The organism is Bacillus cereus group sp. Bc061 (assembly GCF_027715825.1).
Taxonomy (GTDB): Bacteria; Bacillota; Bacilli; order Bacillales; family Bacillaceae_G; genus Bacillus_A; species Bacillus_A paranthracis.
In genome coordinates this window covers 288,356-346,026 of the sequence record NZ_JAQFTZ010000003.1, presented here as the reverse complement: position 1 = coordinate 346,026, position 57,671 = coordinate 288,356, and the positions used below count along the sequence as shown (strand labels likewise).

The window sequence follows — 57,671 nt, the reverse complement described above, 5'->3', positions numbered from 1 at the left end:
TACTACTTATAAAAAATACATAGACAGCAGGGTGTAAGAAAAAACGTCCAACTGCCCGCATTATTTCAAAAATCCATGCCTCCACGAACCCATTCACCACCATTTATATCATTCTTTCTTTTTATATTATCATAACTGGACAAACGTTTGTTTAACACAAAAAAATACAGGCAGCAAACTGCCTGTATTTCTTTTTATTTCGCCATTAATTTTAATGCTGACTGTAATTGTAGATCATTTTCTCCAGAACGGATTTTTTCAATAATTTTCGTTTGAATCGCCTCAGCTGTCTTTTTATCGAGCTGTCCTGTCGCTTCCATCTTATTCGCATTTTGGAATGCTTTCAGTGCTGATTCTGTCTCTTTACTAAAGTAGCCATCTTCACGTCCTGGTACATACCCTAAACTCTTAAGCATTTCTTGGGCATGTTTTACTTGTACATCATTTGCATTGTATGAAAGTGTCTTTTCAATTTGAATTGGTGTCGCATGATAATAATCTGGTTGTTTCACTTCTACAGTTGGCTTGATTCCTTTTTTATGAATCCAGTTTCCATCCGGTGTTAACCATTTGAACATCGTTAATTTGATGTTGCTGCCATCTTTAAATGGAACAGCTTGCTGAACAGTACCTTTGCCAAACGTTTTTTCACCAATTAAATCGTATCCTTCTCCCTCTTTTAGCGCACCCGCTAAAATCTCTGAAGCAGAAGCACTTCCATTATCAATTAGTACTGAAATCGGATATGGCTTTCTCTCTTTTAGTTCCGTAGAGAATTTCTTCTTCTCACCATTTCTTTGCTCTACTTGTAGCATCGGCTTTTTATCCGTCATAATTTCTCCTAGTATCTCTTCTACACTATTTAAGTAGCCACCTGGATTACCACGTACGTCAATAACTAAGCCTTTTATGTTTTTCTTCTCTAACTCTTTTAACTGATCCTTAAATTCTTTCGCTGTATTTTCAGCAAAAGAAGTGATTTGCATATAACCGATATCTTTTCCACTCTCTTGTTTCACAGAGCTAAACACTGTGAAGATTGGAATTTTTTCACGCTTAATTTTAAATACAATCGGATCAGCTACTCCTGCACGCTTAATTTCAATCGCAACAGTCGTTCCTTTTTTACCACGAATCTTTAATACTGCTTCTTCACGTGATAAATCTTTCACACTATTTCCATCTACAGATAAAATTTGGTCATTCGGTTTAATTCCAATCTTTTCTGCTGGTGAGCCTTTAATTGGAGATACGATAATAAGCTTACCGTCCGTTTTGTTCACCTCAGCCCCAATCCCTTCTAACTCGGGATCAAGCGATTCACTAAACTGTTTAGCCGTTTCTTTATCCATATACGTGGAATAAGGGTCCTTCAGCGTAGACAACATGCCTTGTATTGCACCTTCGACTAATTTTTCATCTTTCACGTCTTCCACATAACGTGAATCAATTAGTGCATACGCCTCATTAATTTTTGCCAAATTCCCTTGCGCAGTGCTAGCGTTTCCATTCGAAATTGTTTGCGTTACTTCTGCTGGGTTAACCCCAAATAAAGACATACCCGCAAACATTCCGCCAGCACCAATTAAAAATGCAACAACCATTCCAATAATTGCAACTCTACGTTTCAATGCGGAATTCCCCTTTCCAAAACACACAGGTGGTGTAGCAAAAGGCATCACACAGTGTGTGATGCCTTTACCTATTTCTACTATATGATAAGCTTGTACGAATTATGTTTGCAACTTTTTATACTTTTAAGAAGCGACGAATTGACATTACACTTCCCCACATACCGATTAAAGCCCCGATTAACACTAGTAAACCAGCTAATTGGAATACGAATGGACTGTATGGTAGAAGTTCGAAAATTGTTCCGCCAAGTTTTTCGTTAAACACACCTTGCAACGAATTATACGTAACTAGAATTAAGCCAATTGGAATAATTGATCCTAATACTCCTAGGAATAATCCCTCTAATAAGAACGGCCAACGAATAAACCAGTTTGTTGCACCTACAAGTTTCATAATTTCGATTTCTGTACTACGAGCATAAATTGTAATTTTAATTGTATTAGAGATTAAGAACATCGCTGTGAATAAAAGACCAGCAATTAACACAATCCCGATGTTACGACCAGTTTTTACAGTATCAAATAATCGTTCAACTTGCCCTTTTCCGTACTGAACATTACTTACAAACTGCATTTTTTCAATCTTTTTCGCAATTGTTGCTGTATCTGTTGGTTCTTTTGCTTTTACAACGAATACGTTTTTAAGTGGGTTATCTTGTTCAAATAACTCAAATGTCTTTCCGCTATCGCCTAAACTTTTAATTAAACGTTTTAACTCTTCTTCTTTAGAAGAATATTTAATAGAGTCTACTTTTGCAATCTTACTCATATCATCTTCTAATTTCTTTTGGTCAGCTTCTTTTGCTGCTGGATCAATGTGTACACGAATTTCTACATCTTGCTCTACTTTCGTCGCAAAATGGTTCATATTCATAATCGCTGTTAAAAAGACACCTACAAGTAATAATGTAACTGTTACTGCACTAACAGAAGCAAACGTCATCCATCCGTTACGTGATAGATTCTTTACACCTTCTCGCAAATGTCGACTAAGGGTCTTAGCCTTCATATCCGTATCCTCCCTCCATCTCATCTCGAACAATTTTTCCGCCTTCAATCGCGATTACACGATGACGGATTGTATTTACGATATCTGCGTTATGTGTCGCCATAACGATCGTTGTACCACGCTCATTAATGCGCGTGAAAATCTTCATAATATCAAGAGCTGTTTCAATATCTAAGTTACCTGTTGGCTCATCAGCAATTACAACCTTTGGTCTATTAACAATTGCTCTCGCAATCGCAACACGTTGCTGCTCCCCGCCTGAAAGTTCGCTTGGAAGTGCGTCTGCACGATCTTCAAGACCTACAAGACCTAACACTTCTGTTACACGCTCACGAATTGCATCTGGCTCTTCTTCAATTACTTCTAAGGCAAACGCAACATTCTCATATACCGTTAATTTAGGTAGTAATTTAAAGTCTTGGAAAATCACGCCTAATTGACGACGGAAATATGGAACGTCTCTTTCTGCTAATGACTCGATAGTAAGACCATTTACATTAATTGATCCTGTAGATGGCTTCTCTTCACGATACATCATTTTAATAAATGTAGATTTTCCGGCTCCACTCGGTCCAACTACGTATACAAACTCGCCTTGTTTAATGTTAACTGTGAGACCAGCAATGGCTTTCATACCATTCGGGTACTCCTTATAAACATTCGTCATTTTTATCATTATTTATCACCCAATACTTAATGATTTTTTTCGAAATACTTTTCTGTACATTTGAAAATAAAAGCTAAACCTTTATTCTCTTTTAAACCACTCTTGTTGAAGGTAGTCTACTTATACTCTTTTTCTAAGCAATACTACTCTATGTAATATATTTCAGCAAAATTCTACAAACCTCATTGTAACATCAAACGGTTTCCAGTTTGGATACATTTTTGTTACAGTTATGTTACATTCCAAAAAAAGGGAAACGAGTTGATTATATGAATCAACTCGTCCATTTTACCCCTTTTTATTTATGTTCAGCTAACCACTCAGCTACTTTTTTCGCATCTTCACCTTGAATAAGTCCTGGCGACATTGAACCGCGACCTTTTTTAATAATTTCTTCGATATCTGCAGCGTCGTACTTCCCGCCTACTTTTCTTAAATCAGGTCCAGTTGCTCCTGATAAATCTGTTGCGTGACACCCAGCACAACTTCTTTGGAAAATTTGTTCTGCACTGTCTGTACTTGCAGACTGGTTCGAAGACTTACTCTCTTCTTTATTTCCACACGCTCCTAAAGCAAAAACGACTGATGTTCCTAGCGCAATAGCCAATAATTTCTTTTTCACTTCTATCGCTCCCCATTGTTGATATTCTTTTCATTCCTAACACACTCATTTTCATTATAAGCATTATCTTTATATAGAAAAACTAAGGTGTATTTCATATTCTTCAAAAATAAAGTGAGAACCCTAATGATATAAAGCTTTTATAAGTTGTTTCAATTCTGTGAACAACTTATAAACTTCTATAAAGGATTCTTTTTGAACGGGAATTTAGAAAAATTCTGTAGAAAGCCTTACTCTATTGCCAATCTGTTTTACTATTTTCTACTTTTTACAAAACAATATACAACATTGTATGCTACATATAATCCCATCAAAAAGAGAAGTTGTCGTTTCCAACTTCTCTTCCTCTGTACTTCATCCATATAAATAAAATAGCACTCTTTATGTCCTCTATATCCTCAACGTGCGCCAACAATTTTGTTGGCTTTTTTTCACTTAGCTTATTAGATGCGAGAACGTAAGTAAGCATCAATAAACGGATCAATTTCTCCATCCATAACTGCTTGCACATTACCAACCTCTGTATTTGTACGGTGGTCTTTCACAAGAGAATATGGGTGGAATACGTAAGAACGGATTTGGCTACCCCATCCGATTTCTTTTTGTTCTCCGCGAATTTCATCTAACTCCGCTTGTTGCTCTTCTAATTTCTTTTGATATAATTTCGCTTTTAACATCTTCATCGCATGCTCACGGTTTTTAATTTGAGAACGCTCTGACTGACACGTTACAACCGTATTTGTCGGTGTATGCGTAATACGAACTGCTGAATCTGTCGTATTAACGTGCTGTCCACCCGCTCCACTTGCACGATACGTATCAATTTTCAAGTCTTCTGTACGCACTTCAATTTCAACTTCATCATTGAACTCAGGTACAACTTCACAAGATACGAACGATGTATGGCGGCGGCCTGAAGAATCGAATGGTGAAATACGTACAAGACGATGTACACCTTTCTCAGCCTTTAAGTAACCGTAAGCGTTATGACCTTTAATTAATAAAGTAACGCTCTTAATACCAGCTTCATCACCTGGTAAGTAATCAACAGTTTCTACTTTAAACCCACGTTTTTCAGCCCAACGTGTGTACATACGTAGTAACATAGAGCCCCAATCTTGTGACTCTGTTCCACCAGCACCTGGGTGTAATTCTAAAATGGCGTTATTTTTATCATAAGGATCGCTAAGTAGTAACTGCAGCTCATACTCATTCATTTCTTGAATTAAGCCTTTTACTTCTGATTCAAGTTCCTCATGTAAATCTTCATCATACTCTTCTTTTAAAAGCTCATGCGTAATTTCTAGGTTTTCGAACGTCTCATCTAGCTGACGGAACTTTCCAACCATATCTTTCAGTGCATTTGCTTCGTTAATGACAGCTTGTGCGCCTTGTTGGTCATCCCAAAATCCTGCGCCCATCATTTTCTCTTCTAATTCTGCAATTTGTTTCTCCTTAGTAGGGAGGTCAAAGAGACCCCCTAAAAGCCGCTAATCTCTTAGCCATTTTCTCTAATTCCTGTCTAATTTCTACTAATTCCATTTCCTTCACCTCTATGTAATTGCTGTTACTTTCGTATGAAAACAAGGGAAACTCTCTCCACTTATGACGGAGAGAGTTTAATCCTTCTTAATTATACATTTTTGATGTAAAAGTTTGCAAAGCAGCCTGGGCTACCGCCCTATATTACTTCCCAATGCCACAGCAGTTTTTATATTTTTTACCGCTACCACATTTACATAAATCGTTGCGGCCCACTTGGTCACCTTTTACAACTGGTTTTTTCTTCGCCTCTTCGCCATCGCTAGATGGGTGAACAGCTTCACCTTGAACAACTTCTTGACGCTCTAAGTTTTGTTCAATTTCAGCTTTCATAATGTAACGAGAAATTTCCTCTTCAATAGAAGCAATCATTGACTCGAACATTGCGAACCCTTCCATTTGATACTCACGAAGTGGATCAATTTGACCGTAAGCACGTAAATGAATACCTTCACGAAGGTGATCCATCGCATCGATATGCTCTGTCCATTTCGTATCTACAACACGGAATACAACAACTTTTTCGAACTCACGCATTTGCTCTTCTGGCATAAGCTTCTCTTTTTCGTTGTAACGCTCTATTAATTTCGCGATAATTGGCTCGCTCATTTCCTCTGGAGCAAGGCGACGTAATTCTTCTTCTTTCACATCTCCTTCTTGCAGAAGGTTTGTATTTAAGTAGTCAACAAGACCTTTAATGTTCCAATCTTCTTCAATTTCCTCTTGTGTATGAAGTGCAACCGCACGCTCTACTGTAGATTTCATCATACCTTCAATAATACCGCGTAAGTTCTCAGACTCCATTACCTCTTGACGCTGTTTGTAAATAACTTCACGTTGCTGACGAAGTACATCATCATATTGTAGTAACTGCTTACGTGCATCATAGTTATTTCCTTCTACACGTTTTTGCGCAGATTCTACTGCACGAGAAACCATTTTACTTTCGATTGGCTGAGAATCATCCATACCAAGGCGATCCATCATCGCTTTCATATTATCAGAACCGAAGCGACGCATTAGTTCATCTTCCATTGATAAGTAGAACTGCGTAACACCTGGGTCCCCTTGACGACCAGCACGACCACGTAACTGGTTATCAATACGACGACTTTCGTGACGCTCTGTACCGATAACGGCTAAACCAACGTTTTTCACATCGTCTCCAAGCTTAATATCTGTACCACGACCTGCCATGTTCGTCGCAATCGTTACAGCGCCTTTTATACCTGCTTCTGCAATGATATCCGCTTCACGCGCATGGTTTTTCGCATTTAAGATGTTATGACGTACACCTTTACGCGTTAACATTTTTGAAATAAGTTCTGACGTTTCGATTGCAACTGTACCGACAAGAACTGGTTGCCCTTGTTTATGACGATTTACAATATCCTCAACAACAGCATTAAATTTACCTTCCATTGATTTGAAGATTAAATCTGCACGGTCATCACGAATAATCGGTTTGTTCGTTGGAATTACGATAACGTTCATATTATAAATGTTACGGAATTCCTCTTCCTCTGTTTTCGCTGTACCAGTCATACCAGATAACTTTTCGTACATACGGAAGTAGTTCTGGAATGTGATTGTCGCAAGCGTCATACTTTCATTTTGAATTTCTACGCCTTCTTTTGCCTCGATAGCTTGGTGTAACCCTTCGCTATAACGACGACCTTTCATAAGACGACCAGTAAATTGGTCTACAATTATGATTTCGCCTTCTTGTACAACATAATCTGTATCACGATGCATAACAACGTGCGCACGAAGTGCCTGATTAATATGGTGAAGAAGCGCTACATGTTTTAAATCAAATAAGTTTTCAATATGGAAAGCTTTCTCCGCTTTCGTAATACCATCTTCTGTTAACATTACATTTTTCGTCTTCACATCAAATGAATAATCTTTTTCATTTTCTAACGTACGAACGAATGCATTTGCAAACATGTACAGCTCTGTTGATTTTTGAGCTTGTCCAGAAATAATAAGTGGCGTACGCGCTTCATCGACTAAGATAGAATCGACTTCATCGATAATAGCAAAGTGCAGTGGGCGTTGAACGCACTGCTCTTTATATAAAACCATGTTGTCACGTAAGTAATCGAATCCAAGCTCATTATTTGTGCTATACGTAATATCAGCAGCATAAGCCTCTTGTTTCTCTTCGCGTGACATACTGTTTAAATTAATTCCTACTGTTAATCCTAGGAACTCATGAAGTTGTCCCATTTCGCTCGCATCACGTTGTGCTAAGTATTCATTGACTGTAACAACGTGAACACCTTTTCCTGTTAAAGCATTTAAATATACAGGTAATGTAGATGTTAACGTTTTACCTTCACCCGTTTTCATCTCAGAGATATTCCCTTCATGTAAGGCAATACCACCCATTAACTGTACACCATACGGACGCATTCCAAGAACACGAGTCGCAGCTTCACGAACAACCGCAAAAGCTTCAGGTAGTAGATCATCTACTGTTTCACCTTTTGTTAGACGTTCTTTAAATTCAAGCGTCTTCCCTTTTAATTGTTCATCAGTTAATGGCTTAATAGATGGCTCTAATGCATCAATTTGCTCAACTGTCTTCTGCATACGTTTAATTTGGCGTTGATTTACATCAAATACCTTTTTTAAAATACCGATCATAGGAAATACGCTCCTCTTTTTATTAAAATAAAACTTCCGATTGTTTTTTCTTTTTCTCTATTACAATCAGTCGTTATAAAAATCAAATGTATGTTATGCCAATTTTTCTCCTAATTAAAAAAACTAAAATGTATATACCTAATGATAATTGTAACACTTGTCTTATAACTATGACAACAATCGGCAAAATGTCGGGCCTTATATTCAAAAAAAGTTTTTATTTTATTTGTTACGTTCCTTTTCTCTGTCTCGCTATTTCAATTTCACGTTACAAATTTCGTATTAAATCTAAGTCCTATTCTTTCAAGTTTCCTTTTAAAGAACATGACTACCAGAAATTCCTTAATAAAATCTAAATCGACAATTACAAAAAGCCGGAAACTTCGCAGGTGTAGCATCCATGGGTACTTACACCTGCAAAAAAACTCCGACTTTAAAAAATATTGTTATGTTGCAAGATCTACAAACAACATTAAAATATAGCTGTATCAATCATAAATTTTATTAATTTATCGGTATTTCTAATTCATGATATTTCCCTTCCTTATCCTTTATACACGAAATGAATTTCACTTTAGTTGATTCATTTGAAAAGTTTTTATAATTTTTATAAGGGTCATCTCCTATAAAATAATTTGTCCCTATATACCCTCGTACTGTTTTACCAGCAGGTATTACAGGATCAAACTGATATTTTTTAGGTAATTCCATTGAATAAGGGATTAAATTATAAAACTCACCTATTTTAGAATAAAACATTGTATCGGAAATAGACTTATTACTAAGCAAGTTAATATCTCGATTTGTTGTATTTGTAATATCTAAAGGTAAAACATACGTCACTACTTCACGGTCTTCATAGGGATCATAAACTTTTGTAGGATCAAGAGGATTAAGTGCATGAAACGTAACTCCTTGCCCATCTTCAAAAGTTCTATTAGATAAAAACTCATCTTTTACCACTTTATAAGATTCATTATTAAGATTTAATGTTTTAAATCTTAATAAACTAGCAAATATACATAGCAACAGACACAATCCAACGCTTATTAAGACATATTTTCTTGTCACTCTTAATCTACCAACTTTCCATTATTAACATGTACAATACGATCTACCATTTCATTATCTAGAACATGCACATCATGACTGGCTACAACAATAGTCGTTCCCTTGGCTTTTTCTACTTTCAAAATATCTAAAACATCTTTTATCCCATCACTATCTAAAGCATTCGTTGGCTCGTCTAATAACAGTAATTTTGGTTGTTCCATTAAAGCTTGCGCTATTCCTAAACGTTGTTTCATACCTAAAGAGTATCTTTTATACTTTCTCTTATCTGTTTTATCAAGTCCAACCCTTTGAATAATATTATAAATCTCCTCATCGGAGATTTTATTGTTAATCGATGATAAAAATTTCAAGTTCTGAAAACCAGTATACCCTGGAATAAAACTTGGATATTCAATCAATATTCCCATAGAATCAGGAAATTGCTTTTGTTTTCCAATTATTTCATTATCTATATAAACAACTCCAGAATTCAAACGCATTAACCCTGAGATAGCGCGTAAAATCATCGTTTTACCAGAGCCATTATGCCCCTTCAAAACTAAAAATTCGCCTTTTTTTACTGACAAACTAATATTATCTAACACAATATTTCCTTTTAATCTTTTCGTCATACATTCACATTTAATATAATTGTCCATAAATTATTCACCTATCACATCTAGTTTTTTAAAACAAAAACTACCTAATAAAATCATTACAACAACAATTACTACTCCTATTAAAAGTAAATCATTATATTGAATAGATTGATTATTACCTAAAGTCAATTGAATTGAACTGTGATCAACAAAATACCAACGATTCGGCATAACAAAAGAGCCTAAAAAATAAATACTATGAAAGAAAATAGACAAAAATAGGTAAAATAACATTAGTACAAAAACAATAGTTATCGGTATATAAAAAGTTAAAAACTCAAAAATCAAAGCTAATAAAAAGCTGATAATGATTTGAATTAGCATAGTACCTAATATCTTATAAGGAAATTGACTATATAAAGAACTCTCGCCATAAGGAAACAAATAGTACACCATAAACCAAATAAAATACATAACAACCCAAATACAAACTATGTAAAAAAACAAAGATAACATTTTCGTTAACCACAGAAAATGCTTCTTCTTAACACGAGGAAATAAATAAACACCATTCTGTTGAATATCTGAAAAAGCAAAATTCCCTACAAGCAACAAAGGAGTGATTTGAAAGAATATCCAATAAAAAGGGATAGAAAATCGCCCCTCCTTATAAAAATAAGATAAATCCACAAAGTCTACTCCATGAAAAAATCGATAAAAGGTAACATCTACTAATACAGATTCTTTGCCATTACTAAGAGGCTGATTGTATAAAAAAGCAATTGCAATAATAGCGTAAATTAAGAATAAAAAAGCCATTATCTTGATGGAATCTCGAAACCTTACATGTAAATCTCTTTTTAACAAATAATATAAGATCATAATGTAAACTAGATCACCTCTGTCTCATCATTCATAGAAATATAACTTTTTTTAGATAAAATCCATACACTTATAAAAAAGATAAAAAGACAGACAAATAAGCGTATAAATAAACCAGTAGCATCTTCAAAGACATTTATATAAAAAGCATTTGTAAATAAAAATCCATGTAATATAAATCTATCTAATAAAACAGCAGTAATCATACATATTATTACAAGTAAACTAGGTAAAAATAATTGCAATAAAGCACTTATCATACATATAAAAACACTCGCAAATAATTGAATGCAAAATAATAATGGATAATTTACATCAACACTAGTTACAGCCATCATATTTGACATCAAAAACAACTGTAAAATCATACTCCCAGCAAAAAAGTAAACAAAAACGAATAGCTTCAAATAATATATGGAAACTAATTTCAATGCATTATTCACTCTGTAAACAACATAAATACTAAAAAAATTCGACATAGAATATACAGAAAAGACGATAGTTAAAGGAATAAATATAGTCGATAAATTATAAAACGACATAACCTTATACAAAACTTCCAATTCGTTCATTTTCTCTTTTATAATTCCGGTTTCAAAATAATTGAACAAACAACCAATGATACTGACATTAAGTAAAAAGAGAATACTTAACCAAACATATTTCATCCTTATAGTTTCTTTCATAACATTATAAAAGAACATGCTTCCTACTCCCCCGTAAATAAAGAACTACAGAACAAAACCAAATACATAACAGTACACTAAGAAAAATTTGTAATTCAAAAAACCCAAAATCTTTAATTAAATAATCTTTAGGATTGAGAATCCCTTTTCCAATACCAAGCCAAAAAATATGTAAAATAAATGGAACTAAATAAACAAAATAAACTCGTTTTATAAAAAACGAAACTGATAAAGCTAAACTCGAAAAAACCGCACCGTATAAACCATTTAAAAATACATACATTAGAAAATATAAAGTAGGGTACTTATAATAAACTATATGAAATTGAGCTGTTGGCGAAACAGTAGAAGCCATATAATTTAATATTGGATGCGGAGCAACTGTTGGATAAGTCATCACATATAAATAAAAATTAAATAGTAAAGGGACACTTATAATAAAAAAAGATACAATAAAATTAATAAAATAAAGTAGCTTAAAATAATAACATGTTCCCATCTTAGAAATAACAGGATAAATAAATCCATAATTTTTATCAATTCTATAAATCCCTGCTACAGCCATCGCGGAAAGCATAGGAAATATAAGTAAATAAAACTCACTATAAAACGATAATCTATTAAAATATAAAATATTAGATAAATATGGGGATACCTTTATAATCCCAGCATCGTTAAATCCTTTAGTTGTAACAAACATAGCAATATATTGAGCAATAACAATTACTAACATAATAAATAAAGACAACCAAAACATCCTACCTTTTAAAATCCTTCCTAAAAAGTAACTCATCTATAGCTCCTCCATAAACCATTAAATTTAAATCTTTTTTAATATGAACAATTGATCTGCAACACCATAACATTTCTTTTCTTTATTTAACCAAATGTAACGAAAAGAAACATTTGCTCTCTCTCCTTCAAATTTAGGAAACTCAACTTCATACTGATAAACATCATTTGTGCCTTTTCTTTTTACACTCTTAACTTCTTGTTTCCACTGTATTACTTTGCCATCAATTTGTTCAATCCGCCCCAAAAGATACGTTGGTTTTTTCTCATTCGTAACACCCGTTAAAAAAACATAATAATTTTCTGGTATAACTCCTGACTTTAAATTTTTATCTGAAAGCCTATCTTCTATTGCAATATCATTTCTATCTATTTGTCCTTGAAAGAAATCATTACCATTTTTATTCCCCGAAAATACTTGTTCATAAATAGTATTTTTATTAATTTCTTGCAACTGAGTACTTTTCAAATTATCTTTTTCCGTTAAAGTATCTTCAACATGTACAATAGGTTCATCTACTTTCTTTTGACAAGAAACTAAGAAACTAATACTCAATATAAAAAAACAAACTAAAATATATTTTGAAAGAAACCTCATTACAGCTCCTCCTATTTTAAAAATGAAATAGCAGGAAAAGTCGTATAATCCGGATTTGAAACTATACGACTTTTTCTAGCACTATAAAATAAATAATTTCAATTTATAATTTCTAAATCAATATTCAGTGTAAGGTCCACTAGGTCTTACACTATCAGGACTCCAAGCAGTAGGATAAGCATTATTTTCTCTAGAATAACCACCAAATCTCACAGGCACATTTTTCCCATGGTTTTCATATGCATAATTTTGAAAAAGATATGTTCTACCTGGTATCACTGTTCCTTCATGCTTACCTGAAACATTTACCCATTTTCTATCTTCTGCATTTTTATTTTTATCTGCTTCTGTCCAAACATTGAAGGAACCTCCGCCCTTCTCACTGCTCTTCACACGCATATACATAGAGGTAGGCGTCTCTTTAGGACGTGCATTAGTATAATCATATGGACTCCAAAGTCTAAAGGTAAAATTCACATGGTCATCCCTTGTACTAGCCTTAGCCGGTTCGGTTAAAGCGAAAGTACTAGCTAAAATACCTAACGATAAAACAGATCCAAACCTAAAACGACTTTTTTTCTTAATGCTCACTAAAAGCACCTCCGATAATTTGTAGCATTATATTGATTTTATTTTTCCACTGAATGAATAAAATCAATATAATGCAATATTATGGTAACAACACCTCAACACACCTTCAATGGATTTCAGAATATTTAATATTACTTTTACACTTGCGAACATTTTGTTAAATTTTCAAAAACAATAATATACTCCTAGCAAAGAATTACTTGTAAAGATAGCTACATTCCTATGCTTGTTCCAAATAATAACGAGTAACTCACTTCTCTAAGTTTTGAATTTTCTCATGCGATTTTAACGAAATAATGCCTAAAATCACTTCTTAATGAAATCGGCTCCTTACAAAGCTTTTTAACCTTGCTGCGAAAAATAAAAATACAAAAAAAGCGCAGCCATTTCGGCTACGCTTTTGAATTATTATTTAGTTTCAATTAAACCATATTTCCCATCTTTACGGCCATATACAACGTTAGTTTCATTTGTATCAGCATTTGTGAAGACGAAGAAATTATGTCCTAGCATATCCATTTGTAGGATTGCCTCTTCAACGTCCATCGGTTTTAAATCGAATCGTTTTGTACGTACAAGTTCTAGTTCATCCTCTTCTACCTCATCCAGAACAGCTACTGCTTCTGGAAGGATAAAGTTCGTTTTCATAGAACCTTTCTCACGTAACTTACGATTTACTTTTGTTTTATGTTTACGAATTTGTCGCTCAAGTTTATCAACTACTAAATCGATAGCAGCGTACATATCGCTATTAGTTTCTTCTGCACGAAGTAATAAATCAGTAAATGGAATTGTTACCTCGACACGTTGCTTGTCAGAGTATACTTTTAAATTAACTTTAATCTCTGGGAATGTATCAAAATAACGCTCTAACTTACTTAGTTTTTTCTCTACATATTCCTTTAATGCTGGAGTTACTTCAATATTTTCACCACGAATGTTGAATTTCATAGATGAATTCCTCCTTTCAAGCCTATGTACTATAATTTCGACACCGGCTTAAAAACTCCTTCTAACTTTTTAAAAAAAATTAGTGGAATTGCGATTTTTTTATCGTTTTTTGTTGAAATGAAAAGATGCATCGTTTCTATCTTTATTTTATCCTATTAACATCGTGAATAACGAATATAACTGTGGACAATTCGTTACAGAAAAGAAACAACTTTTTGACAACTCATTTTATAACAAAAACCCCTTGCAAAAAAACAAGAGGTTCTACCATATATATAACGTTGCCACAAGCGCAGCTTTCTCTTCCCAAAAACAATATACCTACAGTTTTACAACATTAGCTGCTTGCGGTCCACGTGCTCCCTCTACAATATCAAACTCAACTTGTTGCCCTTCTTCCAATGACTTATATCCATCTTGTTGAATAGCAGAAAAATGAACAAACACATCATCACCGTCTTCACGCTCAATAAACCCAAATCCCTTTTCTGCATTGAACCATTTTACTCTTCCTTGCATGTTCATTCCATTCCCTTCACTCTAAAAATCAGGGCATTTGCCCCATAATTTCACTATAACGAATGACAACTTACGAAGTCAAAGAAGACTTATCGTCTTTTTATTATCTCTTTCGACAGTTACAGATCAACTTCTACAGAGCGTCAAACTAGAAACTTCGCTTGCTCCTTTATCATAGAAAAGACTTCCAATTTGTCTCACTGTAATTCCTGTCGTATATACATCATCAACAAGTAAAATATGTTGACCATGAAACATCTCTTCTCTCTGAAAATAAAAAGGATTACTTCCCGAAAGCCTTTCTTTACGCGACTTCTTACTTTGCTTTTCTGTTTCCTTCCTTCCTAATGATGAATAAAAATTTTTGACAGGCAAACAAGCTGCTAATAACTCTGCTTGATTAAAACCTCGTTCATATTCCCGTTCCCTACTAAGCGGAACAGCAATAACAGTTGAAACGTCCGTAAAATACTTTTGAAATAACTCCCGAAAAGATTGATAAAAAATACGAACTAACTCCGCATCACCTCGAAACTTAAATTGCGCTAGTATACCTTTCATATCATCATTGTACACGTACAACGAACGATTTTTAAAAGGACGATATCCTTCCTCATTCCTCCATCTTACACAGTCCATGCAAATGTCATTTTCTTTATATCGAGTAGGTAAGTCATCTAAAGGACGACCACAATCCATGCAAATTCCTCCTATAATATAGGAAAGTTTTTGCTCACATCTATCACATACATATTTTTTTGGGGACTTTACAAAAAAGGTGTACCAACTAACTGTTTCCACCATATATTCATCACAAAGTAAACAATGCATTAATCGATCAATCCTTGTTCTTTCGCATTTTTGTTCATACTTTGAATATGTTTTTTCGCGCGTACCATTGCCTCTGTCTTACCGTAATGAAAATACATAACCTCACCATATGGCTCTTCAAAACTACGCCCCGCTCGGCCTGCAATTTGTACGAGCGCACTCTCTGAAAAAATTTCTTCTTCAGCTCCTAACACAGCCACTTGTAAGTTCTTCACAGTTACTCCTCTTTCTAAAATTGTCGTTGTAACTAATAACGGAATGTCTCCCTTTCTGAAAGATGCTACTTTTTCTTTTCTCATCGAATCTTCTGCATGCACGCCATCGATTCTATTATCCAACCCTTTCAACAACTGACTTATTTCTTCTATATATCGCACATGAGGAACAAATAAAAAAATAGGATACTTTTTGTTTAAGTTCATTTTTAACCATTGTAGTAACACACGAGGAATTTTTTTATGATGGAGGCTTTTCTTCCAATTTCCGCACCAACTAAATAGAGGAACTGGTAACGGGTGACGATGGTATCTTCCCGAAACAATGATACCTTTTTGTTTCCCTCTTCTGAAATTACGCTTCCACTTTTCATCAGGGGTTGCAGTTAAATAAATACGCGCTGCTTTCTCTTTCATTGCTTGCCTAACTGCATACTGTAACATTTGATCTGCATGATACGGGAAGGCATCAATCTCATCTACAATCATCACATGAAACGCTCTATAGTAACGTAACAGTTGGTGAGTCGTTGCAACGACTAACGCTGCATCTTTTTTATGATCTACACTCCCTCCGTATAAAGCAGCTACAGTTATACTTGGAAACACTTCTTGTAATCTCGGCGCTAATTCCAGTACAACGTCAGTCCTTGGCGTTGCGATACAAACTCTTTCTCCTTTTTGGAGCGCCTCTTCTATACCGTAAAATAACATTTCTGTTTTTCCAGCCCCGCACACAGCCCAAATAAAAAAAGATTCTTTCTGCTTAATCGCTTCTATAACTCCTTGCGCCGCCAACTCCTGACCAATCGATAAAGCCCCATTCCACTGTAATGGATTTAGCTCCCTGTCTCCGTTTCTTTCATGAATCCCGCGAACAAGTACAGTACATTCGCTAACTCTCCCCATCGTGATACACTTCCGGCAATACGCACATGCTTTACCGCACCTTTTACATAAAAATGATGCAAATAGCCGCTGCTCTATATTTCCGCAGCGCTGACATATATATTTAGAAGTATTCTTTGTTATACCTTGTACACATACAACCTCTCCCTTCTTTTTCAAATCACTTAATTCTCTCCGTAAATCTGAAGAGAGTTCTTCTAATAGCAACTGTTTTCCAGCAAGCATTAGCAATCACCTCCAGCACTACTATAAGCCTTTCTTATAATCTCGTAAAAACGCAAAAAAGCCGATAACCTACTTATAAAATAGTAAGCTATCGACTTTATACACGTTTTTTATTCAATTATAATCCTATAATCTACCGTAACCTAAGAAATGTTTTTGGTTGTAAGAGCTATTTACGCTACCGTAAGTAACACCTGTTGATTCATCAGCAGCATGAATCATTTGACCGCCACCAATATAAATACCAACGTGAGATACGCCTGTTCTGTAAGTACCTTGTAAGAAGATAAGATCTCCTGGTTTTGCTTCAGATGCGCTAATCTTTTGTACAGAGTTCCATAAACCTCTAGTATCTTGACGACCTAAACCGTAAACATAAGAGATTAAACCACTGCAGTCAAATCCACCATTTGAAATTGACGCACTACCCCATACGTATTTTAAACCTACTAAGCCTTTAGCTTTTTCAACAACATCTTGTCTTCCGCCACCATTGTCAGCTGGTACTACTGGGGCTGGTGTTGCTTTTTTCTCTTCTTTTTTCTTAGGCTCTTCTTTTTTATCTTGTCCGTCATTGTTTGCTGGAGCTGCTGGCTCTGCTTGTGTTTGTGCTGGCTGAGCTGGAGCCTGTGACGGTTGTGCTGGAGCTTGCGCTTGTGCTTGTTGTGCAGCTTGTTCTGCTTGTTTTTGAGCAGCAACTTCTTGTGCTGCTTTTTCTTGTGCTTCTTTTTCAGCAATTTGCTGTAATTTTAATGCCTGTTGTTCAAGCTCCTTCAATTGTTCTTCCGTACTTGTCATTGAAGTTACAACTGTATCCATTTTACCGCTTAAATCGTTTACTGCCGCTGCTTTTTTCGCTTTTTCAACATCAAGTTCTTTTTTAGCAGTTTCAATTTGAGCTTGTGCTTCTTTTAATTCTTTTTGCTTTGTTTTTACCGTTTCAACATCTTTTTTCACGTTCGCTTGATCTTCTTGTTGTGTTTTCATGATGTCTTCGTCAGACTCAAGAATTTTAGAAACTGAATTTAAACGATCAACTAAATCTGCAAGATTTTTAGAGTTTACAAGAACTTCTGTTACAACGTTTGTGTTTGGTTGCTCTTGAAGTGCAACTAAACGTTTTCTTAATAACTCCTCACGTTTTGCAATTTTCGTTTGTAATTCTGCAATATCTTTATTTTTCTTTTCGATTAATTGCTCAGTGTCCGCAACTTTTTTCGTTGTTTCATCAAGCTTTGCAGCATTCTCTTGAACAGACTTATCTAAACCTTGAATTGTTTTGTTTAAGTCATTCATTTGTTTTTGTAATTCATCACGTTCTTGTTGTTGTTTATGTAAAGTGTCATTTTGTGTATTAATTTGTGATTTCACGTCAGAAATTTTATCTTCAGCAAATACATTTGGTGTTAGTCCTGAAAACATTAACCCTGCCACTAATGCGCAAGATGCCATTTTTAGCTTTTTCATTTTATTTTTTACACCGCTTTCTTTTTTCTTTTTCCGTATATAACCTATAAAATTTATACCATAATTCGGGATTTTTTTTGCTAATGTTACGCTTTTGTAAAACAAATGTAATATTATATGTAACACCATCGCAAAATATGCATATTTTTGTATATATGTGTAGAGTTTTAAAAGGTTTTTATAAGCAAAGAAAAAAACGCAAGGTTTCCCTTACGTTTTATTAAATATACTAATACGGATGAAATCAAAACGTTATTTCATCCATTTCTCAGCCCAATTTTGGACTTCATCCATAACACTTTCTAACGCTTTTCCCTTGTCCGTTAAGCCGTACTCGATTCGAACTGGTACTTCTGGATAAACATTACGAACTACAATGCCTTCGCTTTCCAATTCCTTTAAACGCTCTGATAACATACGATCGCTCATATTCGGTATAATATCTGCGATTTCTCTAAAACGTTTTGACTCTTCCAGCAAAGATTTAATAATTAAGCCAGTCCATTTCTTACTAAGCAAAGTAAAAGCTGACTCAAACTTTGGACATAAACAAGAATTATGCTCCATATGTTTCACCTCTCTTCTATTATAATATAGTTTCTTGTAAAAAGTAAGTTATAAAACTTTCCTCATTATTTTATTTTACGTACATTTTACCATTTCCAAATATTAACTTGTCAACTTCACGTAAAATATCCGTAAAAAAACCCTCTTCCGAAAGAGAGCTTTTTATATCTTTATTACTTCGTATACCATCCAAGACCTAATGCACCTTCACCTAAATGCGTTCCAATTACAGCACCGAAATAACCTGTGCGGATTGTAACATGAGGATATTTTGCTTCTAATTCTGCCTTCCATTCATTCGCTTCCTCTTCACGTTGTGCATGAATGATAACTGCTTCCATAGGTACACCTTTACTTGCTTGCTCATCAAAAATTTCAATGATACGTTTTAACGCTTTTTTACGCGTACGAATCTTTTCAAACGGGATAATGATTTTGTCTCTAAAATATAAAACCGGCTTTACTTGTAACAGACTACCGATGAAAGCTTGCGCACTATTTAATCGGCCTCCACGTTGTAAATGGTGTAAATCATCTACTACAAAATAAGCGTCCATCGTTTTCTTCATTTCATCAAAACGGGCGATAATCTCTTTTGGATCCTTCCCTTCGCTTGCTAGCTTTGCACCTTCACGCACGTAGAATCCTTGTACTTCACAACTAATTTCAGAGTCGTACGTATATACATCAATACCCTCTACCATTTGACCAGCTGTCGTTGAAGTTTGATATGTACCACTAATCCCACTTGAAAGATGAATGCTAATAACTGCATCATAATCCTTAGATAATTCTTCATATAGCTCAACAAACTTTCCGATTGCTGGTTGAGAAGTTTTTGGAAGTTCTTCTTGCTCACGTACTTTTACATAAAAATCATCTGCTGAAATTTCAGCTTCTTCTTGATAAGATTCCGTTCCAAACACAACGTTTAATGGAATCATATATATATTGAGTTCATCACGAATATGCTTCGGTATATATGCTGTACTATCAGTAACAATAGCTGTTTTCATTTTCGTACCTGCCTTATAAAAAAGTTTTTATTTCCTAATTTTACACGAAAACTAAAAATGGTGCATCCATACATGAAAATGCGGGTTTGAAATTATACTCATCATCTCGACAAATTACAACAAAAAGGTAAAACACTCACCAAAAATTTCAGCTTATTTATAAAAAATGTTTGAATATAAAAACGCCCGCTTTTAAAATGTAAAGTACTAGTCATTTTGATGGATAGGAGCGTATACAAGTGTTATTACAATATTTAACAATAAAAGACTACGGTGAACACGAAATTGTTATTCAAAAATCAAGATTCATCTGTTATGTTAGTCGTGCTACAACCGAAGAAGAGGCTCAAGAATTCATACAAAAAATCAAAAAACAAAACTGGAATGCAACACATAATTGTTCTGCTTATTTAATTGGCGAACAAGATCAAATTCAAAAAGCAAATGATGATGGTGAACCTAGCGGTACAGCTGGCGTACCTATGTTAGAGGTACTAAAAAAACGCGGTTTAAAAGATACCGTCGTTGTCGTTACCCGCTATTTTGGTGGCATCAAACTGGGCGCTGGTGGATTAATTCGCGCATATGGAAAATGTACAAGCGAAGGCATTAATCATGTCGGTGTTGTCGAGCGAAAATTAATGCGTGTTATGCAGACCGAAATTGATTACACATTACTTGGTAAAATTGAAAATGAATTACGCAATTCAAAATATGCTATTAAAGATATACATTACCTCGAAAATGTCACATTTGATACGTATGTAGAAGAAGATGGAAAACAACCATTCACGGATTGGATGATTGAATTAACAAATGGGAAATGTACAATTACAGAAGGAGATATGTTGTACTTAGAACAAGATGTTATCTAAGAATAAATACTGTATCGCCTTTAAAGATTAATGTAGTGAATTACTTTCCTACAAATGAACTAAGGAGATTATATATGGAAGAACGTTATTATCATCTCCAAAATAGCAGAATAAAAAAGAAACGAAGAAGAAAGTTTTTCTACTTCCTTATTTTCTTATTTTTATTTGGTAGTGTAGGACTTTATATATTAAATTCCTACTCTTCTCTCATGGGGATGTATAGTGGTTTTACTCGTGAAAAATCGGATTTGAGAACCGAAGATGTAGAAATTACAAAGGAGCCTTTTACACTCCTTATTATGGGTATAGAAGATTATGCAACAGACGGCCAAAATGGTCGTACAGATTCATTAATGTTTGCGACAGTCAATCCGAAAACGCAAAAGATTTCGCTTATGAGTATTCCTCGGGATAGTCGCGTTCCAATTGTCGGAAAGAATAAAGAGGACAAAATTAACGCTGCGCATGCTTACGGCGGAGAAGAAATGGCAATCAAAACTGTCGAAGGTTTTCTAAAAGTGCCTGTCGACCATTATCTTAAAATTGATTTCCAAGGCTTTAAAGGTATTGTTGATGCTGTTGGCGGTGTTACTGTTGATGTCCCCTTCGATTTTTGGGAGCGTTCAGACGTGGATTACTACAAAAAAATCGAATTTAAGCAAGGACAACAAGAATTAAATGGTGAAGAAGCACTCGCTTACGTTCGTATGCGAAAGCAAGATCCGAATGGTGACTATGGCCGGGCTGCTAGACAGAGACAATTACTAGCTGCTGTTGCTCAAAAACTAAATTCCACCTCTACCGTATTTAAAATTAAAGATTTGACAGCAGTCGTTGGAAAATATATAAAAACTGACATTCCTATTTCAGATGGCCTTGCTCTTTACAAGAAACTTTCTGGGTTTGATCCTTCCACAATACAAACACTCAAACTTGAAGGAGAAGACAAAAAAATAGGTGGTATTTATTACTTCCTTCCAGATCCAAACGGTGTTGAGGCAGTACGTAACGAAATTAAAAAAGAACTAGGAGAAAAGGTAACCACGCAAGAAAATTCAACAACAAAAACGGAATCCACTCCTTCTTCAAATTCGAACTCTAACGAGAAAGCGAAGAAAGAAACGAATCAGAATCAGAACAAAACACCAACTGATCCCCCTCCTTCTACGAATGCTCATGCAGAGTGGATTATGAGAAATCAGCAATAAAACAGCCAAATCGCATGCGATTTGGCTGTTTTTTTATTTATTAAAATGTTTTAAGATTGCTTCTACAATACGCTCTGATGCGCGGCCATCACCGTACGGATTAGATGCTTTTGACATCTTATCATGAGCTTCTTTGTCTGATAACAACTCATCAGCAAGACTAAAGATTGTCTCTTCGTCTGTTCCCGCTAATTTCAACGTACCTGCTTCAATACCTTCTGGACGCTCTGTTGTATCACGAAGAACAAGAACCGGTACACCTAATGACGGAGCTTCCTCTTGTACACCACCAGAATCAGTTAGCATTAAGTATGAACGAGCTGCAACATTGTGGAAATCAATTACATCTAGCGGCTCAATTAAATGAATGCGGCCATGATCGCCTAAAATATCATTTGCAGTTTCACGAACAACAGGGTTCATATGAACCGGATACACAACTTGTACGTCTTCATGCTTATCAACAAGACGCTTAATTGCACGGAACATATTACGCATTGGCTCTCCTAGGTTTTCACGACGGTGAGCTGTCATAAGTACAAGACGATCACTTCCAAGTTTCTCTAGTACAGGATGACTATATGTTTCTTTTACAGTCGTTTTTAGTGCGTCAATCGCTGTATTTCCTGTTATGAAAATACGTGATTCATCTTTATTTTCTTTCTGTAAGTTCGTTGCTGATTTTGCTGTAGGTGAGAAATGAAGATCTGCCATTACACCTGTTAATTGACGATTCATCTCTTCTGGGTATGGAGAATATTTATCCCATGTACGAAGTCCTGCCTCGACATGACCTACTGGAATTTGATTATAGAAAGCAGCTAAGCTTGCGATAAACGTTGTCGTCGTATCACCATGTACAAGTACGATATCCGGCTTTGCTTCTTTCATTACTTTATCCAAACCTTCTAAACCACGCGTTGTAATATCGATTAAAGTTTGGCGATCCTTCATAATATTCAAATCGAAATCTGGTGTAATTCCAAAGATACTTAATACTTGGTCTAACATTTGACGATGTTGTGCTGTTACAGTCACAATCGATTCAATTTTCTCTGGATGCTTTTGCAACTCTAATACAAGAGGTGCCATTTTAATTGCTTCTGGACGTGTCCCGAAAATTGTCATTACTTTTAAACGTTCAGTCATTTCATTGCCTCTTTTCTTTCACTAGTTACAAATCCTATTATGACATATAAGAATATACATGAATACATACCTTTTTAACGAATAACGGAAAAATCCCTCTTATGAATACTTTCTCTTCCAACAGAATAATAATCTATTCCTTGTTTCTTAACATCCTCATTAGTATAACAATTTCTTCCATCAAATAAAATAGGTTCTCTCATAAGTTGTACGTACTTTCCTAACGGATACGTTCGGATAGCCTCCCATTCTGTCACGATAAAAGCCGCACTCGCTCCTCTAATCGATTCATCTATACATTCGCTATATTGTATAGCCTCTCCAAAGATATTTTTCATATTTTGAATCGCCTTCGGGTCATATAGCACTATGTCTGCACCTATATTCATTAATTCTTGTATCATAATAAGGGACGGTGCGTCTCTTATATCATCTGTATTCGGTTTAAATGCTGCTCCCAGCACTGCAATTCGCTTCTTGTTCATATTTATTACTTTCTTCGCTTTCTCAATCAATAATAGCTGTTGTTTATTATTTACTTCAATGACGGCTTTTAACAAACGAAAATCATGTGCCACATTCCCTGCAATTTGCACAAGCGCTTTCGTATCTTTCGGAAAACACGATCCCCCGTAACCAATGCCCGCATTTAAAAAAGACGACCCAATTCTCTTATCCATTCCCATTCCTTTTGCAACATCTAATACATTAGCTCCTACCTTCTCACATATATTTGAAATTTCATTGATAAAACTAATTTTTGTCGCTAAAAAGGCATTCGATGCGTATTTAATCATCTCTGCACTTTTTATATCTGTAACATACGTTTGCAAATGTAATTTACTATATAAATTCTCAACTTTTCGCGCCGCTTCCTCATTATCAGCTCCAATTACAATACGATCTCCCTGAAAAAAATCGTAAATCCCTGAACCCTCCCGTAAAAATTCGGGATTCGATACAATATGTAATTCATGCCTATTTTGTAATGTCTCCTCAATCCATCCCCTCATAGCACCATTCGTCCCTACAGGAACAGTACTTTTTGTAACAACAATAATGTCTTTAGTCGCATATGTTCCAATATCAAAACATGCATTTTGAATATATGTTAAATCTGCTGTCCCATCTAATAACGATGGCGTTCCAACTGCAATAAATATAAATTCTGCATCATGAAATGCTTCTTCTTTACTTGTTGTAAAAGTTAAACGATTATTCTCACACGCATCATGTATTAATTCATATAAGCCAACTTCATAAATAGGCAGATCCCCTTGTTTTATCCGTTCAATTTTCTCATCATTTATATCAAAACATGTAACCGAATGTCCCAATACTGCCAATCCTACTCCTGTAATCAATCCAACGTATCCGGTACCTATTATCGTAATTTTCATTTCCTTTTCGCACAGGAATATACAATAGAAAATATACGAATACATAGAATTTCCCCTGTGCTTCCCCCTCTCACATTAAAAATGAGAAAACTTTTTTACTTCTTTATTATATGAATTGCTTTCTTCATTCTTTTTTAAGTTTTTGTAAAATTAAATATTGTCCATAAAACAAATAGAAATTTTACCGAGATTAAAGTTGCACATTCAGGCTTGAAAAATTCCCACATTTTAACACGGAACTTACTCATTTCTACGTGTAACACTTATAATATTGAAATAAAATTATTCGCTATTAAAGAGAAAGAGAAAATGTCATATTTCAAAGCCCAATACGATTAACCTTCTCAAACGATTCAACATTCTGTATACCATTGTCATATATTCTATCTGCTTCCATTTACCATAAAACGAAAAAAAGATTGAATTCTAATCTTTTTGTGATACCATATGTTATGAGCCTGTAAATAAACATCATAATTTTCAGATAAATATATTAAAAAAAATTACGTTAGACTATAAAAGGGTGGGGTATTAATGGACTCACAAGTGATTTATGCCATTTTGGCATCTTTCATCACTGTACTCGTCGTTACTCCTTTAGTTATTAAGTTAGCTTTTAAAATAGGAGCAACAGATAAGCCAAACGCGCGTAAAGTGCACCAAAAGATTATGCCTCGTCTTGGCGGGTTAGCAATATTTATTGGTGTGGCTGTTGGATTTGTTGTCGGTGGCTTATATGAACAAAGAATGTTATCGATAACGCTAGGTGCGATTATCATTGTAATCATCGGTATTTTAGATGATATGTACGAGTTATCTGCGAAGGTAAAATTCGGTGGACAACTATTAGTTGCCATTATGATTGTAAAAAGTGGATTATTAGTGCAAGTATTATATATTCCAATCCTCGGGGATACTGAACTTGGATGGCTTGCTTACCCAATTACAGTATTTTGGATTGTAGGTATTACAAATGCAATCAACTTAATTGACGGCTTAGATGGATTATCCGCTGGTATTTCATCTATCGTACTGGCAACGCTAGCATACATGGCCTTCACTAGCCCATGGGGTACTGGAACGGCTATCATTTTACCGCTAGCACTAATTGCACTTGCAAGTACAATTGGATTTTTATTCTACAACTTCCATCCAGCAAAAATTTTCATGGGAGATACAGGAGCACTATTTTTAGGATACTGTATTTCTGTTATATCGTTACTTGGATTATACAAAAGTGTAACGTTATTCAGCTTTATCGTTCCAGTTATCATTTTAGGCGTACCTGTATTTGATACGGCATTTGCAATTATCCGTCGTATCGTAAATAAAAAACCTATTTCAGCACCAGATAAATCGCATTTACATCACCGTTTACTTGCAATGGGCTTCTCACATCGCAAAACGGTACTAATTATATACGCGTTTGGTATCTTCTTTAGCGTAAATGCTATTATTTTTACTAGTGCAACATTATGGTTATCCATTATTCTTCTTTTCGTTTTAATCTTCTTTACAGAAATTATTGCTGAAGTAATTGGACTTGTACATGAACGTTACAAACCACTTATTTCCTTTTATAAAAAAGTGAAAAAACGCGAAGACTAATTGTAGTATAGCCTTTACTATTATGAAATATTCAAATAGCATCCTCTTTCTTATAAGAGGATGCTATTTTTTATTCATTATTTTACATTTCCAAAATATAGCTTGTTTGAGAGTTCCACTATTGGAGAAAGATATACATAATAAGAAAAGGATTATATTTTCTTTTTTACATCTTGATTGTCAAACTGAGGGTGAATGTTATGATCAAGCGAGTATTTCAATACATTATTTTATTTTTAACGATTACTATGTACGCGTCATCTCATGCAGGAGCGACTACCATTCCCCCTGCTGAACATCATCCAAATACCGAAACTACCTCTTCTACCAAAAAAATCGCGTACTTAACATTTGATGACGGACCAAACAAATATACTACGCAAATTTTAAACATCTTAAAAGAAAAGAACGGAAAAGCAACTTTCTTTGTTATTGGTGGAAAAGTGCCACATTATAAAAAGACAATGCAACGATTAATTAAAGACGGACATTATATCGGGCTTCACAGTATGTCACATGATGTAAAACGCCTTTACACCGGTGATCCATCTGCTTTAATTACAGAGATGGAACAAACACAAAGCATCGTTCAGCAAGTTACAAAATTAAATTCACATCTCGTTCGTGTCCCGTATGGTAGCATGCCTTATTTAAAAAAGAATTACCGTGATGCACTTGTATCAGCCCAGTATAAAATGTGGGATTGGACAATCGATACATACGACTGGAAAAGCTATGATAACCCTTCTGCCATACTAGAAAGGGTACGTAATCAGAGCGATGAACAAGTCGAAGTAATTTTAATGCATGATTCGAGTGTAACCGTACAAATACTGCCACAAGTAATTGATTACTTACAGTCACAAGGATACAAGCTTCTTCCCTATAATCCATCTTCTCATCTCGAAGTAAACTTTTGGAAAGACACAAGATTGTAACAGCTTTAGTGCCTATGTGCTAAAGCTGTTTTATTTTTCTCTTCCCACCCTTCCCATTTTTGTGTAAAATTTTAAATAGTGATGAAGTTTCGAGGTGAATAGAAATGAAACGAATAGATCTCATTTTTAACGCAATACAAAAAAGCAATTATACAGAAGGTGTAACTGCATCAGAACTCGCTACCCTGTTGCAGCTAGATCGAGCCAATGTAAGTAGCGACTTAAACAAACTCGTAAAAGATAAACGTTTATTAAAAACAAATACGCGTCCTGTTCGTTTTTATATAGAAACGAACACTTCGTTGGAAACGCATTCAAAAGAAGCAACTTCATTAGATACATTTGCAGTTGAAAATACGAGCCTTAAAATCGCAATCGAAAAAGCGAAAGCTTCTATTCTCTATCCTCCAAACGGTATGCATACTTTACTGCTCGGAGAAACAGGCGTCGGAAAATCCATGTTTGCTTCTTTAATGCACGAATATGCAATTGAAGTTGAACAGCTTCCTAAAAATGCACCATTTATCGTCTTTAACTGTGCTGATTATGCAAATAACCCACAGCTACTACTCGGGCAATTATTTGGGATTAAAAAAGGAGCGTATACAGGGGCAAGTGATCAAAAAGGGTTAATTGAAAAAGCACATGAAGGGATCCTTTTCTTAGATGAGGTACATCGCCTTCCTCCAGAGGGACAAGAAATGCTTTTCACCTTTATTGACCGCGGAGTATATCGCCGCCTTGGAGAAACAGAAAACGAACGTAAAGCACAAGTATTGATCATTACTGCAACAACAGAAGAACCAAATTCATTTTTATTAAAAACATTTACAAGACGTATACCAATGACTGTCACGCTGCCACCACTTCGTGAGCGTACACATAAAGAACGTTTTGCTTTACTGCAACTATTTTTCACAAATGAAGCAATTCGCTTGCGAAAAGAAATTCACGTTAGCCCGAATGCAATGCGTGCTTTCGTCTTTTACAATTGTCCTAATAACATCGGCCAATTAAAAACGGATGTACAAATTGCCTGTGCGAAAGCCTATTCTGACTTCGTGACAAAGAAACGTGATTCTGTCTATGTTTCAAGCACAGACTTACCTTGGTATATGAAAGAAGGACTATTCATTGAAAGAAAGAGCCGTCATCTATACCAAATACCGAATGAAACATTTATATTTACAGGTGATGAAGGTTGGAGTAATCATAAAATAGAAAATGAAAAACAGTCTTCTATTTACGATTATATTGACTATAAATATGAAGAACTTCAAGCTCGTGGTATTGAAGAGGAAGAATTAGAATTACTAATAGAAAATGATATTCAAAGCTTTTTCGTACAATATTTTAACCAAATGTCAAAAAAGACAAGTCATGAAAATGTTTTTAAAATTGTAGATCGTAATATCGTTTCCGTTTGTGAAAAAATTGCTGAACTTGCTGAAAAACATTTATCCAAAACGTTCGATGAAAAAGTATTTCTCGCTTTAAGTTTACATGTACAGACAACTCTACAACGTTTACAGGCCGGAAAACAAATTCATCACCCGCAATTAAATCAAATTCGTACGAAATATAAAGAAGCTTTTTCCGTAGCTATGCAATGCATTCAACTACTGGAAGACGAATTACAAATAACAATGCCTATCGATGAAGCAGGCTTTTTAACAATGTTCTTCGTTGTTGATCCAATTCCTGCCTCACAAACAGAAGTAAAAGTATTAATATTAGCGCACGGCAACGGCATAGCAACAGAAATGGCAAACGTCGCAAATGAACTGCTCGGCATTGACGAAGTAACCGGTATCGATATGCCGTTACATGAATCGCCGAAAGATTTCTTAGAGCGTGTGAAAGTGTATATGAAAACACTCCAAAATGTAAACGGGCTTCTCTTACTCGTTGATATGGGATCTCTCGCTTATATTGGTGATATATTAGAAACTGAGTTCAAAATTCCAGTGCGTGTTCTTTCCATGACAAGCACTCCACATGCACTAGAAGCGGCTCGAAAAGCTCAGCTTGGCTACTCGTTAGATGCATTATATGAAACGGTGAAGAACTTAACACCGTTTTACTTAAACGTACAAGAAGAAAAGAAAAAACCACTATCACCAATGAAATCTGTTATTTTGACAGCTTGTTTAACTGGGGAAGGCAGTGCTTTAGCTATTCAAAAAATGTTGGAGAACTATTTGCGATTTGACAAAGACTTAATTGAAATCATTCCGATTAGTATCGTCCATGAAAAAGATTTAACGAAAATGATTGAGAACATAAAAAAAGAGCGGAACATTATTTGTATCGTCACGAATTTCGATGTACAAGTGCCATGCTTAACGTATCATTTCCAAGACATTGTAAACTACACAGCGATTCAGCCAATTCAAGAATTAATTACGTATGAAGAAACATATGCAAAAATGGCTGATATCCTGGAACAACAAATGCAGCGTAACGACGGAGCATTACTTATCAAAACAATTCGTTACGCATTAAATACAATTCAAGAATTAATTTCCTTACAGCTAACTCCTGACAGTTTAATGGGTGTTATTCTGCATATGAGCTGTATGGTTGACCGTCTTCAAAAGGGAGAAAGCCTTCTCCCTCATCCAGATAAAGAGAAACGAAGACAAGATGAATACTGGATGTATATGAAAGTAAAAAAAGCATTGCAGCCAATTGAAAATACATTTGAAATACAAATACCTGATGACGAAGTGTTTTATGTTATGGACTTCTTCATTAAAAATCAGCCTGTAAAAAATTAATCGTGGCAGTTTTTTAGTATATCGATCTTAACTCAGATTTTATCGGCGATTTTCAAAATATATCAGCGCAACTCGAGTTTTATCAGCGATTTTCAAAATATATCAGCGCAACTCAGGTTTTATCGGCGATTTTCAAAATATATCAGCGCAACTCGAGTTTTATCAGCGATTTTTCTAATATATCGATTTACCGTCAATAATCGCTAAAATTCGCACCTTATAACAGAAAAGGCTGTTCAATATGAACAGCCTTTTTGCTACTTCTTTACTTTCCTAATTCTCCCCCTTATTTCACCCTTCTTATGGGACTTCGTATAAACATTTACATATACATTCGCCTGAATGATTTCTTGCAATAAGCTATCAAACGCTCGCCCCTGTAAAGGCCCTTCAAAATCCCCCACATTAACTACACCAGTGACGACTCCTTCATTAACACTAATACCTTGCTTTAACGGACCAAATAAACTTAAAACAATTGGACCAATTTGATTTGCTTTCCCTAAATGAATTTGGCATGATGTAACTTTTTCGATGTTTTTCAATATGACCCGATATTGCAACTTCTTTAAATCCTCACTAAATATAAACTCTGCTACGCCATAAGCTTCTGTATTTACAGGAGGTATTTCCCTCTTACCTGTTAACCTCGCAAAGAAATGTGTTGTCATACGGGCATTCTCCTTATATAAATTTCCCAGCACTACTTCTACTACTTTATGGTTTATACATAATCATTTATGACTTTTTCAAGTGTTAATTACGAAGAAAAGATTCACATAATCTTTACATTAGAATCGTTCCTTTTGCTTTACTACCTCTTGTATAATGCACTTAGAAAAACATTCTAGGAGGTCGTTTTGGAAAATAACAAATACACTTTTCACACATTATTAGAGATTTTTCTCGTCTCATTTAAATTAGGACTTACTTCGTTTGGTGGCCCCGTCGCCCATCTCGGCTATTTCCACCACGAATATGTACAAAAAAGAAAATGGATGGATGAACGAATCTATGGAGATTTAGTAGCACTATGTCAATTCCTACCTGGTCCTGCTAGCAGCCAAGTCGGTATGGGCGTTGGATTATTAAGAGGCGGGGTATTCGGAGCTATTATTTCATGGATTGGGTTCACTTTACCGTCTGTGCTTGTTTTAGTTTTCTTCGCCTCATTCCTTAATCAGTTCGACCTTGGAAGTACTGGCTGGATTCATGGACTAAAACTTGTAGCAGTCGCTATTGTCGCTCATGCAATATGGGGAATGGCGCAAAAATTAACGCCAGACCGAAATCGTGCGACGATTGCAATTGCAACTGCCTCAATCGCCCTATTATGGCCAAGTAGCTGGACACAAGTCACTCTCATTATCATATCTGGCTTTATCGGCTGGCTTTTATATCGCAACCAACCAATTAGTCAATCTCAACATATAAAAGTACCTATTTCAAAAAAGATAGCAGTTTCTTGTCTCGTCTTATTCTTCGGACTATTACTACTGCTACCAATATTAAGACCGTTCTCTTATTACATCGCTTTATTTGATAGTTTCTATCGCTCTGGCGCACTTGTATTTGGAGGCGGACACGTCGTCCTCCCCCTTCTTGAAGGTGAGTTCGTACAAAACGGAATGATGACGAAAGAACAATTCCTAGCTGGATACGGATTAACACAAGCAATGCCAGGACCACTATTTACATTCGCCTCTTATATAGGAGCAGTGTTAAACGGGACGCTTGGTGCCATACTTGCAACAATTGCGATCTTTCTTCCTGCTTTCTTACTCGTTATTGGTGTTTTACCCTTTTGGGACAGTGTGAGAAAAATATCTTTCATACAAGGCGCACTACTTGGAGTCAATGCGGCCGTTGTCGGTATTTTATTAGCAGCTTTTTATGACCCGATTTGGACAAGCACGATTATGAACGCTGTAGATTTTGTTTTTGCATCTCTTCTATTTTGCTTGCTCGCTTTTTGGAAAACACCACCTTGGGTTATCGTTATACTTGGAGCCTTTGGCGGATATATTCTATCCATTTTGTAAATAAAAAAAGACGGCATAATGTAGCCGTCTTTTTTCTATTAAAACTTTACAAGCTCTATTCCTTCAGGCAACTCACTCTCTGTTAAAATACGCAATTCTTTCACGCGATCCATTACGTAAGAAGAACGCTTCACAAGCTCTGGGTCAATATAAGCTGGATGAACCATAATTTCTACCGTTTGTTCACCTTGTACTCTTTCTTTTAACTTCACGAAGTAATCTTCCGTCACACCATCTGCGTAAAAGTCACTGTAAAATACGTCAGAAAATGGGCGTACTGCTCGCTCTTCCTCACAACGACGGATCGGAACATTATATGTAGCCGCTAATCTCTCAAGAACATCGTGCAAAATCGGTAATCCGTGCACATGGTGATGACTATCTAAATGAGTTGGCGTTAATCCGTAAGATAAGAATTTCTCAATTTGAGCAGTCCATTCTCGCTCGACTTCCTCTGGATTTACTTTCCCTTCCCATACGATGCTTTGTTTATGAAACAATCCATCGCTACTTACAAGTGACGGTACATCTCCAAGAAGCGGTTTCCCTGCCGTTAATACGAGATGTACGCCTACCCCTAACGTTTTATACTCTTTTGCTAAGCGTACCGCATGCTCTGTTCCTGGCATATTCATCATCATCGTCGTTGAATTTACAAGTCCATTTATATGTCCATCAATAATGCCGTAATTTGTACCTTCTGTAAGACCGAAATCATCTGCATTTACAATTAACTTAATCATTGTAATACCTCCTAATAGGATAAAAAAAAGCGGGCTAAATAGCGCCGCTTTTATTTCTCTACCTTTTTGAAGAACTGCGGAAGATATTCTTTATGCGCTTCCAACATTTCATCTAAAATTTGTTTTGCCACTTTATCTGATGGTACAAGTGGGTTAATTGTCATAGCAAGCAGCGCTTTATGATAATCCCCTGTAACAGCAGCTTCAATTGTTGTGCGCTCGAATGATTTAATTTGTTGTACTAAACCGCGAACTGGTACCGGAAGATCTCCAACTGCAATTGGTTTTGGACCTTCTTTCGTAATAATACAGTTCACTTCAACAGCCGAATCATGTGGCAAGCTTGCAATTGTTCCGTTGTTTCGTGTATTAACAGGCTGGATATCACCTTTATTATTATAAATAGACGTAATTAAGCTACATGCTGCGTCACTATAATAAGCGCCTCCACGTTTTTCTAATTGTGGTGGTTTAATATCTAAATTCGGGTCTTTATATAACTCGAATAAATCATCTTCTAATTGTTTTACTACTTCTGCACGTGTACCTTTTTCAACCGAAGCTTCTTTCTCTTCTTCTAGCATTTCACGTGTTTTGTAGTAGTAACGATGGTATGGACATGGAATTGCACGAAGGCCGCGAATAAAGTCTGGCTCCCAGTTAAGCGCAGCGATATTTTCCATCGTAATTTGCTTTTCTGGATCTGTTACAAGTTCTAACACACGATCCATTACACTTACGCCATCTAAGTATACGTCTAATCCATATACCATGTGATTTAAACCTGCAAAATCAACGTGAACACGACTTGCATCTACTTCAAGCAATTTTGCAAGACCCATGCGGATTCCGATTGGAACGTTACATAGACCAACTACTCTTTGAATATTTGTATAACGAAGAACAGCTTCTGTTACCATACCAGCTGGATTTGCAAAGTTAATTAACCATGCATTCGGACAAAGCTCCTCCATATCCTTACAAATATCTAAAATAACAGGAATCGTTCTCAATGCTTTGAATAAACCACCAGGACCATTCGTTTCCTGACCGATTACATCATATTTTAACGGGATTGCTTCATCTTTTGCGCGAGCTTCTAATAAACCTACGCGAAGCTGCGTCGTTACGAAGTCAGCATCTTTTAATGCTTCGCGACGATCAAGCGTTAAATGTACCTCAATTGGTAAACCAGATTTTTTTACCATACGTTTCGCTAAGTTACCAACGATTTCTAACTTTTCTTTTCCTGCCTCAATATCTACTAACCAAATTTCACGAACAGGAAGCTCATCATAACGTTTAATAAATCCTTCAATTAACTCTGGTGTATAACTAGATCCACCGCCGATTGTAGCAATTTTAATTCCAGTCATGCTTTATTCCCCTTTCGCTTCAAGCTTTTTATAAAGATCGATAAACTCTGTTGCTAATTCTTTTACTGTAATCGCATTCATTAAATGATCTTGTGCGTGAATTAAAAGAACACTAATCTCTGTTTTTTCTCCTCTTGCTTCTGATTGTATGAGCTCTGTCTGGAAATGATGCGCTTCATTAATCGCTTCTTTCGCCTTTACCATCGCTTCATCAGCCTCTGCCATTTTCCCCTGTTTGGCAAATTGAAGTGCCTCCATCGCAAAGCTTCGTGCATTACCACTATTTAAAATCAATTGGAATGGAATTTGTTCTGCTGTAGTCATCATAATTACCGCCCTCTCTATTATCGTTCAACCGACTTACATACCCCTTCAGTTTGAACATTTCTATTAAAATATTAATTTATGAATGATAGTTTGGTGTTTTTGTAGATGGATCTCATCTTTTTGAACATGATATAAAGGTGATTGTCCTCACAGATAGTGTTATCTGTGAGAACAATTACTGTGTTACATAGGTACAGAGTTGTTATTTCCTTGTGCTGCTGCTTTTTCAGTACGAACAACAGAACGATCGCATAATACAACGAATGGATAATAGATTACCATCGCAATTACAAAGTTGAATAACTGTAGAATTGCGCCTGAAAGATGCCCACCTGTTACAAGATAACCACTAATAATTGGTGGTGTTGCCCATGGAATCATCGCAACTGTTTTTGGTACCCAACCAATAGATATAGCTGTATAAGAAGTAATTACTAATACGATTGGTGTTATGATAAACGGCAAGAATAAAACTGGATTTAAAATAATTGGTGTACCAAAGATTACTGGTTCGTTAATGTTGAATGCACCTGGACCAATTGATAAGCGAGATACACCGCGTAATTGTGCACTTTTTGCTACAAGTAATACAACTACTAAGAACGCTAATGTTGCACCAGAACCACCCAGATATACGAAAGTATCAAAGAATGGTTTTGTAACAATGTTTGGAACATCAAATGCAGATGTACCACCTTGGAATAACTTCATGTTTTTCTCTAATGCCGGTAAGTATAATGGCTCAATAATACCACCAACGATATTCGGACCATGTAAACCGAAGAACCAAAGAAGATGAACAAGGAGTACAATGACAATTGCACTTGGTAATGTCCCTGCTAAACTTTGCAGTGGTGATTGAATCGTATTAAAGATAAATTCATGAACACTTGTACCAGCTAATTTCACTGCTAATTGAATACCTGCAACTACTGTTAAAATAACAAATGCTGGAACTATAGCTGCAAAAGATCTTAAAACTGCTGGTGGTACTCCATCAGGCATTTTAAAAGTAATGTTTCTTTGTACGAAGAAACGGAATACTTCAGTAACAAGGAGTGCCACAATAATTGCTACGAATAACCCTTGTGCACCTGTCCAAACTAAGTTCAATCCGCCTTCTTTCGGTGTTGTTGGCGTAAGAATAATTAACGCACCAAATGAAATAATACCTGCTGACAAACCATCAACGCCGTAAGATTTTGCTAAGTTATAACTTGTTGTAAATGCTATGATTAGTGCTAGAATCGCGAAAGAACCAGTCCACATTCCACCGCCAACTTGTTTCCACGTTTCACCAAACAAACCTTTCATGAAATCTTGGAAAGCTTCAGATGGAAAACCATTAATTAGTGATGCCAGTGCACCAACTAAAATAAGTGGCATAACTGCAATAAATCCATCACGGATCGCAGCTAAGTGACGTTGCGATCCGATTTTACCAGCGACAGGAACAATATATTTCTCCATAAATGCAATAAACTTTTGCATTTTGCTTCCCCCCTAATTATTTTTTAAGTGTTAATGCGTGATCTAAAACTGCTTCTCCATTCATCATGCCGTAGTGCATTGGATTGATAACGTCGATTCCAACATTTCTCTCATCAGCAAGCGTTTTCATTGAAGACAGCATGTAACGAACTTGTGGTCCTAGTAATAATACATCTGCTTGATCGATATTTGTTTTTACTGCATCCCCAGATACAGCCCAAATCTTTCCTTCTAGACCGCGAGCTTTTGCAGCCGCTTCCATTTTTGTAACTAGTAAACTTGTAGACATCCCTGCTGAGCAACATAATAAAATATTCATTTGAAAATCCCCCTTGTGTAGTATAAAAAATTTATATTTTATTTATTTTTCTTTACGCTATTTATTAATGCAATTAGCGTGCCAACTTTTTAAAACCACTAAAATCAGCACTTTTTCGACTATTTTCTTTGTGTGTTAACGCTTTCAATTAGTGTGTCGATCAAAAAACACACAGTGTGTTATAAAACAACACGCTTTTAACACATAACTGTATGAAAATAGATTAGTGTTTAGTTGTCTAGTTGTGTTTAAAACAAAAAAAACACTAAAAAATTTTTTTAGCGTGAAAATCTATTAAAAAAACTCCTCTATCTATTGTCCAAGCAAACTCTACTAAATCACATAGAATAGAGTAAAGTAACTCAATTCGAAAGGGGATTCCTATGCCAAAACATAGAAAACAAAGCAAAATAAAGATTTATAGAATAACAAGCTATAAAAAAGACAAACGTTCTGAATTAGACTCTAACAAATTTGAACTAGAACAGCAGGAAATAGAAAATAAGCAGGACAAGCACGGTAAACAAGGCAAACAAGACAAACAAGACAAACAGGATAAACAGGACAAACAGGACAAACAGGATAAACAGGACAAGCAAGCACAAACGGAAAATGTAGTCATAGTACCCACGGATTCACACAACCTAGATATATGGGATGAAATTTCTTTAAAAGAAATACAAGCTGGTGAACATACAAGTTTATTGAATGAAAAAAGCAATTATCAAAATATTCATTTGCTACAAGTAAGCGATATCCGTTTATATTTGGACAAGCAACTACAATTCAGTTCCGTCGATGAGCAAATTTATCATGAAGCACTTGTACATCCAATTATGTCAAAAGTAATTGATCCAAAACGTGTTCTCATATTAGGTGGTGGCGATGGCCTTGCCCTGCGAGAAGTTTTGAAATATGAAACTGTGCTACATGTAGACCTTGTTGATTTAGATGAGGCAATGATTAATATGGCACGTAATGTTCCAGAAATAGTATCTTTAAACAACAATGCATTTTTGGATAGTCGCGTGAATGTGCACGTATGTGATGCGAAAGAATTTCTAAATTCTCCTTCATCCTTATACGATGTAATTATTATTGATTTTCCTGATCCAGCAACAGAAATTTTAAGTACTTTATATACAAGCGAACTTTTTGCTCGGATAGCTACATTCTTAACAGAAGATGGGGCATTCGTCTGCCAATCTAATTCACCTGCTGATGCACCTCTAGTATATTGGAGTATCGGTAATACAATTGAACATGCGGGATTAACTGTGAAAAGTTATCATACAATCGTTCCTTCTTTCGGAACTGACTGGGGATTTCATATTGCCGCTAATTCTGCCTATGTACTCGATCAAATTGAGCAATTATATGTAGTGCCAACGCCTCGAACATTACCTTCCCTTCTTTCTCCTTTATTTCAATTTAGAGAAGAACATTTAGAACAACGTAATCTCGCTCTTTTAAACTCAGAATCGAATCTTATCCTACATCAATGTTACAAACAGGAAATGGAATTTTAACAACATTATAGTAAGGAGCGCTACCTTATGGAATATTCTACTTTCGGTAAGCATATAATAGTAGATTTATGGGGAGTGGATTTTTCCCTATTAGATGATATTTACTTTTTAGAACATCATTTAGTTCACGCTGCTGATCAATCTGGTGCCCACGTTTTAAACGTAAGTACAAAAGAATTTAATCCGCATGGTGTTACTGTTTTAGTTTTACTATCAGAAAGCCACCTCTCTATTCACACTTATCCAGAAAAAAACTTTGCCGCCATTGATTGTTATACGTGCGGTACAACCGTTGAACCGCAAATAGCGATTGATTATATCGTAAGTATATTGAAACCAAATGAGATGCATATAAAAAAACTGATTCGTGGTATAGGAGAAATTGTTACTGTCGATTAAATACCACTCTTACTCATTTGTAAAAAGGAGGATTGTAAATACCATCAGTGGAACAAACACTCCACTGATGGTACAGACACATACATAAAAAACCTTGCATACGCAAGGTTCATTCAGCTACCGACATCTTCTTATATAATTCTACAAATTCACTCGCTAATTCCTTCACCGTAATTGCATTCATTAAATGATCTTGTGCGTGCACCATCAGAAGGGTAACTTCGGTCTTTTCACCACCGGCTTCTTTCTGTATGAGATCCGTTTGTACACGGTGTGCCTCTTTTAATTCCTCTAACGCTTCTTGTAATTTCGCTTCTGCTTCTGTAAACTCCCCACGCTTCGCGCAATCAATTGCTTCCATTGAACAACTTCTCGCATTTCCCCCATGCAAGATTAAGTGAAAGGCCTTCGTTTCTATCGTATCCATTTTAGTTCTTTACTCCCCCTTTTCTTCCGCCACTTTTTGTTTATCCCATATTTTTAAGAACGGTAAATAAATGAAGAATGCAAGCGCAAAGTTAACAAGTTGTAAAACAACACCTGAAATTTTCCCACCTGATCCTAAATATCCACTAAATAGAATTGGTGTCGTCCAAGGAACAGCAGCACCGCTCGGACGAGCAACTAATCCCCATTCCATTGCAAAGTAAGAAACAATTGTTAACACAACTGGAACCAATATAAATGGAATTAATAAAATTGGATTCATGACAATTGGCATCCCAAAAGTTACCATCTCATTAATATTAAATATACCAGGCGCAATTGACAATCTACCTATACTTTTTAATTGCTGACTTCGGGCAAATAATAACATTCCTACAACTAAAGCAAGCGTTGCACCAGATCCGCCCATATAAATCCATAAATCAAAAAACTGTGCAGTAATCGTATTTGGTATATCTTGCCCTGCTTGGTAAGCAATTCGGTTTTGATCCATTAACGACAACCAAACGGGACTCATTACACCACCAACAATAGTAGCTCCATGAATTCCACATGACCAAAGAACATGAACGAGAATAACAGCTATTATTGCGCCCCAAAGACTAGCACCAAGTACACTAAGTGGTTCCTGTAAAATTTGCCCTACAATATTATGGATACTGCCAAAAGAAGTATTTTCTATAATTAAGCGTAAAAGCCAAATAACCGTTACAACAATAAATCCTGGAACAAGCGCGGCAAATGAACGTGTCACAGCTGGCGGAACTGTCTCTGGCATCTTTATAATTATCTTTTTTTGTACAATAAACCGATAAAGTTCAGTAGATATAAGTGCAATAATCATTGCTACAAATAACCCTTGGCTTCCCATTAATACAGCTGGGATAGCACCTTCTACAAGTACACTCTCTTTTGTACTTGGTATAATATATGCAACTTGAAATGGTGTCGCAAGTAAAAACGTCACAAGCGACAATGCCCCGGATGCTAAAGCGTCCACTTTATAATATTCTCCAAGTCTGTAAGCGATTCCAAAAACAGCTATTAAAGCCATTATATTAAAAGTTGCACTAACTGGATACCCCAAAGCCCTCTGCCAATTCTCCCCAAACAAACCTGCCATAAAATCATTATAACCTGGTATTGGTAAAGCACTAATGATGAGGAAAAATGATCCTATAATTAAGAACGGCATCGTCAATACAAGTCCATCACGAATTGCTAGCAAATGCCTCTGCTCTGCAACCTTTCCTGCTACCGGCATTACATATTTCTCTAAAAACCGTATCATCTATCCCACTCTCCTCATGGTTTCATTGACAAAGCTGCTTGCAAGATAGCTTCCCCATTACAAAGTCCGTAATGAACGGATTGAATGACATCAACAGGTACCCCTTTCTCCTTACATAATTCCTTCATTTTCGGTAATAAATAACGTACTTGTGGCCCAAGTAAAAGTACATCAGCTTTATCAATATGGCTATTTACTTCAGAACCTGATACAGCCCAAATCTTTACCTCTATTCCTCTTGCCTCTGCTGCTTTCTCCATTTTAGTAACAATCAAACTGGAAGACATTCCCGCTGCACAGCAAAGCAAAATATTCATCTCGCTTCCCTCCCCCTTCTTCTCAACCTAAATGATGGCGCATCCCTTACCACAACTAGGTTACAAATATATATGTCTAGATTTCCTGCTGTATGCCGAGCTTAAAAACAAAAATTTCTCGGTTTTCACGCTATTCCATCTATCCGTATTCTCCTAGTAAAGAGGACTTTAACTCGCTATAATAATTCAGTATGATTTTTTTAATTGATAGGAGGATATATTTATGAAGGCATATCGCTTTCCACTTATTTTATTATCTTCCATCCTAATTGGTGGTTTCATTGGTTATTTCATGGGTGCCGATGCAGTTGCTTTAAAGCCGCTTGGTGACATTTTCTTAAACTTAATGTTTACGATTGTTGTACCGTTAGTGTTCTTTAGCATCGCGTCATCTATTGCTAATATGGATGGATTAAAACGTTTCGGTAAAATTATGTCTAGTATGGCTGGGACTTTCTTATTTACAAGTATTTTAGCTGCTATTTTTATGATTATTGTCGTGAAAGTATTCCCGCCAGCACAAGGTGTTGTATTAGAACTAACCCAACCTGACAAAGCTGAAAAAGCAGTTAGTGTTGCAGATCAAATCGTCGGTATTCTAACAGTATCTGACTTCTCGAAGTTACTATCTCGTGAAAATATGTTAGCTCTTATTTTCTTCTCTATTTTAATGGGGATTGCAACTTCAGCAGTTGGTGAAAAAGGAAAACCATTCGCTACATTCTTACAAGCTGGTGCAGAAATTTCAATGAAAGTCGTATCTTTCATTATGTACTACGCTCCAATCGGACTTGCTGCTTACTTCGCAGCATTAGTTGGTGAATTCGGACCACAGCTTCTTGGAACTTACTTCCGAGCAGCAATGGTATACTATCCAGCGTCTCTTATTTACTTCTTTGTATTCTTTACGTTCTATGCATACCTTGCAGGTCGCAAGCAAGGTGTACAAGTATTTTGGAAGAACATGGTCTCTCCTACAGTTACATCTCTTGCAACTTGTAGTAGTGCCGCAAGTATTCCAGCGAACTTAGAAGCAACGAAGAAAATGGGTATCTCTTCTGACGTTCGTGAAACAGTTGTCCTTCTTGGATCTACACTTCATAAAGACGGCTCTGTTTTAGGCGGCGTATTAAAAATTGCTTTCTTATTCGGTATTTTCAACATGGAATTCGAAGGACCAAAAACATTAGCAATCGCACTTGTTGTTTCTCTATTAGTAGGAACAGTAATGGGCGCTATTCCAGGCGGCGGTATGATTGGTGAAATGTTAATCGTTTCTTTATATGGCTTCCCGCCAGAAGCATTGCCAATTATCGCAGCAATTAGTACAATCATTGATCCTCCTGCAACGATGTTAAACGTAACAGCAGATAACGCTTGTGCCGTAATGACAGCTCGCCTTGTAGAAGGTAAGAACTGGATCAAAAACAAATTTGCTTAATAGATAGAAAGAGGATGCTCGTTTTGAGCATCCTCTTTTTGTCGTTATTTGTTGATAAGTCGATATCCCTTGTCGAAACGTCGATATATTGAAAAAATCGTTGATATATTTGAAGTTATGAACGATATATCCGAAAAATCGTCGATATAATCTATTCTGCCACAAATTTGTTAAAATCTTCACAAATATTCCACATCCATTATTCATTCTCCGTACTATAATCATGTATGGAAAAGGAGATGGACCTAATGACACAAAGCGCACCTGAATTTAAAGTTTTGCAAAGCATTGCATTCCTTGCTGTCGTTTTGCAAAGTTCGTTATTATATACAATGAATCAAGGACATGTTTTACTTGAGCAATCCCTCATTATGGGCATGCTATTTAACCTTGCAAAATTTTCAGCACCTGCATTCATATTTATCGTCGGCTTCCACTTAATTCGTCACTATACAAAGCAATTAGTATACAAAGAATATATTTCTGAAAAAGCCGCACATTTACTCATTCCTTATCTCTTCTGGTCTATTCTTTACTTATTAACAACAAACGATATGATTACACTACAAAGCGGAATAAAAAGTTTATTACTCGGAACAGCCGCACCCCATCTTTGGTATGTGATTATGATGTTTCAAATTCACCTACTGTTCCCTTTACTGTGCACACTATTTTATTGGTTTCAAAAACGAACAGAAAATAAAAAAGACATATATAAATATATGACCGTCTTTGCTTGCCTATATTTCCTCTTAATGTGGTATTCTTCGCACTACATTTTTAATGGCGAGAAATTGACTAGCTCAACCATTTTACATTATACAGACCGTTCCTTCTTCTTCTACTCATTCTATTTCGTCATGGGAGGAATCGCTGCTGTAGCACTAAAAACTTGGCGGCTATTCGTCATGAAACATATCCCACTTATCACAATCTTATTTTTCATCTTATTTTTATTTATCAATTATGAACTATTTAGTTTTTACGGCGCAAACTCTATTCATTTAACCGTTTCAACTTATTTAAAACCGTCTATGTTTTTATATATCGTATGCGAAATTATCATACTTTACGTACTATCTATTACAATCGTACAGCGACGCGGTTTCTTATATAAAGCTTTACGATTTATCGGGAATTACACATATGGTGCTTATTTAGCTCACTTTTTCTTCTTGCAACTATGTACAAAGTTTCTTTCTCTATTCACACTGCAAGAAAACACAATATTATATAGCCTATTATTATTTACAATAACAGCCACAATCTCGATTTCAGCAATGGTCATATGCAGTGCACTACCATTTCATACATGGATTACAGGACCTTCTCCTACGACAAATATGAGATGGGCGAAGATTGTACTTCGGAAAAATCACGAAAAGGTATTCAAACCATATCTTTGATATAATAGAATTCCATACAGGAAAAGAAAGTAGGACACACCTATGATTAATCAAATTGGACAAATTATGCTATATGTAAATAATCAAGATGAAGCCATGCAATTTTGGACTGAGACAGTAGGATTCCAAATTATTGCGGAAGAAAATAACGGACAAGGTTTTCGCTGGATTGAAATTGCACCGTCAAAAGAAGCAGGAACAAGCATCGTCCTTCACGATAAAGAGTTAATTGCAAAGATGCAACCTGAATTAAACTTAGGTACTCCTTCACTTATGTTCTTCTCTAACAACTTAGATCAACTATATAAAGATCTTTCTGAGAAAAACGTTACGGTTGGACAAGTTGTAGATTTACCTACAGGTAGAGCATTCAACTTTGCTGATAATGAAAACAATTACTTTGCGGTAATGGAACGCAAATAATAGGCCAAAAAATGGTTCTCCTTTCATACATATACATTGAAAGGAGAACCATTTTATATTTTCTCTATAGTTTTACGCTTCTTTCTTCTATATAAAGCAACTAGAAATGCACCGACAATGATAGCACCTGCTCCTATCATTCGTTTATCTACTCCAACAACTTCCTTAATCTCTTCTTTTTCCTTTTCGTCATATGGAACACGGTGTCCTCGAACGAGCAACCTATGCGTGTTTACACCATATGGCGTACATGTAATTAGTGTCACATAATCTTGATTTTCAACTACTGTTAAATCATCTGTTTCTTCTGGTAGCACTACTTTAATTTGATCTACTTTATATGCTAATACTTTATCTAAAGAATGAATATAAAAAACATCCGCCTTTTCTAATTTATCCAAATCTGTAAATAATACAGCAGATGGTAACCCCCTATGTCCAGTCAAAATAGAATGTGTTCCTTCTCCGCCAACTGGCAAAGAGGAATTCTCTATATGACCTACCCCTCTACTTAAAACATCCTCAGACGTTCCATGATATATAGGAAGCTTCACATTAATTTTAGGAATTTCTACATAGCCCATTACTTCTCCTACATTCAACATATCTACGTAAGAACTGGAATTTCCACTCTTATCGGAACGAAATGGATCTGTAACGGTCTGTCTCTCCTGTTGTAGTTTCTCATTGTACTCTTTCGCTTCTTTTTCTTTACGTTTAATCTCTTCCCTTTGCAGCTCTTTCACCTTTTTGTCATATGTACTTACTTCAGAATAATGCGCTCTTGTCGCTAACCAATTACTCACCGTCGGGTATAAAAAAATACTAAGTCCTACTAAAAAGATGCATCCAAAAATAATATTACGTTTCATAATATACCCCTTTATTATGCATATGTAGTTCCATTTATCCCGCTATTTACCGGGCAGTAAATAACGAAAAGAGGAAGATGTTCTTTCTCCCTCTTTTCTCCCTATACTCGTACGCTTATTAAGCTTTTCTTCTTAAGAACATAAACGCTGCGCCCATTAATACAAGGCCAACTACTGTGAAGAGGATTGTCCCAATTCCACCTGTTGCAGGAAGGATCCAGCCACTCTTATTATTTTCTACAGTTAATTTCACTGTTTGGTTATCTTTATCAATCTTAACTTTAATTGGCTCTCTTAACTTTTGATAAGATTTCACTTCACCTTTATCAGTATACTTCGGTGCTTCAATTTCGACGATTTCGTATTCACCGTAAGGGATGTTATACCAATTAATCATCCCATCTTTATCAGATACGCCGACAACGTCAACACCTTTTACTTTTACAACTTTACCATCTTTTCGTAATTCAAATTTTGCACCTTCTAAAGCATCTTTAGTTGCACCGTCAATTTTTTTCAATGAAATTTTACCATCAGTTACGATAACCGTTACAGGAGGTGTTGTTGTTTCATCGTCTGGTGGTGTTACTTTATCACCAGTTTCATAATCGATTTTTGCTATATTTTTTATTTCTGTTCCACCGTTAATATCTCCATTTACTTTCGCCTTGATTTGCAAATGTAGTTCTTTTTTACCTTCTAAAGCTTTAAAATTCTCTACAGTAACTGTCACTAATTGACCTGCAGCAGTCTTTTCACCTAGCGTTACTTTTACAACATCAGAAGATACTTTTTCACCATCAATTGTAACAACTGGTGTACCGATGATTGTTAATCTTGGGTCAACGTTATCTGTTATTACGTATTTTTTGTACAGATGAATATCACCTGGTAGTTTCGTTTTAATGTCGTATGTGAATTCTTCATCTACGTTAATTGGTAAACCATTTAAATTACCGTTAATCTTCTTATCAATTGTCGGTTTTTTATAGTTTATAATTTTATCTAGTTTTACAATTTCCCCATAACCTGCTTGACCGTCTTTAGGAAATGCACCTGATTTTTCAACTTTAAATTCATATTTTTTAGGATCTAAAACATATCCTTCTAGTGCTTTTGACTCTTTGAAATAATATTCTCCATACAATAAACCGTCAACGCGGATTTTACCATCCTTATCTGTCTTTAGATCCTTTAATTCTTTTCCTGCTTTATCTACTACTACTTTATCAGTCCCTTTATGATATAGTGTGAATTCTACATCTTTTAATGGTTTGCCTGCATCGTCTACTTTCGTTAATTCTACTGCTCCACGCTTGATTTCATTTTTTGGATAAATATGAACGTCGTAGTTTAATTTTTTACCTTCTTTATCAGTCATTGGGATATCAATTGTATATGGCTCTGTATTTATATTTACGTTATCTGGACCGCTAACTTCTTTCACTAAGTAACGACCGATTGGAAGGTCCTTAAAAGTTACTGTACCATCTTCACCTGTTACGTCGCTAATAGGTGTTGCATTGTCAACTTTCTCAACAGCTTCTTTTACAATTTCTCCATTTCTTTCAATCACTTTAAAAGTTGCAACTTTTACAACTTCATACTTTACTCCTTTTATCGGTGTTGCCCCTTCAGGAACTTTCTGACCAGGTTCACCAGTTCCTTCTTCACCTTTTTGTCCATCTTTTTCATGCGCATATTTATGAATTGTTAAAGACCCTTTTGTCGGAACCTCATTTGCTGCAAATGCACTTGGCAGTGTTGAAAGCATTAATATAAATGCTAAAACCATACTAAATACCTTTTTCATACTCGTATTGCCCCCTTTATATTTTATAAATTACTGTCCCCTTTTCGGAAATAGAGAAATAGCGTTAACACAATGAGTAATGTGCTAAATAAGTAAATGAGATTTGTTCCAAACCCTCCTGTATTCGGAATGACCCATTCACTCTTGTTGTTCTCTACTTTCAACTTTTGCAAAGGTGATGTAAGTTCTACATGAATTGATCCCTTCAAGATCATGTAACCTGTCGGTGCTTTTATTTCTTTAATTTCATATTTACCGAATACTAGCGGTTCAGAAATTGCTTTTCCACTTTCATCGGTTACTAATTTTCCGACTACATTTCCATCTTTATCGATAATTTGAAACTCTGCATTTTTCAGTTTCAACGTATGATCCTTTGCATCTACTTTTTCAATTTCAATTTTCCCTGACGGAGGAGGTTCCACTGCTATTTCTACTGATGGTTTTTGTGGAGAAATATTATCTCCTTTTACCGTACCTACGTTCAGTATTTTTTTATCTTCATAACCATCTTTTATCTTCACTTGAAATACGATTGTATGCCATTCGGTATCTTGAATGTCTCCGAGTCTCCCTATTACTTTTCCAGCCTTATAATGACCACTGTCAGTATCTTCGGCATCCGTTACTACATTGCCATCCACCCGAATTGATCCTGGTACATATTCCACACCTTCTGGCAATTGGTCTTCTACTAAAGAATTTTTTATGATGCTATCTTTGACTGTATTACGAACCTTAATCGTATATTCAATCGTATCTTTTACTTCATACTTCTTACCTTGTTGTAAGTTCTTTACTTCCTTCACTGATTCCACTTTCGGATTCTTATAATCTACTTTTACTAGTTTTTCAGGTTCCTGCGGTGTAATGTTCTCTCCCGTTACCTTCGCTTTATTTACTATTTCTTTCCCTGCTTGATTCGTTTTCACTTTCACATGGAACACTACTGTATGCCACTCTGTATCTCGAATATCTCCAAACTTCCCGGTTATTTTTCCAGTCTTATAATGGCCACTATCCCCATCTTCAGCATCTGTGACAACTTTCCCATCTATTCGAATCGTCCCCGGCACATATTCCACACCTTCTGGTAATGAATCCTCAATAATAGCATTCTTTATCATGCTACTCGCTACGTTATTACGCATTTTCACCGTATATTCAATCGTATCTCCGACTTCATATATGCTCTTACCTTGCTGTAAGTTCTTTGCTTCTTTTACCGTTTCTAGCTTTGGATCTTTCGGTTCTATTACAATAGATTTCTCTGGTTCTTGCGGTACAATATTCTCACCTGTTATTTTTCCTATGTTACGAATCGTCTTATCTAACTGGTCCGATTTTACTTTCGCTTGGAAGGTGACCGTATGCCATCCTGTATCTGTAATATCACCTAAATTCCCAATCACTTTACCTATCGTATAGTGGCCGCTATCTTGATCTACAGCGTCCGTCACCGCTTTTCCATCTACCTTAATGGTCCCTGGTACATAATCTACCCCGTTTGGTAATGAATCTTCTATTACAATCTTTTTCGCGATGCTATTCTCAATTTTGTTACGCATTTTAACTGTGTATTCAATCGTATCTCCGACCTCATACCTACTCTTACCTTGTACATTTTTCACTTCTTTAACCGACTCTATTTCAGGGTTTCTTGCAATAACCTCGTTTACAACTTCATTGGAGTTTGTATATTCTTTTGAGCCCTTCAATAAGTTACCATAATCTATTCTTGCTTTATTTGTAACTTGCTTTCCAATATAACTTGGTAAAGCCCTTACTTTAAATTGAACTGTAATTCCATTTGGATCCTCTTCTGTATTTTGTACGTCGCCTAATTTAACAGTGACTTTTTTGTCTTTATAAAAGCCTGCATCATTATCTTCTGCATCTGTTATAGCTTTTTCGGTTCCATCGGCTTTTACTTGTATAGAACCAGGCACATATTCTGTTCCATCTGGAATCATGTCAGTGAACATTGCTTCACCGGCAACATCTCCGCCGTGATTTTTAACGTTCACCGTATACGTCAACTCATCTCCTGCATACACTTTTCCTTCTGGACTTACAGATTTCGTTACCGTAACACAAGGTTCTGTTCCAAGAAAAATATCATCTAGGAAATTTCCTACTGATAGAGCGTTTCCGTATGTTTTTACAGCCTCAAAACCGAATCGAGTTAACGTTTGACCTGCTGGAACTGTATAAGTCCCGCTATAGCGGCCCCATGCTTTATTATCATCTTCCATCGTTTGAATAGTAGGTAAGGAAGTAATATTCGCACTTGCTGACCCAATACGAACTCGCATCGTATCTTTCCCATCTCTTCCCCTATGAGCTAATCGCCAATAAATCGTTTGTCCTGGAGTCGTTTTCACATCTTGATATAACATTCCAGGTTCCCTTGCATTTAGTTCGGCAAATTGCTCTCCTTCTGCTGGAAGTGGTGACGCCATCGGTATTCTATCTCTCGTTCTCCAAATTTCTATTACTTTATAACGATCTGTCGTTCTCCAGCCCTCTACTTTATCTTGATCAATAAAGAAGTCTTTCGTTACCCTTGGCTTTTCAAATCCACCATTTTTTAGGACAACTCTATTTTGCTGAACACATGTATTATCTACTAAACTTGCTGGTGCAATATCTTTTATCCAGGAAGACGTCCCCATTCGTTTCTCTTCAACCGCTACAGGAGTATCCTTCCCATAAGGTCGACCCGGATCAAAATCTTTAACAGTTTCTGGATTAGATTGCTCTTTTGCAGAACTTATTTCTATATCTTTTGGTTGTTCTGCTTTAGAATCTGCTTCTGTACCTTTCGGTTGTTCTGTTATAGAATCTGTCTCCGCATGCATCGTCATGTTGTCAATAAAACTGATAGGTATATCCGCGAACACTAATAAAAGCATCAACAGTACTAAAAAGGATTTTTGTCTTCTTAGCTTCTTTTTTCGCCTCCATATGTTCATATACGATATCCCACTCCTCCCCAGACTTCTTGACTTATTACTACGGCATTTGCATTGTACTTTCCATTTCGAAAAGGAAAATGAATTTACATCATTAAGAGTGAGGATCGGTAATTTCCAAAGGAACGGTTCATCATTATACGTATAAGAACATTTACTGAATGATCATCCAGTCAAAAGTCCAAACAAACCAACATATAAACTATGTATGTCTCCTCTTCCTTTCTTAAAAACATTTGAATACCTTTCCTATCATGTAAAACAATGCCAATATTTAATTTGTACGTTCATTATATTTATTTCAAAAAAACTTTTCCATAATATTCTAACAATTGGTATAGTCCAATTTTAGAATATTCAAAATACTTTAAGCGCATATATATAGAAAAACAAATTAAATACTCGCACTATGCACCCCTTCTCTTATATAGGGACTAGTGTATAAAAAAATAATGCAATACTCTTTTTGCTACAAGCAAAATAAAAAGAAGTCATCCCCAAAAATCGGATAACTTCTTTTTATTTTAAGAAACTTGTTCTGCATTCGTTTCCCTATGTTGTATATGGCTCGTGATCCAAGCAATTCCACCAGCAACAACGAGATAGCATAACAATATTAAAATTTGCATTTGTAATTGCGACCAATCTCCTAAAGAAATCACATCTTGCAATCCTCTAAGAGAATGGGACATTGGGAGAAATTGTCCAATCTTGCTAAGAACAGCTATATTTAATTCTCCTGGGAAAGTCCCACCGCTCGTCGCTAATTGCAAGACGAGAAGCGTTACCGCTAAAAACTTTCCAACAAGACCAAATACCGTTACTAACATAAGAATAAACGTCATGAACGTAAAGGAAATAACGATACTTGATAAAACAAAGAGTGGCACACTTGCAACTTCTAATTTCATAACTCCTAGCACAACCACATCCACAAGTAGTGCTTGAATAAGTCCAATTACATATACTAACCCTAATTTGTTAATAAAATGTACTGTTCCACTTACTTTCATATTTTGTCTACGGCCAAGCGGTAAAATATTTGATGCCATAATTCCGCCAACATAAAATGCAAGTGATAAGAAATATGGTGCAATACCTGAACCGTAATTAGGCACGTCAGAAACTGTTGACTTCACTAATTGAACTGGCTCTGAGAACATCGTATTGCGTGCATCATCATTGCGAACATCCGCTATCTTCTCTGCGCCCTCTCCCAATTTCGTAGAAAGTTCTTTCGCACCATCGTCAAGTTTAACAAGTCCGTTCGTTAACTGATCAGCACCATGATTCAGCTCTGTTCCCCCGCTCGCAAGTTGATTTACACCTTCTTGTAATGATGTAAATCCAGTTCCCCATTTCGTAAATCCACTAGCTAAATTTGTAGCACCATCTGCTATCTTTTTCGTTCCAGCAGTAGCTTCATTTAACTTAACTCCGAATGTATTCATACCTTCTTCAACCTTATGCTGACCATCTGCAAGCTTCTGTGCACCTTGTGTCAATTGTTTCTGACTATTATTTAAAGTGTTTGTTGCTTGAGCTAATCCATTAGAAGTAGCGATAATCTTTTGAAAAGCAGGGTCTTGCTGCACCTCTGGATGACTTTTCACGTACTCTTCTAATTGTTGTTTTACACTATTTGCTGCATTGTCCGCTTTCACTTGCCCGTCAGCAAGTTTCTCACTTCCGTTCACCCATTCATTTGTACCAGCACTTAATTCACTAACCCCTGATTGTAAGTTTTTTTCACCTTGTGCTAATAACTCCATACCACTATGAAGGGATTTTGCCCCTTCACTCAGCTCATTCGCTCCATCAGTTAAAGCTGATTGACTAGAAGCAAGTTTTTCACTTCCCTCTTTCACTTTTGATGTCCCGTCACTTAAACGATGAATACCATCTGCAAGCTGATTTGCCCCATTTCTTGCATCTGTCGTTCCTTCATGTAACTTCCCAGCACCATTACTTGCATCACTCAACCCTTGTGCTAAGTCTTGAAACTTTGAAAAGACACCTTCTGTATAAGATTTCGTAATACTATTTGAAATTTTTGTTTTCATATTTTCAACAGCTGTCGTTCCAATTTGCGCTGCTACAAAGTTTTTACCCGGATTTACTTTGTACTGCAATTGTGCTGGTTCTGGTTTTTCATCCATAAGTGTACTTACCTTTTTAGAGAAATCGGCTGGAATCGTAACAACCATATAATACTTATCTTCTTTTAGCCCTTCCTCAGCATTTTTTTCTGATACGAAATGAAAAGCCAGTTCCTTATTCTCTTTTAAATTTTTTACAAAATCGTCTCCTGCATGAATTGTTTTCTCATCCATTGCAGCACCCTTATCTAAATTTACAATCGCAACAGGTAATTTATCTAATTTTCCGTATGGATCCCAATATCCAGCTAAAAAGAACCCTGAATAAATTAAAGGAACGATTAACAAAAAAATTAAAGCGATACGCCCATGTTTATGGTGCCACATCGCTTTCCAATCTTTAAATACAAGTTGAATTCCTTTCATGAAACATACTCCTTCTCCGAATTTCACACCATTAGAATGGTTTAACAGATTTACTATACACGTCCATTTCCATACTGTATAATACATCTTTAATTATCAATCCATTCCTTTTGGTCTATAGAAAGGAGAGTCAAAATGGAACTTCTTCAACTAAAATACTTTCAAACAGTTGCGCGATTAGAGCATATGACAAAAGCCGCTGAAGAATTGCATATCGCACAGCCTTCACTCAGCAAAACAATTGCTAGATTAGAAAAGGACTTAGGCGTTCCGTTATTTGACCGCCAAGGGCGACAAATTACATTAAACTCTTTCGGGAAAGTATTTTTAAAACGAGTAGAGCGCATTTTTCATGAATTAAGTGAAGGCGAACGAGAAATTAAAGATTTAGCTGACTTACAACAAAGCTCTATTACGTTGGCTGTTTCTATTCCAAGAATATTACCCGAACTAATTGGTTCTTTTTTACTAGAACATCCTAACGTTCGATTCCAACAATTTCTCGCATCTACTCCTTCTATGAAACGACAACTAGATAATATAGAAATTGACTTTTGCATTTCTTCTGTGCCAATTGAAGGCGAAGAGATTATTTGGGAACCACTTATTACAGAAGAAATTTTCTTAGTCGTCCCTTCAGGGCACCGTTTATCAGAACGTGAAAGTGTATATTTGCATGAAGTAAAAGACGAACCGTTCATTAGTATGAACACTGGTTACGGATTTCGGCACTTAACAGATGAATTTTGTAAAGAAGCTGGCTTCACTCCACATATTGCTTTTGAAGTAGATGAACCAACCGTGATTAGCGACCTGATTAAGCAAGGCCTCGGCATCGCCTTTGTCCCAAGTTTAACTTTATTAAAAAACTCTACTTTAGCATTAAATAAGTTACGTATTATTGAACCAAATTGTGAGCGAACGATTGGGTTAAGCTGGTCAAAAAAACGTTACTTATCGAAAACTGCTCAGAAATTCCGTGAATTCGTAATTGATTACTTCTCCAATATTAGGACTTAAAATGATATTAAACAATAAAAGATGCCATCCCCATAGGGTGGCACCTTTTATTTTTCACTCTTCTCTAATTCTATTTCAGCTAAAAGCGGCAAAACATTATCAAAAATATGCGTATTGTTATTTTCGCCTGTTACATATCCACCGTAGTATCTACTAAATACGTTGTCATTTCGGAATGTGGCCATATGATCATATAATTCCTTTGCGAAATTTGTATCACCTGTTTGTAGTACGTACAAAATCGTTAATCCGTAAGCGGCTGGCGATTCATAATTCACAGTTTGTTTTCCCGTTTCTAAATTGTAACGACCGTATAGCTTTCCATCCTCCTGAAATTTCTTCTTTATAAATTCCAAATAAGCATCTGATGAAAGACCACCTAAACTACGATGATATGCAACGTATGATTGGTCAATCAGATTCACTTCTTTGTCGTACGTAAATGTACCATCTGCTTTATACTCTTTCGGGAATGCCCATCCATGCCTTGGATAATCCGCTAAAAATTGAACGACTTCCTCATATTGCTGAGCAGAAACTTTTCCATACTTTTTCATATAGGAGAATGCATGCGGATTTACATATGACGTTGTTGCAAAATCATTTTGTTTCCTTGCATCTGCATCATAATAATCAACATAATAATTACCTTTCTTATTATAACGAATTACAGCATCACTCAATTGATCTGCCAAGTTTTTATAGCGCTCTTCCTTGTACATTTCATAAGCGCGATATAACTGTTCTATAATACGAAGATCATCAATAAGTGCATTTGTAGCTGACTGCATTTCTCCCTTTTCAGAGATTTTCCATAAAACAATTTGGTTCTTATGTACAAAATTATTTTGAATAACCTTAACTTGTTCATCGAATAACGCTTGATCGTCTTTATCGAGTGTATATTGCAGCCATAGTCCTGCTGATTCCGATAAAGCTTCACGGCCTTTCGCTTCACCAGTACCTGCTTTTGTATCCTCTAAACGATATGTAGCAAGCGTCCCATTTTCATTCACCATATGTCTTAAAATAAAATGTTCCGTACGGTTTCCTTGCAAAGCTGACCAAAATACAATTCCACCTAAAGCGATTAAGAGAACAACCCCAACCCCTATATATAAACGTTTCCGCAATCCTTTCACCTCCCTATTAAGGCTAACCTTAATTTTACCAGAACATACACAAATTTAAAAAAGACAATCTATTAGATTGTCTCCCGTTCCTTTATCATCCCTCACAAGCCTCTTTAGAAGGTCTATATAGCGATTCTACGAGTCGATCATACTCACTACGCGTAATCTCTTTATTATACAGCTTCAATAATAAATCTCTATGCTCTTTTGAAAATGCCATCTTTTTAATGACTTCAGGATACATAAAACATCCTCTCCATTTCACATAAACTTCTTCACTCCAAAAACAGAACTTATGTTCGCATAAAAGATTATAAAATATTCCTCACTAAAAAACAAACAAAATATTAACTTCTTTCTATTTAGAATATTCAAACATAATATTATCATATCCACTTTTTAAATACATATATATTTTTGGAAGTTTTTTTGAATAAATCTTCCAATTCAATCAGAAAATAATGGCAAAAAAGAAGAGGAGTTTACATATGGATACGGTAACATTAGCAAGAGCATTTTTCGGTTCTTCACTAGCATTCCACATTATCTTCGCAACACTTGGTGTCGGACTTTCATTAATGATTTTTATAAGTGAAATACTCTATCACTGGAAGAAAGATTCCGACTACGCCATTATGGCGAAAAGATGGACAAAGGCTTTTGCCATCCTTCTCGGTGTAGCAATTCCAACTGGAACAATCGTTGGTGTGCAAATCTCACTGCTTTGGCCTGGTTTTGCCAAAATTGTTGGGCAGGTTATTTCTGTTCCCTTTCAAATTGAGATTTTCGCCTTCTTTTTAGAGGCTTTGTTCATGTCCATTTATGTATATGCAGCTGACAAACTACCTCCATTCATGAGATTAATCTCGCTATTCTTCGTCATGATTGGTGCCACGGCATCCGCCGTGCTTATTACATCGGCAAATACATGGATGAATACACCCGCGGGCTTTTCAATGGGACCAGATGGATCAGTTTTTAACGTTGATCCGTGGAAAGCTTTCTTTAATCCGAGTTTTGGTACGAGCGCATTCCACGTTGTGATTACAGCCTACGCAACTGGAGCTGCCGTCATTGCCTCTATCGCCGGATTTAAATTATTAAAGAAGAATGTAAGTGAACGTGAAGTGGCATATCATAAAAAAGGACTACTGTTAGGACTCGTCGTGACATTTATTACAGGCGCTACGATGTGGCTTTCGGGACACGAATCGGCAATTGCTTTACATAAGCATTCCCCTGAAAAACTGGCATCTGCTGAAGCTTTATTTGAAACGACATCACATGCACCGTTATCAATTGGCGGCGTTGTAGATCCTAACACACTTGAACTAAACTATGCACTAGAAATTCCGAACATGCTTAGCCTACTAGTAGGACTAGACCCTAACACTGTCGTAAAAGGACTAAAGGAATTTCCACAAGAAACATGGCCACCATTTTACACGCATACACTGTTCAATTTAATGGTTGGCACTGCTGCCTTTACCTTTGCAGTTGCAGCAATTGCCCTCTTATATTGGTACTTTGTTTACCGAAAAAAAGAAACAGAGCTACCGAAGTGGCTTCTTTGGGGAGCTGCCGCATGTGGACCAGTTATGATGCTCGGCATTGAATTTGGGTGGATTTTCAGCTGTAGCGGTCGTCAGCCATGGACCATTTACGGTATGCAACGTACAGTCGATGCTTCTACACGCGCCGATTTTGTCGGTCCTTTATTTATTCTATTCATCATTTTATATATTGGACTCGGTATTTTAACAGTTTTTGTACTACGGACATTCTTTAAGAAACATCCGCTTACAAATGATTTACATCACGAAGGAGGCGATTCTCGTGCATGAGGAAAGTATTGCAATCATCATCTTATGGGCTCTTATTTTCGTATACAGTATATTAGGGTCCATCGATTTTGGAGCAGGTTTTTGGGGCATGGTATACGCAAAACATCCAACGCTAGCTGCCAAGCTTGCCAACCGATACTTATCACCGACTTGGGAAGTAACAAATACATTTCTCGTCTTTGTCGTTGTCGCTTTTCTTGGCTTCTTTCCGAAAGCCGCTTTTACCCTAGCAACGGTAATGTTCGTACCCGTTATGTTAATTCTAGTACTCGTGGCAATTCGCAGTACATTTATGGTATTTGCTTATTCCCTGCCGAAGTACCAACACCTTCTTCGTATTATTTCAGGTATTACAGGACTCTTAATTCCAGCCCTATTAATTACCGTTTTACCTGTTACAGAAGGTGCCTATATTACAATGTCTGAAGGAAAAGAAGTACTCCTATATGGAAAACTTCTTTCTAGTCCTGTTATTTATTGTTATATGCTCTTCGGACTAACTTCGGAACTATTTCTTTCCTCTCTCTTTCTTGCTGATTTTGCGAGAGAACAAGGTTCAGAAGATGCATATAGAATTTATAGAAGAAACGCGATTATCCTTGGTCCTGCAACGCTCGTTACGGCGATTATTGCCCTCGTTGTAATGGATCCGGAAACACACTGGCTTATGCAAGGGCTAATAAAGCAATTCACATGGTTTACAGTTTCTATCGTTTTATTCATTATCGGATACTCTTCTCTTTGGTGGACAAACAAGAAGTATGACACACTAGGATACCCTCGCATTGCCGTTTTAGCAGTCGTCGCTCAATATGCATTTGCAAGTTATGCTTACGGCGTTGCGCATTTACCGTATATTATTTATCCTGATGTAACTGTATTTACAAGCTTTACAACGGTCGAAACATTCTATGCATTGCTTATTCTATATGCAATTGGGATTGCAATTTTATTACCAGGATTTATTTTCTTCTGGAATTTATTCTTGAAGGATCGGACTTTTTTGAAGGAAAAATAATATTGTAGGGCCTGTTCCAAAAGGTATTTTGGGATGGGCTCCTTTTGTCATGTTTTGTCGATAAGTCGATATAATTTAAAAATCGCTGATATATTTTGAGTTGCGCCGATATATTTCAATAATCGCTGATATATTTTGAGTTGCGCCGATATATCTCCATAATCGCCCATATAAATTTCATTTACTATCTTACTGCCCCATTAATTTCTAGACTCCTCTCACAATAGTTATTTCACTAAGAGAGATACTTGTCCCATAACTTGAAAAACACATATTTATTGCACTCCGTTATACGTCTAGTTCTTCTTATTTTTTGCTGAATATACTACCAATACAAACCTTAAGACAAGCTACATTACTTTAAGGAAAAGTAGAAAGGTAGGTAAAATATGAGCATTGAAATATGGATTACTATTATTGTATTCTTCTTAACAATGATTGTTATCTTTTGGCGACCTCGTGGTTTAAATGAGGCGTGGCCGGCAGCAATTGGCGCTGGCATTATCCTGATTACTGGACTTGTATCAAAACCAGACGTCATGGACATTATTAGTAAAATTGGCGGTGCCTCCATAACAATATTAGCGACCATCGTTATGGCGGTTATATTAGAAAGCTTCGGATTCTTCCACTGGTCCGCAGCGAAACTTGCAAACCTAGCAAAAGGCTCCGGGCGCCGATTATACTGGTATATTCAATTATTATGTTTTCTTATGACTCTTTTATTTAATAACGACGGTAGTATTTTAATTACAACGCCAATCTTAATTCTTCTCCTAAAAAATCTTCAATTAAAACCGCATCAACAAATCCCTTATTTATTAAGCGGTGCTTTAATCGCTACTGCATCTAGTGCACCAATTGGTGTAAGTAATATCGTAAACTTAATCGCATTAAATATCGTGAATATGACTCTTTATATGCATACTGCTATG

The 57,671-nt window shown here is 36.0% G+C and carries 53 protein-coding genes (2 of these 53 running past the window's edge); 15 read left to right on the top strand and 38 right to left on the bottom strand.

Translation table 11 applies throughout. The features are described from left to right. From PDQ40_RS15965 to PDQ40_RS15865, 21 genes are all read right to left on the bottom strand, one after another. Positions 1 to 103 carry the beginning of a PDZ domain-containing protein gene (locus PDQ40_RS15965; RefSeq protein WP_033671077.1) on the bottom strand. The gene continues 1,100 nt to the left of window position 1, outside the view, so the window shows 103 of its 1,203 coding nt (coding positions 1–103); it begins with the start codon at positions 101 to 103; its stop codon lies beyond the left edge, outside the window. 91 nt (positions 104 to 194) lie between these two features. Continuing rightward, complete coding sequence (locus PDQ40_RS15960) at positions 195 to 1,631, bottom strand: S41 family peptidase (RefSeq protein ID WP_000830290.1); 1,437 nt, start codon at positions 1,629 to 1,631, stop codon at positions 195 to 197. 118 nt (positions 1,632 to 1,749) lie between these two features. Next, positions 1,750 to 2,643 (bottom strand): permease-like cell division protein FtsX, encoded by an 894-nt coding sequence (gene ftsX / locus PDQ40_RS15955; protein ID WP_000645019.1) that lies wholly within the window; start codon positions 2,641 to 2,643, stop codon positions 1,750 to 1,752. Beyond that, on the bottom strand, positions 2,633 to 3,319 hold the full coding sequence (ftsE, locus tag PDQ40_RS15950; RefSeq protein ID WP_000594318.1) for a cell division ATP-binding protein FtsE: 687 nt from the start codon (positions 3,317 to 3,319) through the stop codon (positions 2,633 to 2,635). The genes ftsX and ftsE overlap by 11 nt, the downstream gene beginning before the upstream one ends. Positions 3,320 to 3,608: 289 nt before the next feature. Further along, complete coding sequence (gene cccB / locus PDQ40_RS15945) at positions 3,609 to 3,932, bottom strand: cytochrome c551 (RefSeq protein WP_000727972.1); 324 nt, start codon at positions 3,930 to 3,932, stop codon at positions 3,609 to 3,611. A gap of 443 nt (positions 3,933 to 4,375) precedes the next feature. After that, positions 4,376 to 5,474 (bottom strand): peptide chain release factor 2 gene (gene prfB, locus PDQ40_RS15940; protein ID WP_096001716.1). Its coding sequence is split into 2 segments (ribosomal slippage): positions 4,376 to 5,401 and positions 5,403 to 5,474, totalling 1,098 coding nucleotides; the frame shifts between segments, so codons are not numbered across the junction. A gap of 144 nt (positions 5,475 to 5,618) precedes the next feature. After that, positions 5,619 to 8,126 carry a preprotein translocase subunit SecA gene (gene secA, locus PDQ40_RS15935; protein WP_000579364.1) on the bottom strand — a complete coding sequence of 836 codons (2,508 nt, stop codon included), beginning with the start codon at positions 8,124 to 8,126 and terminating at the stop codon, positions 5,619 to 5,621. A 504-nt stretch (positions 8,127 to 8,630) separates the two neighbouring features. Next, on the bottom strand, positions 8,631 to 9,158 hold the full coding sequence (locus tag PDQ40_RS15930) for a hypothetical protein (protein WP_033671094.1): 528 nt from the start codon (positions 9,156 to 9,158) through the stop codon (positions 8,631 to 8,633). A 41-nt stretch (positions 9,159 to 9,199) separates the two neighbouring features. Beyond that, positions 9,200 to 9,838 (bottom strand): ATP-binding cassette domain-containing protein, encoded by a 639-nt coding sequence (locus PDQ40_RS15925; RefSeq protein WP_000371027.1) that lies wholly within the window; start codon positions 9,836 to 9,838, stop codon positions 9,200 to 9,202. 3 nt (positions 9,839 to 9,841) lie between these two features. After that, entirely contained in the window at positions 9,842 to 10,597 is a 756-nt protein-coding gene (locus PDQ40_RS15920) for a hypothetical protein (protein WP_103141260.1), read from the bottom strand. 71 nt (positions 10,598 to 10,668) lie between these two features. Beyond that, positions 10,669 to 11,364, bottom strand: a complete 696-nt coding sequence (locus PDQ40_RS15915; protein WP_046198063.1) for a hypothetical protein — start codon at positions 11,362 to 11,364, stop codon at positions 10,669 to 10,671. Next, a complete protein-coding gene (locus PDQ40_RS15910; RefSeq protein WP_000120046.1) occupies positions 11,351 to 12,139 on the bottom strand; it encodes a hypothetical protein in 789 nt (262 codons plus the stop codon). Before PDQ40_RS15910 ends, PDQ40_RS15915 begins: the two co-directional genes overlap by 14 nt. 27 nt (positions 12,140 to 12,166) lie before the next feature. Then, positions 12,167 to 12,736: a hypothetical protein gene (locus PDQ40_RS15905; RefSeq protein WP_001211766.1), complete on the bottom strand. Its 570-nt coding sequence runs from the start codon at positions 12,734 to 12,736 to the stop codon at positions 12,167 to 12,169. A 117-nt stretch (positions 12,737 to 12,853) separates the two neighbouring features. Further along, positions 12,854 to 13,327, bottom strand: coding sequence for a hypothetical protein (locus PDQ40_RS15900; protein ID WP_000023379.1), 474 nt, complete (start codon positions 13,325 to 13,327; stop codon positions 12,854 to 12,856). A gap of 408 nt (positions 13,328 to 13,735) precedes the next feature. Further along, positions 13,736 to 14,278 carry a ribosome hibernation-promoting factor, HPF/YfiA family gene (gene hpf, locus PDQ40_RS15895; protein ID WP_000671190.1) on the bottom strand — a complete coding sequence of 181 codons (543 nt, stop codon included), beginning with the start codon at positions 14,276 to 14,278 and terminating at the stop codon, positions 13,736 to 13,738. A 321-nt stretch (positions 14,279 to 14,599) separates the two neighbouring features. Next, positions 14,600 to 14,797, bottom strand: a complete 198-nt coding sequence (gene cspC, locus PDQ40_RS15890; protein WP_001162041.1) for a cold shock protein CspC — start codon at positions 14,795 to 14,797, stop codon at positions 14,600 to 14,602. Between the two features lie 126 nt (positions 14,798 to 14,923). Next, a complete protein-coding gene (locus tag PDQ40_RS15885) occupies positions 14,924 to 15,628 on the bottom strand; it encodes a ComF family protein (protein ID WP_025991713.1) in 705 nt (234 codons plus the stop codon). Then, on the bottom strand, positions 15,628 to 16,977 hold the full coding sequence (comFA, locus tag PDQ40_RS15880; RefSeq protein WP_000879439.1) for an ATP-dependent helicase ComFA: 1,350 nt from the start codon (positions 16,975 to 16,977) through the stop codon (positions 15,628 to 15,630). The genes PDQ40_RS15885 and comFA overlap by 1 nt, the downstream gene beginning before the upstream one ends. Positions 16,978 to 17,103: 126 nt before the next feature. Further along, the gene (locus PDQ40_RS15875) at positions 17,104 to 18,549 is read right to left on the bottom strand and encodes a C40 family peptidase (RefSeq protein WP_000499501.1); all 1,446 of its coding nucleotides are present in this window, start codon (positions 18,547 to 18,549) and stop codon (positions 17,104 to 17,106) included. Between the two features lie 147 nt (positions 18,550 to 18,696). Next, entirely contained in the window at positions 18,697 to 19,011 is a 315-nt protein-coding gene (locus tag PDQ40_RS15870) for a winged helix-turn-helix transcriptional regulator (protein ID WP_000400857.1), read from the bottom strand. Positions 19,012 to 19,184: 173 nt separating this feature from the next. After that, positions 19,185 to 20,027, bottom strand: a complete 843-nt coding sequence (locus tag PDQ40_RS15865; RefSeq protein WP_000844764.1) for a DegV family protein — start codon at positions 20,025 to 20,027, stop codon at positions 19,185 to 19,187. A gap of 239 nt (positions 20,028 to 20,266) precedes the next feature. Here PDQ40_RS15865 and PDQ40_RS15860 point away from each other — a divergent pair, with 239 nt between their 5' ends. Both PDQ40_RS15860 and PDQ40_RS15855 read left to right on the top strand, forming a co-directional pair. Next, positions 20,267 to 20,902 (top strand): YigZ family protein, encoded by a 636-nt coding sequence (locus tag PDQ40_RS15860; RefSeq protein WP_000926683.1) that lies wholly within the window; start codon positions 20,267 to 20,269, stop codon positions 20,900 to 20,902. A gap of 74 nt (positions 20,903 to 20,976) precedes the next feature. Then, the gene (locus PDQ40_RS15855) at positions 20,977 to 22,110 is read left to right on the top strand and encodes an LCP family protein (protein WP_000392770.1); all 1,134 of its coding nucleotides are present in this window, start codon (positions 20,977 to 20,979) and stop codon (positions 22,108 to 22,110) included. A 33-nt stretch (positions 22,111 to 22,143) separates the two neighbouring features. Here PDQ40_RS15855 and wecB read toward each other — a convergent pair whose 3' ends face one another. Both wecB and PDQ40_RS15845 read right to left on the bottom strand, forming a co-directional pair. Then, complete coding sequence (gene wecB / locus PDQ40_RS15850; RefSeq protein ID WP_000140134.1) at positions 22,144 to 23,259, bottom strand: non-hydrolyzing UDP-N-acetylglucosamine 2-epimerase; 1,116 nt, start codon at positions 23,257 to 23,259, stop codon at positions 22,144 to 22,146. A 74-nt stretch (positions 23,260 to 23,333) separates the two neighbouring features. After that, the gene (locus PDQ40_RS15845) at positions 23,334 to 24,704 is read right to left on the bottom strand and encodes a UDP-glucose dehydrogenase family protein (protein ID WP_000287649.1); all 1,371 of its coding nucleotides are present in this window, start codon (positions 24,702 to 24,704) and stop codon (positions 23,334 to 23,336) included. A 489-nt stretch (positions 24,705 to 25,193) separates the two neighbouring features. On the opposite strand from PDQ40_RS15845, the gene PDQ40_RS15840 reads away from it, so the two are divergent. The 3 genes from PDQ40_RS15840 (at position 25,194) to PDQ40_RS15830 (ending at position 29,985) form a co-directional block, all read left to right on the top strand. Continuing rightward, positions 25,194 to 26,267 carry a glycosyltransferase family 4 protein gene (locus PDQ40_RS15840; protein ID WP_000378309.1) on the top strand — a complete coding sequence of 358 codons (1,074 nt, stop codon included), beginning with the start codon at positions 25,194 to 25,196 and terminating at the stop codon, positions 26,265 to 26,267. Positions 26,268 to 26,467: 200 nt separating this feature from the next. Continuing rightward, positions 26,468 to 27,205, top strand: coding sequence for a polysaccharide deacetylase family protein (locus PDQ40_RS15835; RefSeq protein ID WP_000597163.1), 738 nt, complete (start codon positions 26,468 to 26,470; stop codon positions 27,203 to 27,205). Between the two features lie 104 nt (positions 27,206 to 27,309). Continuing rightward, entirely contained in the window at positions 27,310 to 29,985 is a 2,676-nt protein-coding gene (locus tag PDQ40_RS15830) for a PRD domain-containing protein (RefSeq protein ID WP_000820982.1), read from the top strand. 257 nt (positions 29,986 to 30,242) lie between these two features. Here the strand turns inward: PDQ40_RS15830 and exsM are convergent, their stop codons facing one another. Then, entirely contained in the window at positions 30,243 to 30,656 is a 414-nt protein-coding gene (gene exsM, locus PDQ40_RS15825) for an exosporium regulatory protein ExsM (protein ID WP_000207029.1), read from the bottom strand. A 189-nt stretch (positions 30,657 to 30,845) separates the two neighbouring features. Here exsM and PDQ40_RS15820 point away from each other — a divergent pair, with 189 nt between their 5' ends. Beyond that, positions 30,846 to 32,027, top strand: a complete 1,182-nt coding sequence (locus PDQ40_RS15820; protein ID WP_000429774.1) for a chromate transporter — start codon at positions 30,846 to 30,848, stop codon at positions 32,025 to 32,027. Positions 32,028 to 32,065: 38 nt separating this feature from the next. Here PDQ40_RS15820 and chbG read toward each other — a convergent pair whose 3' ends face one another. From chbG to PDQ40_RS15795, 5 genes are all read right to left on the bottom strand, one after another. Next, a complete protein-coding gene (chbG, locus tag PDQ40_RS15815) occupies positions 32,066 to 32,770 on the bottom strand; it encodes a chitin disaccharide deacetylase (RefSeq protein WP_000593475.1) in 705 nt (234 codons plus the stop codon). Between the two features lie 50 nt (positions 32,771 to 32,820). Further along, the gene (gene celF / locus PDQ40_RS15810; protein WP_000145749.1) at positions 32,821 to 34,146 is read right to left on the bottom strand and encodes a 6-phospho-beta-glucosidase; all 1,326 of its coding nucleotides are present in this window, start codon (positions 34,144 to 34,146) and stop codon (positions 32,821 to 32,823) included. Between the two features lie 3 nt (positions 34,147 to 34,149). Further along, positions 34,150 to 34,473, bottom strand: a complete 324-nt coding sequence (locus PDQ40_RS15805) for a PTS lactose/cellobiose transporter subunit IIA (RefSeq protein WP_000989053.1) — start codon at positions 34,471 to 34,473, stop codon at positions 34,150 to 34,152. Between the two features lie 183 nt (positions 34,474 to 34,656). Then, entirely contained in the window at positions 34,657 to 35,964 is a 1,308-nt protein-coding gene (celB, locus tag PDQ40_RS15800) for a PTS cellobiose transporter subunit IIC (RefSeq protein ID WP_001168828.1), read from the bottom strand. Between the two features lie 16 nt (positions 35,965 to 35,980). Next, a complete protein-coding gene (locus tag PDQ40_RS15795; RefSeq protein ID WP_001023569.1) occupies positions 35,981 to 36,283 on the bottom strand; it encodes a PTS sugar transporter subunit IIB in 303 nt (100 codons plus the stop codon). A 383-nt stretch (positions 36,284 to 36,666) separates the two neighbouring features. Between PDQ40_RS15795 and PDQ40_RS15790 the strand changes: the two genes are divergently transcribed. Further along, the gene (locus tag PDQ40_RS15790) at positions 36,667 to 37,812 is read left to right on the top strand and encodes a polyamine aminopropyltransferase (RefSeq protein ID WP_076856027.1); all 1,146 of its coding nucleotides are present in this window, start codon (positions 36,667 to 36,669) and stop codon (positions 37,810 to 37,812) included. A 27-nt stretch (positions 37,813 to 37,839) separates the two neighbouring features. Continuing rightward, positions 37,840 to 38,211 (top strand): adenosylmethionine decarboxylase, encoded by a 372-nt coding sequence (gene speD, locus PDQ40_RS15785; RefSeq protein ID WP_000456819.1) that lies wholly within the window; start codon positions 37,840 to 37,842, stop codon positions 38,209 to 38,211. A gap of 109 nt (positions 38,212 to 38,320) precedes the next feature. On the opposite strand, the gene PDQ40_RS15780 is transcribed toward speD, so the two are convergent. Genes PDQ40_RS15780 through PDQ40_RS15770 form a run of 3 tightly spaced genes read right to left on the bottom strand, consistent with a single transcriptional unit; the run spans position 38,321 to position 40,266 of the window. Beyond that, positions 38,321 to 38,638 carry a PTS lactose/cellobiose transporter subunit IIA gene (locus PDQ40_RS15780; protein ID WP_000379634.1) on the bottom strand — a complete coding sequence of 106 codons (318 nt, stop codon included), beginning with the start codon at positions 38,636 to 38,638 and terminating at the stop codon, positions 38,321 to 38,323. A 9-nt stretch (positions 38,639 to 38,647) separates the two neighbouring features. Further along, on the bottom strand, positions 38,648 to 39,949 hold the full coding sequence (gene celB / locus PDQ40_RS15775; RefSeq protein ID WP_000617774.1) for a PTS cellobiose transporter subunit IIC: 1,302 nt from the start codon (positions 39,947 to 39,949) through the stop codon (positions 38,648 to 38,650). 14 nt (positions 39,950 to 39,963) lie between these two features. Beyond that, positions 39,964 to 40,266, bottom strand: a complete 303-nt coding sequence (locus tag PDQ40_RS15770; protein ID WP_001023546.1) for a PTS sugar transporter subunit IIB — start codon at positions 40,264 to 40,266, stop codon at positions 39,964 to 39,966. Positions 40,267 to 40,489: 223 nt separating this feature from the next. Between PDQ40_RS15770 and PDQ40_RS15765 the strand changes: the two genes are divergently transcribed. The 3 genes from PDQ40_RS15765 (at position 40,490) to PDQ40_RS15755 (ending at position 43,536) form a co-directional block, all read left to right on the top strand. After that, on the top strand, positions 40,490 to 41,707 hold the full coding sequence (locus PDQ40_RS15765) for a dicarboxylate/amino acid:cation symporter (protein WP_000649370.1): 1,218 nt from the start codon (positions 40,490 to 40,492) through the stop codon (positions 41,705 to 41,707). 248 nt (positions 41,708 to 41,955) lie between these two features. Then, complete coding sequence (locus tag PDQ40_RS15760) at positions 41,956 to 43,113, top strand: acyltransferase (RefSeq protein ID WP_214328443.1); 1,158 nt, start codon at positions 41,956 to 41,958, stop codon at positions 43,111 to 43,113. A 42-nt stretch (positions 43,114 to 43,155) separates the two neighbouring features. Beyond that, positions 43,156 to 43,536 (top strand): VOC family protein, encoded by a 381-nt coding sequence (locus PDQ40_RS15755; protein ID WP_000609839.1) that lies wholly within the window; start codon positions 43,156 to 43,158, stop codon positions 43,534 to 43,536. A 53-nt stretch (positions 43,537 to 43,589) separates the two neighbouring features. Here the strand turns inward: PDQ40_RS15755 and PDQ40_RS15750 are convergent, their stop codons facing one another. The 4 genes from PDQ40_RS15750 to PDQ40_RS15735 all read right to left on the bottom strand — a co-directional run bounded on the left by PDQ40_RS15750 (position 43,590) and on the right by PDQ40_RS15735 (position 51,721). Then, positions 43,590 to 44,408: a class C sortase gene (locus tag PDQ40_RS15750; RefSeq protein WP_000827779.1), complete on the bottom strand. Its 819-nt coding sequence runs from the start codon at positions 44,406 to 44,408 to the stop codon at positions 43,590 to 43,592. 118 nt (positions 44,409 to 44,526) lie between these two features. Next, on the bottom strand, positions 44,527 to 46,221 hold the full coding sequence (locus tag PDQ40_RS15745; RefSeq protein ID WP_000755298.1) for a SpaH/EbpB family LPXTG-anchored major pilin: 1,695 nt from the start codon (positions 46,219 to 46,221) through the stop codon (positions 44,527 to 44,529). 23 nt (positions 46,222 to 46,244) lie between these two features. After that, positions 46,245 to 49,196, bottom strand: coding sequence for an isopeptide-forming domain-containing fimbrial protein (locus tag PDQ40_RS15740; RefSeq protein WP_001028691.1), 2,952 nt, complete (start codon positions 49,194 to 49,196; stop codon positions 46,245 to 46,247). A 524-nt stretch (positions 49,197 to 49,720) separates the two neighbouring features. Beyond that, the gene (locus PDQ40_RS15735; RefSeq protein ID WP_000676362.1) at positions 49,721 to 51,721 is read right to left on the bottom strand and encodes a YhgE/Pip domain-containing protein; all 2,001 of its coding nucleotides are present in this window, start codon (positions 51,719 to 51,721) and stop codon (positions 49,721 to 49,723) included. 135 nt (positions 51,722 to 51,856) lie between these two features. On the opposite strand from PDQ40_RS15735, the gene PDQ40_RS15730 reads away from it, so the two are divergent. Beyond that, a complete protein-coding gene (locus PDQ40_RS15730) occupies positions 51,857 to 52,741 on the top strand; it encodes a LysR family transcriptional regulator (RefSeq protein WP_000421916.1) in 885 nt (294 codons plus the stop codon). Positions 52,742 to 52,788: 47 nt separating this feature from the next. Here the strand turns inward: PDQ40_RS15730 and PDQ40_RS15725 are convergent, their stop codons facing one another. Then, complete coding sequence (locus PDQ40_RS15725) at positions 52,789 to 53,874, bottom strand: transcriptional regulator (protein WP_140158757.1); 1,086 nt, start codon at positions 53,872 to 53,874, stop codon at positions 52,789 to 52,791. A 94-nt stretch (positions 53,875 to 53,968) separates the two neighbouring features. Continuing rightward, positions 53,969 to 54,118 (bottom strand): hypothetical protein, encoded by a 150-nt coding sequence (locus tag PDQ40_RS15720; RefSeq protein ID WP_000283184.1) that lies wholly within the window; start codon positions 54,116 to 54,118, stop codon positions 53,969 to 53,971. Positions 54,119 to 54,362: 244 nt separating this feature from the next. On the opposite strand from PDQ40_RS15720, the gene cydA reads away from it, so the two are divergent. The 3 genes from cydA to PDQ40_RS15705 all read left to right on the top strand — a co-directional run. Further along, complete coding sequence (cydA, locus tag PDQ40_RS15715; protein ID WP_000381959.1) at positions 54,363 to 55,718, top strand: cytochrome ubiquinol oxidase subunit I; 1,356 nt, start codon at positions 54,363 to 54,365, stop codon at positions 55,716 to 55,718. Continuing rightward, positions 55,711 to 56,736, top strand: a complete 1,026-nt coding sequence (locus PDQ40_RS15710) for a cytochrome d ubiquinol oxidase subunit II (protein WP_000544181.1) — start codon at positions 55,711 to 55,713, stop codon at positions 56,734 to 56,736. The genes cydA and PDQ40_RS15710 overlap by 8 nt, the downstream gene beginning before the upstream one ends. 389 nt (positions 56,737 to 57,125) lie before the next feature. Then, positions 57,126 to 57,671 carry the beginning of an arsenic transporter gene (locus PDQ40_RS15705; RefSeq protein ID WP_048557370.1) on the top strand. 813 nt of this gene lie beyond the right edge of the window, so the window shows 546 of its 1,359 coding nt (coding positions 1–546); it begins with the start codon at positions 57,126 to 57,128; its stop codon lies off the right edge, out of view.

What these genes read in the sequence shown, in the direction of transcription:
- ftsX (WP_000645019.1), bottom strand. Translation starts at nt 2,643, where the DNA reads ATGAAGGCTAAGACCCTTAGTCGACATTTGCGAGAAGGTGTAAAGAAT.
- ftsE (WP_000594318.1), bottom strand. Translation starts at nt 3,319, where the DNA reads ATGATAAAAATGACGAATGTTTATAAGGAGTACCCGAATGGTATGAAA.
- secA (WP_000579364.1), bottom strand. Translation starts at nt 8,126, where the DNA reads ATGATCGGTATTTTAAAAAAGGTATTTGATGTAAATCAACGCCAAATT.
- PDQ40_RS15925 (WP_000371027.1), bottom strand. Translation starts at nt 9,838, where the DNA reads ATGGACAATTATATTAAATGTGAATGTATGACGAAAAGATTAAAAGGA.
- PDQ40_RS15920 (WP_103141260.1), bottom strand. Translation starts at nt 10,597, where the DNA reads ATGGCTTTTTTATTCTTAATTTACGCTATTATTGCAATTGCTTTTTTA.
- PDQ40_RS15915 (WP_046198063.1), bottom strand. Translation starts at nt 11,364, where the DNA reads ATGTTCTTTTATAATGTTATGAAAGAAACTATAAGGATGAAATATGTT.
- PDQ40_RS15910 (WP_000120046.1), bottom strand. Translation starts at nt 12,139, where the DNA reads ATGAGTTACTTTTTAGGAAGGATTTTAAAAGGTAGGATGTTTTGGTTG.
- PDQ40_RS15905 (WP_001211766.1), bottom strand. Translation starts at nt 12,736, where the DNA reads ATGAGGTTTCTTTCAAAATATATTTTAGTTTGTTTTTTTATATTGAGT.
- hpf (WP_000671190.1), bottom strand. Translation starts at nt 14,278, where the DNA reads ATGAAATTCAACATTCGTGGTGAAAATATTGAAGTAACTCCAGCATTA.
- cspC (WP_001162041.1), bottom strand. Translation starts at nt 14,797, where the DNA reads ATGCAAGGAAGAGTAAAATGGTTCAATGCAGAAAAGGGATTTGGGTTT.
- PDQ40_RS15885 (WP_025991713.1), bottom strand. Translation starts at nt 15,628, where the DNA reads ATGCATTGTTTACTTTGTGATGAATATATGGTGGAAACAGTTAGTTGG.
- comFA (WP_000879439.1), bottom strand. Translation starts at nt 16,977, where the DNA reads ATGCTTGCTGGAAAACAGTTGCTATTAGAAGAACTCTCTTCAGATTTA.
- PDQ40_RS15870 (WP_000400857.1), bottom strand. Translation starts at nt 19,011, where the DNA reads ATGGAGCATAATTCTTGTTTATGTCCAAAGTTTGAGTCAGCTTTTACT.
- PDQ40_RS15865 (WP_000844764.1), bottom strand. Translation starts at nt 20,027, where the DNA reads ATGAAAACAGCTATTGTTACTGATAGTACAGCATATATACCGAAGCAT.
- PDQ40_RS15855 (WP_000392770.1), top strand. Translation starts at nt 20,977, where the DNA reads ATGGAAGAACGTTATTATCATCTCCAAAATAGCAGAATAAAAAAGAAA.
- wecB (WP_000140134.1), bottom strand. Translation starts at nt 23,259, where the DNA reads ATGACTGAACGTTTAAAAGTAATGACAATTTTCGGGACACGTCCAGAA.
- PDQ40_RS15845 (WP_000287649.1), bottom strand. Translation starts at nt 24,704, where the DNA reads ATGTATTCGTATATTTTCTATTGTATATTCCTGTGCGAAAAGGAAATG.
- PDQ40_RS15840 (WP_000378309.1), top strand. Translation starts at nt 25,194, where the DNA reads ATGGACTCACAAGTGATTTATGCCATTTTGGCATCTTTCATCACTGTA.
- PDQ40_RS15835 (WP_000597163.1), top strand. Translation starts at nt 26,468, where the DNA reads ATGATCAAGCGAGTATTTCAATACATTATTTTATTTTTAACGATTACT.
- PDQ40_RS15830 (WP_000820982.1), top strand. Translation starts at nt 27,310, where the DNA reads ATGAAACGAATAGATCTCATTTTTAACGCAATACAAAAAAGCAATTAT.
- exsM (WP_000207029.1), bottom strand. Translation starts at nt 30,656, where the DNA reads ATGACAACACATTTCTTTGCGAGGTTAACAGGTAAGAGGGAAATACCT.
- chbG (WP_000593475.1), bottom strand. Translation starts at nt 32,770, where the DNA reads ATGATTAAGTTAATTGTAAATGCAGATGATTTCGGTCTTACAGAAGGT.
- celF (WP_000145749.1), bottom strand. Translation starts at nt 34,146, where the DNA reads ATGACTGGAATTAAAATTGCTACAATCGGCGGTGGATCTAGTTATACA.
- PDQ40_RS15805 (WP_000989053.1), bottom strand. Translation starts at nt 34,473, where the DNA reads ATGATGACTACAGCAGAACAAATTCCATTCCAATTGATTTTAAATAGT.
- celB (WP_001168828.1), bottom strand. Translation starts at nt 35,964, where the DNA reads ATGCAAAAGTTTATTGCATTTATGGAGAAATATATTGTTCCTGTCGCT.
- PDQ40_RS15795 (WP_001023569.1), bottom strand. Translation starts at nt 36,283, where the DNA reads ATGAATATTTTATTATGTTGCTCAGCAGGGATGTCTACAAGTTTACTA.
- PDQ40_RS15790 (WP_076856027.1), top strand. Translation starts at nt 36,667, where the DNA reads ATGCCAAAACATAGAAAACAAAGCAAAATAAAGATTTATAGAATAACA.
- speD (WP_000456819.1), top strand. Translation starts at nt 37,840, where the DNA reads ATGGAATATTCTACTTTCGGTAAGCATATAATAGTAGATTTATGGGGA.
- PDQ40_RS15780 (WP_000379634.1), bottom strand. Translation starts at nt 38,638, where the DNA reads ATGGATACGATAGAAACGAAGGCCTTTCACTTAATCTTGCATGGGGGA.
- celB (WP_000617774.1), bottom strand. Translation starts at nt 39,949, where the DNA reads ATGATACGGTTTTTAGAGAAATATGTAATGCCGGTAGCAGGAAAGGTT.
- PDQ40_RS15770 (WP_001023546.1), bottom strand. Translation starts at nt 40,266, where the DNA reads ATGAATATTTTGCTTTGCTGTGCAGCGGGAATGTCTTCCAGTTTGATT.
- PDQ40_RS15765 (WP_000649370.1), top strand. Translation starts at nt 40,490, where the DNA reads ATGAAGGCATATCGCTTTCCACTTATTTTATTATCTTCCATCCTAATT.
- PDQ40_RS15760 (WP_214328443.1), top strand. Translation starts at nt 41,956, where the DNA reads ATGACACAAAGCGCACCTGAATTTAAAGTTTTGCAAAGCATTGCATTC.
- PDQ40_RS15755 (WP_000609839.1), top strand. Translation starts at nt 43,156, where the DNA reads ATGATTAATCAAATTGGACAAATTATGCTATATGTAAATAATCAAGAT.
- PDQ40_RS15750 (WP_000827779.1), bottom strand. Translation starts at nt 44,408, where the DNA reads ATGAAACGTAATATTATTTTTGGATGCATCTTTTTAGTAGGACTTAGT.
- PDQ40_RS15745 (WP_000755298.1), bottom strand. Translation starts at nt 46,221, where the DNA reads ATGAAAAAGGTATTTAGTATGGTTTTAGCATTTATATTAATGCTTTCA.
- PDQ40_RS15740 (WP_001028691.1), bottom strand. Translation starts at nt 49,196, where the DNA reads ATGAACATATGGAGGCGAAAAAAGAAGCTAAGAAGACAAAAATCCTTT.
- PDQ40_RS15735 (WP_000676362.1), bottom strand. Translation starts at nt 51,721, where the DNA reads ATGAAAGGAATTCAACTTGTATTTAAAGATTGGAAAGCGATGTGGCAC.
- PDQ40_RS15730 (WP_000421916.1), top strand. Translation starts at nt 51,857, where the DNA reads ATGGAACTTCTTCAACTAAAATACTTTCAAACAGTTGCGCGATTAGAG.
- PDQ40_RS15720 (WP_000283184.1), bottom strand. Translation starts at nt 54,118, where the DNA reads ATGTATCCTGAAGTCATTAAAAAGATGGCATTTTCAAAAGAGCATAGA.
- cydA (WP_000381959.1), top strand. Translation starts at nt 54,363, where the DNA reads ATGGATACGGTAACATTAGCAAGAGCATTTTTCGGTTCTTCACTAGCA.